This is a genomic window from Streptomyces malaysiensis subsp. samsunensis, assembly GCF_024519315.1.
GTDB classification, from domain to species: Bacteria; Actinomycetota; Actinomycetes; order Streptomycetales; family Streptomycetaceae; genus Streptomyces; species Streptomyces malaysiensis.
The window spans coordinates 1-57671 of the sequence record NZ_JANIIC010000061.1 but is presented as its reverse complement, the minus strand read 5'-3'; the positions used below and the strand labels follow the sequence as shown (position 1 = coordinate 57671).

The 57671-nt window shown below is 68.6% G+C and carries 42 protein-coding genes and 1 pseudogene; 32 read left to right on the top strand and 11 right to left on the bottom strand.

Translation table 11 applies throughout. The features are described 5' to 3' along the window. The first annotated feature begins 174 nt into the window (after positions 1 to 174). The 8 genes from rimP (at position 175) to NQU54_RS38005 (ending at position 8448) form a co-directional block, all read left to right on the top strand. Positions 175 to 699, top strand: coding sequence for a ribosome maturation factor RimP (rimP, locus tag NQU54_RS38040; RefSeq protein WP_069874043.1), 525 nt, complete (start codon positions 175 to 177; stop codon positions 697 to 699). A 2-nt stretch (positions 700 to 701) separates the two neighbouring features. Continuing rightward, positions 702 to 1694, top strand: a complete 993-nt coding sequence (nusA, locus tag NQU54_RS38035) for a transcription termination factor NusA (RefSeq protein ID WP_257634973.1) — start codon at positions 702 to 704, stop codon at positions 1692 to 1694. 96 nt (positions 1695 to 1790) lie between these two features. Beyond that, on the top strand, positions 1791 to 2078 hold the full coding sequence (locus NQU54_RS38030) for a YlxR family protein (protein ID WP_079153777.1): 288 nt from the start codon (positions 1791 to 1793) through the stop codon (positions 2076 to 2078). Positions 2079 to 2230: 152 nt separating this feature from the next. After that, entirely contained in the window at positions 2231 to 5341 is a 3111-nt protein-coding gene (gene infB / locus NQU54_RS38025; protein WP_257634972.1) for a translation initiation factor IF-2, read from the top strand. Positions 5342 to 5465: 124 nt separating this feature from the next. After that, positions 5466 to 5762 carry a DUF503 domain-containing protein gene (locus NQU54_RS38020; RefSeq protein WP_257634971.1) on the top strand — a complete coding sequence of 99 codons (297 nt, stop codon included), beginning with the start codon at positions 5466 to 5468 and terminating at the stop codon, positions 5760 to 5762. A gap of 71 nt (positions 5763 to 5833) precedes the next feature. Next, positions 5834 to 6304, top strand: coding sequence for a 30S ribosome-binding factor RbfA (rbfA, locus tag NQU54_RS38015; RefSeq protein ID WP_069874034.1), 471 nt, complete (start codon positions 5834 to 5836; stop codon positions 6302 to 6304). Continuing rightward, positions 6301 to 7272: a tRNA pseudouridine(55) synthase TruB gene (gene truB / locus NQU54_RS38010; protein WP_257634970.1), complete on the top strand. Its 972-nt coding sequence runs from the start codon at positions 6301 to 6303 to the stop codon at positions 7270 to 7272. The genes rbfA and truB overlap by 4 nt, the downstream gene beginning before the upstream one ends. 222 nt (positions 7273 to 7494) lie before the next feature. Next, entirely contained in the window at positions 7495 to 8448 is a 954-nt protein-coding gene (locus NQU54_RS38005; RefSeq protein ID WP_257634969.1) for a bifunctional riboflavin kinase/FAD synthetase, read from the top strand. Positions 8449 to 8679: 231 nt separating this feature from the next. On the opposite strand, the gene NQU54_RS49850 is transcribed toward NQU54_RS38005, so the two are convergent. Next, positions 8680 to 11985 carry an SCO5717 family growth-regulating ATPase gene (locus tag NQU54_RS49850; RefSeq protein ID WP_257634968.1) on the bottom strand — a complete coding sequence of 1102 codons (3306 nt, stop codon included), beginning with the start codon at positions 11983 to 11985 and terminating at the stop codon, positions 8680 to 8682. Between the two features lie 835 nt (positions 11986 to 12820). Between NQU54_RS49850 and NQU54_RS37995 the strand changes: the two genes are divergently transcribed. Beyond that, the gene (locus tag NQU54_RS37995; protein ID WP_257634967.1) at positions 12821 to 14200 is read left to right on the top strand and encodes an outer membrane protein assembly factor BamB family protein; all 1380 of its coding nucleotides are present in this window, start codon (positions 12821 to 12823) and stop codon (positions 14198 to 14200) included. A 69-nt stretch (positions 14201 to 14269) separates the two neighbouring features. Here the strand turns inward: NQU54_RS37995 and NQU54_RS37990 are convergent, their stop codons facing one another. The 3 genes from NQU54_RS37990 to eccE form a co-directional block, all read right to left on the bottom strand. Beyond that, a complete protein-coding gene (locus tag NQU54_RS37990; RefSeq protein WP_079259162.1) occupies positions 14270 to 14500 on the bottom strand; it encodes a DUF397 domain-containing protein in 231 nt (76 codons plus the stop codon). Between the two features lie 95 nt (positions 14501 to 14595). Beyond that, on the bottom strand, positions 14596 to 15402 hold the full coding sequence (locus NQU54_RS37985) for a hypothetical protein (protein ID WP_257634966.1): 807 nt from the start codon (positions 15400 to 15402) through the stop codon (positions 14596 to 14598). Continuing rightward, positions 15402 to 16745, bottom strand: coding sequence for a type VII secretion protein EccE (gene eccE / locus NQU54_RS37980; RefSeq protein ID WP_257634965.1), 1344 nt, complete (start codon positions 16743 to 16745; stop codon positions 15402 to 15404). Before eccE ends, NQU54_RS37985 begins: the two co-directional genes overlap by 1 nt. A 183-nt stretch (positions 16746 to 16928) precedes the next feature. On the opposite strand from eccE, the gene eccB reads away from it, so the two are divergent. From eccB to NQU54_RS37935, 9 genes are all read left to right on the top strand, one after another. After that, the gene (eccB, locus tag NQU54_RS37975) at positions 16929 to 18488 is read left to right on the top strand and encodes a type VII secretion protein EccB (protein ID WP_257634964.1); all 1560 of its coding nucleotides are present in this window, start codon (positions 16929 to 16931) and stop codon (positions 18486 to 18488) included. A 3-nt stretch (positions 18489 to 18491) separates the two neighbouring features. After that, positions 18492 to 19769 carry a type VII secretion-associated serine protease mycosin gene (mycP, locus tag NQU54_RS37970; protein ID WP_372506216.1) on the top strand — a complete coding sequence of 426 codons (1278 nt, stop codon included), beginning with the start codon at positions 18492 to 18494 and terminating at the stop codon, positions 19767 to 19769. Between the two features lie 79 nt (positions 19770 to 19848). After that, positions 19849 to 20313 carry a hypothetical protein gene (locus NQU54_RS37965; protein WP_257634963.1) on the top strand — a complete coding sequence of 155 codons (465 nt, stop codon included), beginning with the start codon at positions 19849 to 19851 and terminating at the stop codon, positions 20311 to 20313. 9 nt (positions 20314 to 20322) lie between these two features. Next, positions 20323 to 22287: an alpha/beta hydrolase gene (locus tag NQU54_RS37960; protein ID WP_257634962.1), complete on the top strand. Its 1965-nt coding sequence runs from the start codon at positions 20323 to 20325 to the stop codon at positions 22285 to 22287. Next, complete coding sequence (locus tag NQU54_RS37955; protein WP_257634961.1) at positions 22284 to 22853, top strand: hypothetical protein; 570 nt, start codon at positions 22284 to 22286, stop codon at positions 22851 to 22853. The genes NQU54_RS37960 and NQU54_RS37955 overlap by 4 nt, the downstream gene beginning before the upstream one ends. 410 nt (positions 22854 to 23263) lie before the next feature. Then, the gene (locus tag NQU54_RS37950) at positions 23264 to 23725 is read left to right on the top strand and encodes a DUF2563 family protein (RefSeq protein ID WP_100806003.1); all 462 of its coding nucleotides are present in this window, start codon (positions 23264 to 23266) and stop codon (positions 23723 to 23725) included. 1603 nt (positions 23726 to 25328) lie between these two features. After that, positions 25329 to 26573 (top strand): S8 family serine peptidase, encoded by a 1245-nt coding sequence (locus NQU54_RS37945; RefSeq protein ID WP_257634960.1) that lies wholly within the window; start codon positions 25329 to 25331, stop codon positions 26571 to 26573. A 120-nt stretch (positions 26574 to 26693) separates the two neighbouring features. Next, entirely contained in the window at positions 26694 to 27068 is a 375-nt protein-coding gene (locus NQU54_RS37940) for a WXG100 family type VII secretion target (RefSeq protein WP_079259172.1), read from the top strand. A gap of 81 nt (positions 27069 to 27149) precedes the next feature. Next, positions 27150 to 27461: a WXG100 family type VII secretion target gene (locus tag NQU54_RS37935; protein WP_257634959.1), complete on the top strand. Its 312-nt coding sequence runs from the start codon at positions 27150 to 27152 to the stop codon at positions 27459 to 27461. A 67-nt stretch (positions 27462 to 27528) separates the two neighbouring features. Here NQU54_RS37935 and NQU54_RS37930 read toward each other — a convergent pair whose 3' ends face one another. From NQU54_RS37930 to eccCa, 4 genes are all read right to left on the bottom strand, one after another. Further along, positions 27529 to 28191: a hypothetical protein gene (locus NQU54_RS37930; protein ID WP_257634958.1), complete on the bottom strand. Its 663-nt coding sequence runs from the start codon at positions 28189 to 28191 to the stop codon at positions 27529 to 27531. 20 nt (positions 28192 to 28211) lie between these two features. After that, positions 28212 to 30521 carry a hypothetical protein gene (locus NQU54_RS37925; RefSeq protein ID WP_257634957.1) on the bottom strand — a complete coding sequence of 770 codons (2310 nt, stop codon included), beginning with the start codon at positions 30519 to 30521 and terminating at the stop codon, positions 28212 to 28214. A 46-nt stretch (positions 30522 to 30567) separates the two neighbouring features. Beyond that, positions 30568 to 31017, bottom strand: a complete 450-nt coding sequence (locus NQU54_RS37920) for a type VII secretion target (protein WP_257634956.1) — start codon at positions 31015 to 31017, stop codon at positions 30568 to 30570. Between the two features lie 97 nt (positions 31018 to 31114). Further along, positions 31115 to 35065 (bottom strand): type VII secretion protein EccCa, encoded by a 3951-nt coding sequence (gene eccCa / locus NQU54_RS37915; protein WP_257634955.1) that lies wholly within the window; start codon positions 35063 to 35065, stop codon positions 31115 to 31117. Between the two features lie 176 nt (positions 35066 to 35241). Between eccCa and eccD the strand changes: the two genes are divergently transcribed. Continuing rightward, entirely contained in the window at positions 35242 to 36699 is a 1458-nt protein-coding gene (eccD, locus tag NQU54_RS37910) for a type VII secretion integral membrane protein EccD (RefSeq protein ID WP_257634954.1), read from the top strand. Between the two features lie 67 nt (positions 36700 to 36766). On the opposite strand, the gene NQU54_RS37905 is transcribed toward eccD, so the two are convergent. Further along, complete coding sequence (locus NQU54_RS37905) at positions 36767 to 37450, bottom strand: hypothetical protein (RefSeq protein ID WP_257634953.1); 684 nt, start codon at positions 37448 to 37450, stop codon at positions 36767 to 36769. 564 nt (positions 37451 to 38014) lie between these two features. Between NQU54_RS37905 and NQU54_RS37900 the strand changes: the two genes are divergently transcribed. The 10 genes and pseudogenes from NQU54_RS37900 (at position 38015) to NQU54_RS37855 (ending at position 52695) form a co-directional block, all read left to right on the top strand. Then, positions 38015 to 40309 (top strand): outer membrane protein assembly factor BamB family protein, encoded by a 2295-nt coding sequence (locus tag NQU54_RS37900; protein ID WP_257634952.1) that lies wholly within the window; start codon positions 38015 to 38017, stop codon positions 40307 to 40309. A gap of 23 nt (positions 40310 to 40332) precedes the next feature. Beyond that, on the top strand, positions 40333 to 42453 hold the full coding sequence (locus NQU54_RS37895; protein ID WP_257634951.1) for an outer membrane protein assembly factor BamB family protein: 2121 nt from the start codon (positions 40333 to 40335) through the stop codon (positions 42451 to 42453). An 11-nt stretch (positions 42454 to 42464) separates the two neighbouring features. Then, positions 42465 to 43283 (top strand): serine/threonine-protein kinase, encoded by an 819-nt coding sequence (locus NQU54_RS37890; protein ID WP_257634950.1) that lies wholly within the window; start codon positions 42465 to 42467, stop codon positions 43281 to 43283. Continuing rightward, positions 43237 to 44658, top strand: coding sequence for an outer membrane protein assembly factor BamB family protein (locus tag NQU54_RS37885; protein ID WP_257634949.1), 1422 nt, complete (start codon positions 43237 to 43239; stop codon positions 44656 to 44658). Before NQU54_RS37890 ends, NQU54_RS37885 begins: the two co-directional genes overlap by 47 nt. A gap of 79 nt (positions 44659 to 44737) precedes the next feature. Beyond that, positions 44738 to 46797: pseudogene (locus NQU54_RS50585) on the top strand (protein kinase domain-containing protein). 283 nt (positions 46798 to 47080) lie between these two features. Then, a complete protein-coding gene (rpsO, locus tag NQU54_RS37875; RefSeq protein WP_020868053.1) occupies positions 47081 to 47368 on the top strand; it encodes a 30S ribosomal protein S15 in 288 nt (95 codons plus the stop codon). Between the two features lie 393 nt (positions 47369 to 47761). Continuing rightward, entirely contained in the window at positions 47762 to 50011 is a 2250-nt protein-coding gene (locus tag NQU54_RS37870; RefSeq protein ID WP_102937142.1) for a polyribonucleotide nucleotidyltransferase, read from the top strand. Then, a complete protein-coding gene (locus NQU54_RS37865; RefSeq protein ID WP_069873988.1) occupies positions 50008 to 51387 on the top strand; it encodes a M16 family metallopeptidase in 1380 nt (459 codons plus the stop codon). Before NQU54_RS37870 ends, NQU54_RS37865 begins: the two co-directional genes overlap by 4 nt. An 83-nt stretch (positions 51388 to 51470) precedes the next feature. Further along, the gene (dapB, locus tag NQU54_RS37860; RefSeq protein WP_069873985.1) at positions 51471 to 52223 is read left to right on the top strand and encodes a 4-hydroxy-tetrahydrodipicolinate reductase; all 753 of its coding nucleotides are present in this window, start codon (positions 51471 to 51473) and stop codon (positions 52221 to 52223) included. Between the two features lie 10 nt (positions 52224 to 52233). Next, the gene (locus tag NQU54_RS37855) at positions 52234 to 52695 is read left to right on the top strand and encodes a tetratricopeptide repeat protein (protein WP_079260692.1); all 462 of its coding nucleotides are present in this window, start codon (positions 52234 to 52236) and stop codon (positions 52693 to 52695) included. Between the two features lie 42 nt (positions 52696 to 52737). On the opposite strand, the gene NQU54_RS37850 is transcribed toward NQU54_RS37855, so the two are convergent. Both NQU54_RS37850 and NQU54_RS37845 read right to left on the bottom strand, forming a co-directional pair. Continuing rightward, positions 52738 to 53289 carry an SCO5741 family PH domain-containing membrane protein gene (locus NQU54_RS37850; RefSeq protein ID WP_257634948.1) on the bottom strand — a complete coding sequence of 184 codons (552 nt, stop codon included), beginning with the start codon at positions 53287 to 53289 and terminating at the stop codon, positions 52738 to 52740. Between the two features lie 65 nt (positions 53290 to 53354). Continuing rightward, the gene (locus tag NQU54_RS37845) at positions 53355 to 53597 is read right to left on the bottom strand and encodes a hypothetical protein (RefSeq protein ID WP_069873979.1); all 243 of its coding nucleotides are present in this window, start codon (positions 53595 to 53597) and stop codon (positions 53355 to 53357) included. A gap of 179 nt (positions 53598 to 53776) precedes the next feature. Between NQU54_RS37845 and thyX the strand changes: the two genes are divergently transcribed. The 3 genes from thyX (at position 53777) to NQU54_RS37830 (ending at position 57426) form a co-directional block, all read left to right on the top strand. Then, complete coding sequence (gene thyX, locus NQU54_RS37840) at positions 53777 to 54517, top strand: FAD-dependent thymidylate synthase (protein WP_069873976.1); 741 nt, start codon at positions 53777 to 53779, stop codon at positions 54515 to 54517. 198 nt (positions 54518 to 54715) lie between these two features. Further along, complete coding sequence (gene dapA / locus NQU54_RS37835; RefSeq protein ID WP_257634947.1) at positions 54716 to 55615, top strand: 4-hydroxy-tetrahydrodipicolinate synthase; 900 nt, start codon at positions 54716 to 54718, stop codon at positions 55613 to 55615. Positions 55616 to 55740: 125 nt separating this feature from the next. Further along, on the top strand, positions 55741 to 57426 hold the full coding sequence (locus NQU54_RS37830) for a ribonuclease J (RefSeq protein ID WP_257634946.1): 1686 nt from the start codon (positions 55741 to 55743) through the stop codon (positions 57424 to 57426). Positions 57427 to 57671: the final 245 nt, after the last annotated feature.

Below are 57671 nucleotides of genomic sequence, written 5' to 3'. Positions count from 1 at the left end.
CGGGCTGCGGCCGCTCCCGGCCGCCGGTAGTGATCACAGCAGGCGAGCGTACCCGCGCCGAGGCCGTCTGCCCGGCAGCGCCCACCGAATCGTCAGCCCGCCGCCGGAACAGATAGGCTTTGACCTGACACGCGACCTTCCCACAACAGCACACGCGGCCGAGGAGTCACCCGGATGAGCACCACCCAGAGCGAGAGGCTGCGCGGACTGCTGGAACCGCTCGTCAGCGCGCGGGACCTGGATCTGGAAGAGGTCGAGGTGACTCCGGCCGGGCGGCGGCGTGTGCTGAGAGTGGTCGTGGATTCCGACGACGGTGTCCAGCTGGACACGTGCGCGGAGCTGAGCCGGGACATCTCCAAGACCCTCGACGACACGGACGCCATGGGTCAGACGGCATACGTCCTCGAGGTCACCTCTCCCGGCGCCGAGCGCCCCCTGACCGAGCCGCGTCACTACCGCCGCGCCGCCGGCCGCCTCATGAGAGCGCGGCTCGCCGACGGCGGCGAGCTGGTCGCGCGGATCGTCGAGGTGGACGACGAGGGGCTCGATCTCGAGGTCCCCGGTGTGAAGGGGCGCAAGCCCACCGCCAGGCGGCTGGCCTTCGAGGAGATCTCCAAGGCCCGGGTGGAGATCGAGTTCAGCCGCAAGCCCGCGGAGAAGGCCGCGGGCGAGGACGACGAGAGCAAGGAGGAGGCGTAGCCGTGGACATCGACATGAGTGCCCTGCGGGGTCTGGTGCGAGAGAAGGAGATCTCCTTCGACCTGCTGGTCGAGGCGATCGAATCGGCCCTCCTCATCGCCTACCACCGCACCGAGGGAAGCCGTCGCCGGGCCCGGGTGGAGCTGAACCGCGACACCGGCCATGTGACCGTATGGGCCCGTGAGGACGCCGAGGACCTGACGGAGGGGCAGGAGCCCCGCGAGTTCGACGACACCCCCTCCGGGTTCGGCCGGATCGCCGCGATGACCGCGAAGCAGGTCATCCTCCAGCGGCTGCGGGACGCCGAGGAGGAGATCACCTTCGGCGAGTACGCGGGCCGGGAGGGCGATGTCGTCGCCGGCGTCGTCCAGCAGGGCAAGGACCCCAAGAACGTGCTGGTGGACATCGGCCGTCTCGAGGCGATCCTGCCGGTGCAGGAGCAGGTCCCGGGCGAGGACTACGCACACGGCACCCGGCTGCGTACGTACGTCGTACGAGTCGTCAAGGGTGTGCGCGGACCGTCGGTGACCCTTTCGCGTACGCATCCCAATCTGGTCAAGAAGCTGTTCGCGCTCGAGGTTCCGGAGATCGCGGACGGCTCGGTGGAGATCGCGGCGATCGCCCGTGAGGCGGGCCACCGCACCAAGATCGCGGTCCGGTCCACCCGCGCGGGGCTGAACGCCAAGGGCGCGTGCATCGGCCCGATGGGCGGCCGGGTCCGCAGCGTGATGGCCGAGCTGCACGGCGAGAAGATCGACATCGTCGACTGGTCGGACGACCCCGCTGAGCTGGTGGCGAACGCGCTGTCACCCGCGCGGGTGAGCAAGGTCGACGTGGTCGACCTGGCGGCCCGCTCGGCCCGGGTCACCGTGCCGGACTACCAGCTGTCCCTGGCCATCGGCAAGGAGGGGCAGAACGCGCGGCTCGCGGCGCGGTTGACCGGCTGGCGGATCGACATCCGGCCGGACACCGAGCAGTCGGGTGATCAAGGCTGAATCAGGCCGGATCCCCCGGGAACCGGTCGAAATCGGGTGACGATTCGATCACTCCCCCCAAGGGGTGGGGTCGGCACAGGGAGGTAGACTTAAGCAGTGTCTGGCCGCACGCGAGCTGGTGCCTGCCCTGAGAGAACCTGTGTGGGATGCCGGGATCGGGCGGCCAAGAACGATCTGCTGCGCATCGTGCTGGTCGAGGGTGTTTGTCTCCCCGACCGGCGCGGTACGCTCCCCGGTCGGGGTGCTTATGTCCACCCGACACGGGTCTGCCTTGACCTGGCGGTTCGCCGCCGGGCCTTTTCCCGGGCCTTCAGGGGGCCGGGGGCGCTCGACACCACGGCGCTCCGCCGGTTTGTCGAGCGGGGTGAGCAGGCGACACCCTGAGTAGTTGGAAGAACGGCACGGGACACCGTGCGGTCAGGTACCTCGCGAGTCGGAAGTAGGTCGAGATTGCGATGAGCACTCGATGAGTACGCGATGAGTACGCCCATGAAGTAGCGACGGTCCGGCGACAACCCGGACCTAAAAGGAGCGAAGTGGCTAAGGTCCGGGTATACGAACTCGCCAAGGAGTTCGGAGTTGAGAGCAAGGTCGTCATGGCCAAGCTCCAAGAACTCGGTGAATTTGTACGTTCGGCGTCCTCCACGATCGAGGCGCCGGTTGTGCGCAAGTTGACTGACGCTTTCCAGGGTGGCAACGGCTCCGGCCGCGCCGCTGGTAAGCCCTCGGCGCCGCGTAAGGCGACGCCCAAACCGCCGACCCCTGGTCCGGCGGCGGCGGCCCGTCCGGCCGCCCCCAAGCCCCCGACGCCCGGCCCGAAGCCGGTGACGGCCGAGGGCCAGCGCGGCACTCCGTCCGCGGCACCCACACCGGGCCCGCGCCCCACGCCGGGCGCCCGTCCGACCCCCGGCCCCAAGCCGGGTCCCGCCGCGCCGGCGGCTCCGGCGCAGCCCGAGTTCACCGCACCGCCGACCCCCAGCCCCAAGCCCGCCGCGGCCAAGCCGAACGCGCCCGCCAAGCCGGGCGCCACGCCCGGTCCGCGCCCCGGCGGCCGTTCGGGCGCACCGGGCCAGGGCGGCCAGGGTCAGGGTGGCCAGGGCGGTCAAGGTGGCCGTGGTGGCCCGCGTCCGGGTCAGGAGCGTCCGCGTCCGGGCGGTCCCCGTCCGGCCGGTCCCCGTCCCGGTAACAACCCCTTCACCTCCGGTGGCTCCACCGGTATGGCGCGCCCGCAGGCGCCCCGTCCCGGCGGCGCCCCGCGTCCCGGCGGCCAGCCCGGTCCCGGTCCGCGCCCGCAGGGCGGCGGCCAGGGCGGTCCCGGCCGTGGCCAGGGCGGTCCCGGCGGTTCGCGTCCCACTCCGGGCCAGATGCCCCGTCCGCAGGGCGCCCAGGGTGGCGGCCCGCGTCCGGGTCCCGGCGGCGGTCCGCGCCCGAACCCGGGCATGATGCCGCAGCGTCCGGCTGCCGGCCCGCGTCCGGGCCCCGGCGGCGGTGGCGGTCGCGGTCCCGGCGGAGGCGGTCGTCCCGGTGGGGGCGGCGGCGGTCGTCCCGGTGGCGGCGGCGGTTTCGCCGGCCGTCCCGGTGGTGGCGGCGGCGGTCGTCCCGGTGGTGGCGGCGGTTTCGCCGGCCGTCCGGGGGGTCCCGGCGGCGGTGGCGGCTTCGGCGGCGGCGGTGGCCGTCCCGGTTTCGGTGGCCGTCCCGGCGGTCCCGGTGGCCGCGGTGGCACCCAGGGCGCCTTCGGCCGTCCCGGCGGTCCGGCGCGTCGTGGCCGTAAGTCGAAGCGGCAGAGGCGCCAGGAGTACGAGGCCATGCAGGCCCCGTCCATCGGCGGTGTGATGCTGCCGCGCGGCAACGGCCAGACGGTCCGGCTGTCGCGTGGTGCCTCGCTGACCGACTTCGCGGAGAAGATCAACGCCAACCCGGCGTCCCTGGTCCAGGTGATGTTCAACCTGGGCGAGATGGTCACCGCGACGCAGTCCGTCTCCGACGAGACGCTCCAGCTTCTCGCCGACGAGATGAACTACAACGTCGAGATCGTCAGCCCGGAGGAGGAGGACCGCGAGCTTCTCGAGTCCTTCGACATCGAGTTCGGCGAGGACGAGGGCGGCGAGGAGATGCTCGCCGCGCGTCCGCCGGTGGTGACCGTCATGGGTCACGTCGACCACGGTAAGACGCGACTGCTGGACGCGATCCGCAAGACCAACGTGGTCGCGGGCGAGGCCGGTGGCATCACCCAGCACATCGGTGCCTACCAGGTCTCGACCGAGGTCAACAGCGAAGAGCGCAGGATCACCTTCATCGACACCCCGGGTCACGAGGCGTTCACCGCCATGCGTGCCCGCGGTGCCAAGTCGACCGACATCGCGATCCTCGTGGTGGCGGCCAACGACGGTGTGATGCCCCAGACGATCGAGGCGCTGAACCACGCCAAGGCGGCCGATGTGCCGATCGTGGTCGCGGTCAACAAGATCGACGTCGAGGGCGCGGACCCGACCAAGGTGCGCGGTCAGCTGACCGAGTACGGCCTGGTGGCCGAGGAGTACGGCGGCGACACCATGTTCGTCGACATCTCCGCCAAGCAGGGTCTGCACATCGACAGCCTGCTTGAGGCCGTCGTCCTCACCGCCGACGCCTCGCTCGACCTGCGGGCCAACCCGGAGCAGGACGCACAGGGCATCGCGATCGAGGCCCACCTCGACCGCGGCCGCGGCGCCGTGGCCACCGTGCTGGTCCAGCGCGGCACCCTGCGGGTCGGCGACACGATGGTCGTCGGCGACGCGTACGGCCGTGTCCGGGCGATGCTCGACGACAACGGGAACGCGCTGGAGGAGGCCGGCCCGGCGACCCCGGTCCTGGTGCTCGGTCTGACCAACGTGCCCGGCGCGGGCGACAACTTCCTCGTCGTCGACGAGGACCGCACCGCCCGCCAGATCGCCGAGAAGCGCGCCGCCCGCGAGCGGAACGCGGCGTTCGCCAAGCGCACCCGCCGGGTCTCCCTGGAGGACCTGGACAAGGTGCTCAAGGCCGGTCAGGTCCAGCAGCTCAACCTCATCATCAAGGGCGACGCGTCCGGTTCGGTGGAGGCTCTCGAGTCCTCGCTGCTCCAGCTCGACGTCGGCGAAGAGGTGGACCTGCGGGTGCTGCACCGCGGTGTGGGTGCGGTCACCGAGACCGACATCGACCTGGCGACCGGCTCCGACGCCATCGTCATCGGCTTCAACGTGCGCGCCGACGGGCGTGCCACGCAGATGGCCGAGCGCGAGGGCGTGGACGTCCGCTACTACTCGGTCATCTACCAGGTGATCGAGGAGATCGAGGCGGCCCTCAAGGGCATGCTCAAGCCGGAGTACGAAGAGGTCGAGCTCGGTACGGCGGAGATCCGCGAGATCTTCCGCTCGTCCAAGCTGGGCAACATCGCGGGTGTGCTCATCCGCTCCGGCGAGGTCCGGCGGAACACCAAGGCCCGCCTCGTCCGCGACGGCAAGGTCATCGCGGAGAACCTCAACATCGAGGGCCTGCGCCGCTTCAAGGACGACGTCACCGAGATTCGCGAGGGCTTCGAGGGCGGTATCAACCTCGGCAGCTACAACGACATCAAGGTCGACGACGTCATCGCGACGTACGAGATGCGCGAGAAGCCGCGCGGCTGACGAGCGGCTGTCCAGCCGGGGCCGATCGGCGGAGGAATTTCCGTCGATCGGCCCCGGCCCTTGCGTGTACGGTGCCAGAAGCCCGCATTCACATAGGCCCCACGGGTGGCTTGACCCGGATTGCATGTATGTAGGGACGCTGTCCTTTGACCTGCTTCTCGGCGACGTACGGTCGTTGAAGGAGAAGCGCTCCGTCGTCCGCCCGATCGTCGCCGAGCTGCACCGCAAATTCGCGGTGAGCGTGGCGGAGGTCGGGGACCAGGACCTCTACCGCAGGGCCCAGATCGCCCTCGCGATGGTCTCCGGGGACGTGGGCCACCTCGCCGAGGTGCTCGACCGCTGCGAGCGGCTGGTGGCGGCGCGGCCGGAGGTGGAGCTGCTGTCGGTGCGACGGCGGCTCCACGGTGGCGATGATGAATGAGGGCCGGACCGGCGGTCGCAGACCGTCCCCCGGCCATCGATGACTGACGCGAAGAAGAGAGAAGAAGACGCATGAGCGACACCGCGCGGGCACGCAAGCTGGCGGACCGCATCCGGGTCGTGGTCGCGGAGACCCTCCAGCGGCGGATCAAGGACCCGCGGCTGGGCTATGTGACCATCACCGACACCCGGATCACCGGTGATCTGCGGGAGGCGACCGTCTTCTACACGGTCTTCGGCGACGACGAGGAGCGGGCGGCCTCCGCCGCGGCCCTGGAGAGCGCCAAGGGCGTGCTGCGGTCGGAGGTCGGACGCCAGACGGGGGTGCGCTTCACCCCGACCCTGACGTTCGTCCCGGACGCGCTCCCGGAGAACGCCCGCACCATCGACGATCTGCTCGCCAAGGCCAGGGCGGCGGACGCCCAGGTGCGCGAGGCGTCCTCGGGCGCCAGCTACGCCGGGGAGGCCGATCCGTACCGCAAGCCCGGCGAGGAGGACGACGAGGAGCCCGGCACGGACGGCAAGGGTTCAGCGGACGTATGACACGCAACGGCAGGGCGGGTTCCGGGGCACCGGACGGCCTGGTGATCGTCGACAAGCCGGCGGGCTTCACCTCGCATGACGTCGTCGCCAAGATGCGCCGCTTCGCTCGCACCCGACGGGTCGGCCACGCCGGAACGCTGGATCCGATGGCCACGGGCGTGCTCGTGATCGGCGTGGAGAAGGCGACCCGGCTGCTGGGCCATCTGGCGCTGACCGAGAAGGAGTACCGGGCCACCATCCGGCTCGGCCAGACCACGGTCACCGATGACGCGGAGGGCGAGATCACCGCCTCGGACGGCGCCACCGGGATCGACCCGGCCGCCCTCCGGGCCGGGATCGAGGAGCTGACCGGGGACATCCAGCAGGTCCCCTCGAAGGTCAGCGCCATCAAGATCGACGGCAAGCGCTCCTACGTTCGGGCGCGGGAGGGCGAGGAGTTCACGATCCCGGCGCGGCCGGTGACCGTCTCCTCCTTCGTCCTCCACCACCACCGGGAGGCCAAGGCGGAGGACGGCACCACCGTCCTCGACCTGGACGTCACGGTGGTGTGCTCCTCCGGCACCTACATCCGCGCCCTGGCGCGCGACCTGGGCGCAGGACTCGGCGTCGGCGGCCATCTCACGGCCCTGCGCAGGACCCGGGTCGGCCCGTACGGGCTGGACGCGGCCAGGACGCTGGAGCGGCTGGAGGAGTCGCTGGAGATCATGCCCATCGCCGAGGCGGCGGCCGCCGCCTTCCCGCGCTGGGACGTGGACGCCCAGCAGGCCCGGCTGCTGGGCAACGGCGTGCGAATCGACATGCCGACGGGGGAGCCGACGGGGGAGGGGACGCCGCCGCCGGGTGAGCGGCCTGGTCCGGGTCCGGTCGCGGGTCCGGGTCCGGTCGCGGTCTTCGGGCCGGAGGGGCGCTTCCTGGCGCTCGTGGAGGAGTCGAAGGGCAAGGCGAAGAGCCTGGCCGTCTTCGTATGACCGTATGTATCCAACCTCACACGGTGTGGCCGAGGCGCCGCGCCGCGGTGTGTCCTGGCTGACGCTTTGCCGCGTTGCAAGCGCCCCGATCGGCCGCCTACGGTGGCTTTCCGGCCGGTCCGGGCGCTCGTGGCGGCCACCGATGCGAGGCGGACACCCGGGACATGGCAGTCTTAGACCTGCGAAGTCGACAGACGAAGGTTCGGGCGAGGAGCGGGCAAAGTGCAGCGCTGGCGTGGCTTGGAGGACATCCCCGAGGACTGGGGGCGCAGCGTCGTCACCATCGGTTCCTACGACGGGGTGCACCGAGGGCACCAGCTGATCATCGGCCGTGCCGTGGCACGGGCGCGTGAGCTGGGTGTACCGGCGGTCGTGGTCACCTTCGACCCGCATCCGAGCGAGGTCGTGCGGCCCGGCAGCCATCCGCCGCTGCTCGCCACGCATCAGCGGCGCGCGGAGCTGATGGCCGGACTGGGCGTGGACGCGGTGCTGATCCTGCCGTTCACGGTGGAGTTCTCGCGGCTCACCCCCGCCGACTTCGTGGTGAAGGTGCTGGTCGACAAGTTGCACGCCCGGGTCGTGGTGGAGGGCCCCAACTTCCGCTTCGGCCACAAGGCCGCCGGGAACGTCGCGTTCCTGCGCGAGCTCGGCGCCACCTACGACTACGAGGTCCAGGTCATCGACCTGTACGAGCGCGGCGAGGCGGGCGGCGGTGAGCCGTTCTCCTCCACGCTGGTGCGCCGGCTGGTCGCGGAGGGCGATGTCGCGGGCGCGATGGAGGTCCTCGGCCGGCCGCACCGGGTCGAAGGCGTGGTGGTGCGCGGTGCGCAGCGCGGCCGTGAACTGGGCTTCCCGACGGCCAACCTGGAGACCCTGCCGCACACCGCGATCCCGGCCGACGGCGTCTACGCGGGCTGGCTGACGGCGCAGGGCGAGGCGATGCCCGCGGCCATCTCGGTCGGCACCAATCCGCAGTTCGACGGGACCGAGCGCACGGTCGAGGCGTATGCGATCGACCGGGTCGGACTGGATCTGTACGGACTCCATGTCGAGGTCGACTTCCTCGCCTATCTGCGCGGCCAGGAGAAGTTCCACTCGATCGAGGCGCTGCTGGAGCGCATGGCGGCCGATGTGAAGCGCGCCCGCGAACTCGTCGAGGAGCACGGCAGCCGCTGAGCCGCTGGGGCGCTGAGCCGCCGCGGCGCAGTGCGGTACGGGTGCGCGGCGCGGGTGTGCGGTACGCAGTGAGACGCGGGCGTACGCAAGCCGTGGGCTGCACGCGGATACGCCGTGGCCGTGCGCCGAACCCGGATACACCGTCGCTGAACGTGGATGCGCCCCGTGGGCCCGGATCACCGGCCCCACGGGGCGCTTCGCTTCCGCTCGCCGCTGCCGCGGCTCAGGGGGCTATTGCCCCTGCCAGGGCTGCCCCTGCCCCCCGGGCTGGCCGGGCTGACCCGGCTGGGCCTGCTGCCACGGCTGGCCGGGCTGCGGCTGCTGTCCCTGCCCGTAGGACTGCTGCCAGCCCTGCTGGCCGCCCTGCTGCGGGTATCCGGGGTACTGCGGCTGCTGTCCCTGCTGGCCCTGCTGAGGCGCGTAGGCGCCCGGGTAGGGCTGCTGGGCCTGCCCGGGCAGCGGCGGGGCCACCTGCGGCGGCTGGGCCCCGTCGTCGCCCGTCCACAGGCCCTGCTCCTGCTGGGCGCGGGTGAAGTCCTCCGCGACCATGGCCGAGAGGTTGAAGTACGCCTCACGGGTCTTGGGCCGCATCATGTCGAGGTCCACCTCGGCGCCCGCCGACAGATGCTCGTCGAACGGCACGACGATCACCCCGCGGCAGCGGGTCTCGAAGTGGGACACGATGTCCTCGACCTTGATCATCTTTCCGGTCTCCCGGACCCCGGAGATCACCGTGATGCTCCGCGAGACCAGATCCGCGTAGCCGTGCGCGGACAGCCAGTCGAGGGTGGTGCTGGCGCTGCTCGCACCGTCCACGGAGGGCGTGGAGATGATGATCAGCTGGTCGGCGAGGTCGAGGACGCCGCGCATGGCGCTGTAGAGCAGACCCGTGCCCGAGTCGGTGAGGATGATCGGGTACTGCTTGCCCAGGACGTCGATGACACGGCGGTAGTCGTCGTCGTTGAACGTCGTCGAGACCGCCGGGTCCACGTCGTTGGCCAGGATCTCCAGCCCCGACGGCGCCTGTGAGGTGAACCGCCGGATGTCCATGTAGCTGTTGAGGTACGGGATCGCGGTGACCAGGTCGCGAATGGTCGCACCGGTCTCCCGCCGCACGCGTCGGCCGAGGGTGCCCGCGTCCGGGTTGGCGTCGATCGCGATGACCTTGTCCTGGCGCTCGATGGACAGGGTCGCGCCGAGGGCGGTGGTCGTCGTGGTCTTGCCGACACCGCCCTTGAGGCTGATCACCGCGATGCGGTAGCAGGAGAGCACCGGCGTGCGGATCAGCTCCAGCTTGCGCTGCCGCTCCGCCTCCTCCTTCTTGCCGCCGATCTTGAAGCGGGAGGGGCCGGGGGCGTTCTTCTTCGGCTTCTGCTTGCCCTTGATCAGCCGGTCGGAGGAGAGCTCGACCGCGGCGGTGTACCCGAGCGGCGCCCCGGCGCTTCCGCCCTGGCGCCGCTGGTCGGGTGTGACGGTCGGCCAGCCGCCGGTACGGGGGTCGGCCGGGGCCGCGGGGGTGGCGGGGGCTGCCGGGGCGGCTTGCGCGTCGGGGCGCGGATAGCCGTAGCCGCCCTGCGCCTGCGGGCCGGGCCCGGGAACGCCGTCTCCGGGACGCGGGAAGCCGTAGCCGCCCTCCGCGCCCGGTACGCCAGGGCCCTGCTGGCCCGGGAACTGCTGGTCCTGGGGCTGGTGCCCCGGGGGCTGCTGGCCGTGGGCGGGGCCGGTCGGCGCGTACGGCGAGGGCTGGCCGGGCTGGCCCGGCTGGCCCGGGTACATCGGCTGGGCAGGCTGCCCGGGCTGTCCGGCCTGTCCGGGGTACTCGGCCTGCTGCCCCGGCTGGGGCGGCGCGGGGGTGCGCTGGGAGTAGGACTGCTGGTGGTACTGGCCCCAGCCCTGCTGGTCCGGGGCGGGCGGCTGCGGGAAGCCGTAACCGCCCTGCGTGGGCATCGGTCCCTGGCCCGGTGCCTGCCCCTGCCCCTGATCGGCCGGGCCGGGCGCGGGCTGGGCCCCGGGGGGCGGATAGCCGTAGTGGGGCCCCTGCGGAGCCGGGGGAGCCTGCGGACCGGGCTGCTGATAACCGCCCTGCGGACCGGGCATGTTGGCCGCCGGGGGCTGCGCCCCCTGGCCCTGATCCGGCAGCGGGGCCGGACCGGGCTGGCCGGGGACCATACCCGGAGCGCCCTCACCGGGCCGCGGATAGCCGTATCCGCCCTGAGGTCCCAGGCCCTGCTCCGGCCCCGGCGCCGCGGCGGCGGGCTGACCGGGCTGCGTCTGGGGCGGGGGAGGCGCCCAGGAGGTGTCCTGGGGCGGGAGCGGCACACCGGCGCCAGGGGTGGCGGGCCCGTCCGTACGCTGCTCCGGAACCGGAGCGGGACCGGGAGCCGGTGCGGCGCCCTCGGGCGCGGCGGGCTGGAAGTCCGGCGGCAGGGGCGGCAGCCCCGACTGCGGAACCGGCGGCGGGGCCCAGGTGGCGGCGGGCTGCTCGGGGGGCGCCGCGCTCGGCGGCACGGCGTCTTCGGGGACCGCGTCCTCGGGCACCGCGTCCTCGGGCTCGGCGGTCGCCCGCCTCAACTCCTCCATCTCACGCCGCAGCGCGGCGGTGGAGAAGCGCAGCGTGCCCTCGCTGCCCACATCGTCGGTACGGTCGTCACGGCGGTCCGTGTCCGTGTCCGCGGAGCCGGCACCCGCACCGGAACCGGAAGCAAATCCAGAACCAGAACCGGAAGACGAGCCCGAACCGGAATCAGCAAGGGCGCCCTCGGGGTCCTCACTCCGCTTCTCGGTCATCTCGCGCCGCAGCGAGGCGGTGGAGAACCGCACGGTGGAGCTGCTGACCACATCGCCGTTGTCGCTCTCGTCGGAGTCGGAGTCGGAGTCGGAGTCGGAGTCGGGCTCGGCGGCGGGCTGGGAGACGTCGTCCCGCGCGCCTTCGGCGGGCGCCAGCGTGAAGTCGTCATCGACGGGACCAGAAGCGGAACCGGAACCCGGAGTGGAGTCCTCCGCCTCGACGTCGGAAGCCCCGACGGAAGAGTCGCGGGACTCGGGCTCGCGCTCGGACTCGGGCTCGGGGACGGGCGTACCAGTCGAATCCGGCTCGGAGTCGAGCAAAGGCGGCATGTGGACGCCCGCATCGGACTCCTCGGCCTCCGGTTCCGACCGAGCCTCGCCCTCCTTCTGCGCGTGGACCTCCTCCACTTCGGAGGCGTCCGACGCGACATCGTCGGAGTGCGCCGCGGCCGGCTGCGGCCAAGCACCCGAGAAGCCACTCGGCTCCGGCGCCCCCGGTACCGCCACCGGAGCGCCCGTGGGCGGCGGAGGCGGCGCCCCCGCACCGGCGCCCGCCCCGATGCCTCCGGAACCGCCGGTCGACGCAGGCCCCGTGGAGGACGGCGAGGACGACGACGAAGCGTTCTGCGTGTACCAGGCCGGTGGGGTGTAGTCGATGGTGAACTCGCCCGTGTGCTCGGTCTCCGCGTCGGACCGATCATCGCCGGGTGTGTTTCCGCCCGCGCGGATCTCGTCCCGATCGCTGCTCACAATGCCTCCTGGTGTGGTCGAACACCCTTGTAATTCTTGGCGAGGCCGATCTGTTGCCGATCGCTACTGTCGTCCGACCGTTCGGCTTTCCCCTTTTGACGCCGGGGGACCCCTGAGCAGGATCTCCACCGCGCACCCCAAGACTAATCACCATGAGCGCCACGAGGGCAGGCCCATCCGCGCACTCGAGGCTGTCCGAGACCTCACCGTGCCTTACGGCGGTACGTACCCGGCAACCACGGGGGGAAGTCCAAGCGTCCGGTGGTACAAAGAACCCCCGCTCGAATGCCGTTCCACAGTGGGATCTGCGACCACGAGGCTCCTTTCCGATCGGTGCCGCCGACCGGATGGCGGGGAGGAGGCCGACCGGTCGGTTGACTCGTGTGAGAGGTAGGCGCAGATGTCGCAGCCGCCCCAGCCCCCCAAGCAGCCGCCCTCCGGCGGCTTCGGCCCGCCCCCAGAGCCCCAAGAGCCCAAGCGGTCTCAGGAGCCCCAGGAGCCAGGCCATGGCGGGTTCGGCTCGCCGCGGAGACCTCCTACGCCACCCGAGCCGCCCACCGTGCCCCCGAGATCTCCATCGGCTCCGTCGACGGGTCATACCCCGCCCCAGATATGGGACACCGGTGCCCTCCCGTCGAGCCCGCCCCCACCGCCGCCCGGCACGCCTGGCCCCTCCGGCCCGGATCCCACGAACCCGTACGCCCAGAACCCGCATGCGCGGCAGCCGGGGTACGGCGGCCCATACTCCCCGCCCCCCGGTGGGCCGTACGGCACGCCTCCACCCACCGGCGGCGGCCCGGGCCCGAAGCGGAAAGTTCTCGTCATCGGCGCGGCGGTGGCGGTACTGCTCGCGGCGGGTGGCGGGGTGTACGCCGCGGTGGGCGGCGATGACGGCGGTAAGAAGCCCACCGCCGGACCCACTACGACCACCCCGGGCCGGCCGGAGACACAGAACCCGACACCTCAGCCGACGACCGGTGACGGCGACAGCACCGGCGGCCGCGGCAACGGTGAAAGCGACCCCAACGACCAGCGGCGGGCGGGCGAGGCCAAGGTCCTCTATCAGACGCCCGCGCCCGAGGTCAGCAAGAGCAACCTCGAAGTGCCGGGCTTCTGGGCGATGAAGGGCTATGTCGTCAAGACGGTCGAGAACAAGATCGTCGCCTACAACGACGAAGGGGGCAGCAAGTGGACTCTCTCGCTCCCCAAGGCGGTCTGCGCCGCTCCCACCTCCACGACCGACGGCAAGGTCGTGGTCGCCTACGAGGGCCACGGAAAGAACTCGTGCAGCCAACTCGCCCTGATCGACCTGAAGAAGGGCGCCAAGCTCTGGGACCACGCCGCCCCCGAGGGCGGCTCCATGGGCGGTGGCCACACCAACGTGGGCATGGCGCAGAGCGGCGACCTCGTCGGTATGGCCTGGTTCGGGGGCTCCGCCGTCATCAGGGTCAGCGACGGCAAGGAAGTCTCACTCGAAAAACCGAGTGCGGGCTGCTCCATTGACGGTTACGCGGGCGGCAAGGTCCTGCTGCGCGCCTACTCCTGCACCAACGGCACGGCGAAGCTCCAGCAGCTCACTCCCAGCGGCTCGATCAAGTGGACCTACACCATCCGTAAGGGCTACAAGGTCAGCAACATCTTCTCCAGCAGCCCAGCCGTTGTGGCCCTCATCGACCAGAACCGGCGCTCCGGCGGCGTCCTTGCCATCTCGGACGACGGCAAGGAACGCTCGGCCCTCGCGCTGGGTAAGCGGTCTTACCAGCCGGAGTGCGGAATGGACATCTTCGGCACGAACATGGGCAACTGCGAGGGCGTAGCGGTCTCCGCCGACACCTTCTACCTGCCCACCGAGATGACCCAGGACCAGGGCCTGGGCTCGACAAACGAGGTCCACGCCTTCGACCTCAACACCGGCCAGAGGAAATGGGCCGTCAAGGTCGCCGGACGGCTCCTGCTCCCGCTGAACATGGACGGCAGAACTCTCATCACCTACGAAAAGCCCTCATACGCCGCCCCCGGCCAGATCGTCCGCATCGGCCCCAACGGCGGCAAGCCCAAGGCCCTGCTACGGCTGCCCCAGGCCACCCAAAAAACGGAGCGCGGCTTCTACTCCGCCACCCACATCTACCGCGACGGCAACTTCTACATCGCCACGAACCGCATCACCGGCAACGACGCCACCACCGAAAAACTCCTGATGGCCTTCGGCCGCTGATCGCCGGCAAATGATGGGACGTCCGTGGGTGCGAACACCGACCGGTGTCCGCACCCACGGGCACGCTCCTCAGCTCAGATCGAATTCGCCGTCCCTCGCGCCCAGGACGAAGGCGCGCCATTCGGCCTCCGTGTACCGGAGCACGGTCTGCGGGTCGGTCGAATTCCGCATGGCCACCGCCCCGTTCGGCAGGTAGGCGATCTCCACCCGATCCTCGGAGGTGCTGCCAGGTGCGCTGAGCCACTCGACACCGGAGATGTCGAGGGCGTACAGCTCTTCCTTCTCTTTGGCATCGGCCATCGGTGGAGAATCCCTTCGGGTACCGCGGATACAAGCCCGCCTGGTGCTTGGCTGACAGTCTCATCCACGGTGTGGGCGGCGGCAATCGAACACCGTCAGTCCATGCGGCGAGGCCCGCCCAACAGGCCGGATTCGATATCCGTCGGATGTGTCGCGACATAGAGCCGGGACTGGCGATCACACCAAAGAGTGACCCCGTCAGGGAGCGTGGACAGTGACTCGACGTCCGTGGACGGCAGCCCCATGATCCGCCCGACCTGGACGGCCTCCTCGGGGGACACCCGCTGGATGCCCACCAGGTCCGCGTTCTCCATGAGCCGGGGTGCGACCGGGCTCAGGTAGGGCAGAAGCGTCAGCACGGACTGCCAAGGTGCCGAGGTCACCCGCCCGCGCGGCGGTCGCATGCCCGCGTCACGGATCACCAGGACGGGGCTGCCGATCGAGGGTCCCTGCGGTGGCACACGCCCCACGTCGTGGAGCGTCATGCTCTGGTATCCGCCATTCGCGGCCTGCGCCAATGACGCCCACATCTGCTGCCGGCCGGTCTCCACGGTGACCCGCGCGCCCGTGGCGACCGCTCGCAGCCCGATCACCTGAGCTGTCCAGAGCCCGCCGACCAGGACGACGTTGAAGGGCATGGGACGGTGCAGGCCCAGTACCGCGGGTTGATCCCGCGCGCCGACACCGATCATCACCCCGTCGTCGCCGATCGGCAGTGCCAGTGCGTCGAACTGCTCCGGGGGGAGTTCATGCCGCTGACGCCGCGGTCCGATCAGCCCGAACCCCCGTCGCATCCTGCGCGGGGCGGGTGCCACCGGCTCGTCCGTCTGACCTGGCATATGGCCAGGTGCGGAGGCCGGAGCGTAAGAAGGGCCGCCTGAGGCGGTCGTCTGCATGGCCATCAGCGGGTACCTCCCAGGGGCAGAGTGGCGAGTACGCCCGGTACCTGCTCGCGGTCCAGCCGTGCGAGACCCACCCGTACCCCACGGGCGGTGCGCTGGAGCTCACGCCTCATCCCGACCAGGTCGTCCGCGCTATGACCGGTGATCCGCACATGCCCGGTCACCGTGGGCGCGGGCCGGCCGCCCTGTGTCCCGCCCCGTCGCAGGGTGAGGCTGAGCGTGGTCCCGAGCGCGGGCAGCGAGGTCAGCAGCGCGGCCAGTTGGGGAAGGGGTGTGGCGCCCGGTCCCAACTGCGGCCAGCGGCTGATCCAGTACGTGGTGTGCCACCGGTCGTCGCAGCGCCAGGCTCGTGTGCTCTCCACCGTGCGTCGGCTGAGCGTGTTGGTCTGCCGGGCCTGCGCCGTCGCCCTCGGGTTGACGCTGGCGGCGGTGGCGATCGCCGCTGTCACGCCTTCCTCCGGCAGGAGCGTCACGCCGAAACCTGCCCCCTGAAGCCTGCTCGACAGCTGATCCGCCGCCCGCAGCACACATCGCTGCGCACCCTCCAGGCCCCCGCCTCGGGCCGCTACGGCCTCCGGACAGAGCTCCGGGTCGAACTTCAACGCGACCCACGTCAGACGGACCGCGGGTGCTCCCGTCTGCTCCTGAAGCGGCCCGTAGTTGCGCACGGGCACCGTCTGGGCCGACAGATGGGGTGCGGGCGCCGCCAGAGCATGCTGCACCACCTGCACGGACTCCAGCGCGATTCCGTCGACGTCCATGGCGTCGCGCAGCAGTGAGAGCGGAAGCGGACGCTGGGTACGGTGAGGGCGCAGCGGCGAATCTGTCGCGTCCACCTGAAGGATCGCGGTCAGAAAGGTGCCGTCGCCCACCAGGCCGACCATGCGCCGCTCACGATCGGTGAACGTATAGGTGCGCAGGGCCGGTTCGCACTCCAGGGCGGGCGTGAAACCGGGGTCCGCGCCCGCCTCGATCGGCTTCGCCGCTTGCCGCTGGCGCCTGCGCAGGGCAAGCGCGGTGCCCAGCCACTCCGGTATCGGCTGCTGATGGCGCGTGACCACGGCCAGCAGAACCAGGACGATACCCACGGCTCCGGCGGGCAGCAGCAGGAACTTGTTGACGACCCCCGCGGCCAGCACGATCGCCGCGGCTACCTCGATCAGCACGAATTGCTGCAACCGCAGGGGGCCGATGCTGCCTGGCCGGGACATCGTGCGCGGGGTGGCGGAGGCGATGGGGGGCGCTGTCGGTGGAGCGTCAGCGGGCGCGGGCGGACGGGATCCGCTCGGTGCTCCTCGGCCGGACGCGCTCCTGGCGGTACGTGCGCGCGTTGCGGCAGCCATCCCCGTCAGCCCCCTAATGTCCGAAACCGGCCCGAACGGCCTGGTCGTCGATCGCCCCCGGTGAGTGTCCCCGGGCAGCATGAGCCAGTTCACTACCGGCATAGTAGAGGGTCGGTACGACACCAGGACCGAGGGCAGGCTACCTGACTACCGAGGCCGAAAAGCGGGGAGAAGCGGCTAAAAATGGCATCACGGCGGGATGAACTCAACGCCTACATCTTTGCGAAGAAGCGGACGGTCGCCGCGTTTTTGCAACCCACGCCGAGCGGTACGGAGGAGGGGGCGCCACGTCCATTGCGCGCGGTCCTTCCCGGAGTCGTCGTCGGGGCCCTGATCCTCGCCGGTTTCGGGGCCTGGGGGATGTTCAAACCCGTTGCCCCCAAGGGGTGGGACACCCCGGAATCGCATGTGATCGTCGGCAGTGACTCCACCACTCGGTACGTCATCCTGAAGACTGGTGGCAAGCCTCAACTCCATCCCGTGCTGAACCTCGCCTCCGCCAAGCTCCTTCTCGACCCCGATAAGTCCAGCGTCATCAAGGTCAAGGAGTCGGAGCTCGACGACGGCCACATCCCGCGTGGCCCCACGATCGGCATCCCGTACGCACCGGACCGCATCCCCAGTGCGGACGAGGCGAAGAAGCGCATGACCTGGGCGGTCTGTGAACAGCCAGGCGGGAATGGGAACACCACCCAGAAAGCCGTCTTCCTCTTCTCCGAGCGGGACCCGAAGCTGAAGAAGCTGCGGGGGTCCCAGGCGCTCCATGGCGGCCAGGCTCTCTATGTGCAGGGCCAGGACGGTGCCCGCTATCTCGTCGACCCGCGGGGCGTCAAGTATTTGATCGGAGGCAAAGACTGGAAGGCGAAGTCCGCCGCGGACAGCAATCTTCTGCTGCGCTCGATCTTTCACGACGGGGCTCAGCCACAGCGGGTCACCAGGGACTGGCTGGCGACCTTCAGGGACGGGGTGCCGATCGACTTTCCGCAGGTTCCGGGCGGCATCGGCGATGACGCCGGGGTGCCGAGCCTCGGCGAGGCGAACCGGGTGGGAATGGTGCTTGAGGCGCCCACCGGAGCCGGCACCCAGAAGTATGTGGTGCTGCCGGGAAAGGTCCAGCGGGTCTCGGAGTTCGTCGCCAAGCTCCTGCTCAGGAGTAAGACTTCCATCAATGAGGCGAGTCTGGCCAAGCGAGTGGGTGCCCCGTCGTTCACCCCGGACACGAAGGAGTTCTACGGCCAGTACCACTGGCCCAGCGAAATCCCGAACCAGGCCAACTCCGTCGATCCCGCACTGGGCAGCGCAGCCCGCGACACCAGTTGCAGCATCATGGACGGTGTGACTGCCAAGGGTGGTTCCAAGGTGGCCACTTGGGCTGGCAGGGACTTCCCGGCCACCATTCCCGACGGTGCCACCAGCGCGTATGTGACCCCGGGGTCGGGAGTGCTCTACCGTCAGGTGAGTGGGCGTCAGATCAAGAATGGTCCGGTCTTCCTGGTGACCGACACCGGGCTTCGCTACTCGGTCCAGTCCAATAACGACAGCGATTCCGGCAAGTCGAAGATCGGTGACGAGGGCTCCGACAAGGACAAGGCCGCTCAGGCGCAGCAGGACGCCAACAGGGCCCAGCGCAGCCTCGGATACCAGGACGTCAACCCGATTCCGGTGCCCGCGGACTGGTCCGAATTCCTGCCCACCGGTCCGCGTCTCGACGCCAACAGCGCCAGGCAGCCCCAGGGGTCATAGGACATGAGGAAGCGCGAACTTATGCGGCGCACCATCAAACCCTTCGCCCTCTCGGCGGCCACAGCCCTCACGGCGCTGACCGCGGCGGCCGGACCGACTTCGGCCTCAGCGGCGCCGGACCTGTCCCTCGCAGGCAGTGGCGAATGCACTTATCCCGCCAAGCAGATCAAGGGCACCCCCTGGTCCCTTCAGCGTGTCATGCTCGACCAGCTGTGGGAGGACACCAAGGGGCTGGACCCGGAGGGCCGTCCGGTCAAAGTCGCTGTCATCGACACGGGTGTTGACAACACCAATCCCCAGCTCAAAGACGCCGTCGACACCAAGCACGGCAAAGAGGTCCGCAAGGGCGGCAAGAAGAGTCTGGCCAAGGGGAAAAAGGGCGACGGGACGGACGACTCGGTCGGCCACGGAACCAAGGTCGCCGGCATCATCGCCGCTCGTCCGCGCTCGGGAACGGGATTCGTCGGTATCGCTCCGAAAGCCGAGATCATCCCGATCCGGCAGAACGATGAAAAGGGCTCCGGTACCACCGACACCATGGCCACGGCGATCGACTGGGCGGTTGACGCGGGAGCCCGCGTCATCAATATCTCCCAGGACACCATCAAACCACTCCAGGCAAACAGCAATCTGGAGCAAGCCGTTGAGAACGCGCTGCAAGCGGATGTCGTCGTGGTCGCCTCCGCGGGCAACGACGGTCTCGACGGCAAGGTCAAGCTGACCTACCCGGCCGCTTACGACGGCGTCCTCGCCGTCGGCGCCTCGGACCGCAACAACGAGCGCGCCCCTTTCTCCCAGTCCGGTGACTTCGTCGATGTGGCCGCTCCCGGTGTCGAAATGGTCTCCACCGTCCCCAAGGGCGGCCAATGCGTGGACAACGGCACCAGCTTCTCCGCGCCGTACGTCGCCGGTGTCGCCGCCCTGATCCGTGCCAAGCACCCGGACTGGAAGCAGAACGAGGTGGTCGCCCAGATCGAGCAGACCGCCGAGCGAGCCGTCAACCACCATGACCTCTTCATCGGATGGGGTGTCGTTGACCCCGTCCGCGCCCTCACCGAGGACGAGACCCGCATCGACCACGTCACCCTGGACAAGGGCGCCGCACACGGCGCCGCCGCGCCCGACCGCGCTCCCATGGCCTTGGGCGAAACCCCTCAGGAGCGCAAGGAACGGGTCGCGACGTACTCCGTGGGAGCCGCGGCCGTTGTGGTGGCGGGCATCGCGGGACTGGCGGCAGTTCTGAACGAACGGAGGCGCCGGCGCTCTGGCCCGGCTGAGTAGAAGTACTCAGGGGGGTGCTTGATCGTTCCCCTACACTGAGCCATTTGACGTCGCTGTGAATCACATGAGTGGGGGGCATATGTCGACGTTTGATGCCGAATGGGAGCAGATGAAGCGCGAGGCGTCCGGAGAGACCGGAATGAGTCTCGCGAGCGCCGACAACAAGCCCAACTGGGGGCAAGGCGGATCCGGCAACCTGAAGTCCAGCAAGAACGCCTGGACGACGGCGGCCGGAGGAGTCGGCAAGCTCCGGGGGGACATCAAGACGGCGCTGACGAAGCTGGAGGAGGAGCAGACCGGCCTGGGCGCGGGTAGCGAGAGCGGGGGCGGCATCGAGAGCGCGGCGGCTCAACGGGAGCTCTACAGCTCCTGGAAGCGCTATCTGAATGGCGTGAGCGGTAGGTGCGGGGCGATCCAGGACCGGCTTGAGAGGGCCGGGGACCACCACTACAAGAACGACGAGGCCATCAAGGGCGCGTTCGACGGGTTGGACGGCCTGTACAAGGACACGAAGCCCGTCGGTGGCGAGAGCCGGGGTCGGTGACGCGGACCGATGGACTACGCGACGCTCAAATCCCTCAAGCCATCGGAGTTCGAGGATGCGGCGGATGGCTACCGAACCGTCGGTGACATGGCCAGCCAGGTCAAGGACGACCTCGAGCAACGGATAGCCGCAGGCGTGCGGAATACGCTCGAGGGTGAGGCCGTCGACGCCGCCGTGATACAGCTCCGGAAGCTGGCGACGAACTTCCACTACACCCAGGTCGAATGCGCCCTCATCACCATCGCTCTCAATTCTCTGGCCTATGAATTACGAGCGGCCAAGAACAGACTCGAAGCCGCTGTAGAGGACGCCGCGGCAGAGAAGTTCTCCGTGGGCCCCGATGGCTCGGTGAGCTACCCGGCGGCCGGCGACAAGGTCGACGGCAAAGTGCCGGAGGGCGGCACGGTCAAGGGCAGCGCGAAGGGCAAGCCGACGAACCAGCCGATCGACCCGACCGGCGACGCGAACGACGTAGCCTCAGCCCTGGAGCGCCAGGCCGCGAACATCCACCCCAACCCGAACTTCGGCCGCGCGGTGGCCATCGCGAACCGCATCGCCCAAGCCGTCGATCAGGCCACACAGGCCGATGAGAAATGGGCCCCCAAGCTACGAGCGCTGAAGGCCGACGACGATCTGGTCGTCGCCGCGGAGGACTGGGCTGACGCGAAAAAGGACGCCACTGGAGTCCGCCATGGCGCGAAGGATTACCTTGGCGAGATCAAGCACCCGCCTGAGCACGGCAACCCGGAAGATAACGCCAAGTGGTGGAAGGGGCTTTCCGATCAGGAGAAATCGACTTACGCCTCTGTATACCCCGACAGTCTCGGATCACTCAACGGCATTCCGGCAGATGTTCGGGATGAGGCTAACCGCGTCGTGCTCGCGGAGAAGCACGGCGAGTACTCAATGCAGCTTCAGGAGATTCCAAAGGAGCCGAATAAATATGTAGGTATACGCGATGCCGTTCCGGGCAACGCGTACAGCGGAGAGTGGGTCGCTTGGGATAAGCGGTACGGAGACAAAGAGCGAGAGTTGAAAGCGGCGCTGAAGGGGATGGAAGCCATCCAGGACCGCTTCGACCGGACGGGGCAGGTGGATCCCAAGCACCCTGGAGAGAAACCGTTGCCGAAAGCGTATTTGCTCGGCTTCGATACTAAGGGCGAAGGTCACGCCATCGTGGCCAACGGTAATCCCGACACAGCAGACCATACGGCAGTCTACGTTCCAGGGACCACGTCGAACCTTGAGAAAATAGGTGGAGATGTCGGGCGAATGGAAAAGCTATGGAGAGCAAGTGATGGCATAGCGCAAGGGCAGAACGTCTCCACTATTACATGGCTTGGTTACGATGCCCCGCAGAGTATCGTGGCCGATGCGCCCAAAAGTAGTTATGCTGACGACGGTGGACCCAAATTGAACGACTTCGTCAGCGGCCTGCGTGCTTCTCATAATGGGGATCCTGGACACTTGACCATCGAAGGTCACAGCTATGGGAGCACCGTTATCGGATCTGCGGCCCGTCAGGGGGATCTGGCAGCGGACGACATCTTTGTGGCGGGTAGCCCTGGTATGCAGGTCGGCCATGCTTCAGATCTCGATGTCGGCGAGGATCATGTCTGGGCAGCCGACGCCGGGAAGAGCGAGATACCGTGGCCTTCAAGCGACCCGGTTCCTGAAGTGGGGTCCTGGGGGCATGCCAAAAAAGATGTCAATTTTGAGATGCCGGATATTATTCCCTGGTTTGATGGGGACGGCATGTCCGGCCCGGCCGATCTGAACCCAACGGACGAAAACGGAATCAGGCTCGGAGTGATTCGAATTGATCCGCGCGAGCCAACCGACCCTGATTTCGGGGGCAATGTCGTCAACACTGACACGTCAGGGCACAGCGGCTACTGGGATGAAGACTCCGAGAGTCTTCAGAACCAGGCAAAGGTTGTGGTCGGAAGGTATGGGGAAGTGACACGCAAGTGACGGAATCCGTACAACGCCGATTCGCCTTGCGTGTCGGCCTCGCGATGTCTGCCCTCATCGCCGCGACAGGATGTTCAACGGTGACAAAAGACGAAGACGGTCTGGACTACACGCCACGGCGTATGGCCCTAGAGGATGCGAAGGACTTGGCCAGGCGGCAGTCCAGCAAGATCCTCGACCTCTCTGAGCTCCGGGGCGACGTTTCCCCCGCCGCCCCGCACGCCAGCCCCTGCAAGGACGTTGAACACGGCTACCGTGTGAACCATTGGTGGTCGGTGGTGGGGCCATCAGCGGATGCTCTGAAGGAGGCCATGGACAGGCTTTATCGCGAACTCCCGAAGCAGGGCTGGAAGGTCTATCGCTATGGAGAGGCCAACTCCAAGGCGCGTCAGCTCCGACTTGAGGTAGAGGACAAAAAGGAGCACTACACGGTCACGATCGAACTAAGTCTTCCTTCCACCTACCCGAACCCATCGAAGTGGGAGAAGAAGATGCGTGACAGCATCTCGGTCTCCCTGGCATCGCCCTGCTACGTCGATAAGTCTTACAAACCCAACGACCAATAATCGGCGCGGGTGCCCGTGCCGGGGGACTCGGACAGGTAGGGACGAAGCGGTCGGTCCCCCGATGTTGATCTCGGTACTCCTGCCTACCTCGCGCCCCCGCTGCCTGGCTGCGGCAAGCCGGGGCGGGGGCTGTCCCCACCAGGCCCCCGCCCGGTGCCGATGGCGCGTCTCGTCCTGAGGGCGGAGCGCACACCTGTGCTGTCGTCCCGGGAAATAGGTATGCGTACTCATGCGCGCCTGTGGTGAAGTCGTTAGTGTCGCTGGATGTGACGTGTGCCTCGTATGCGTCGTTTGGGGGAGGGGCCGTTACTGAACCGTCGACGGCCCGTAGCTGCGGGGCAGTTGGGGTGTCCAAGTCTGATGGATAGAGTGGCTTAGGACATCGTTGGTGTCATACGGGGAGGGACAGCGTGAGGCCCATAGAGCCGGGGTCTGTGCCGCAGACGCCGTTCGGCAAGAGGCTGGTCAAGGAAGCCGAGACCCTTGCCAAGTTCAAGAAGCGCTTGGACAAGGTTCTGACCGACCTTGATAAGTCTCCGGCATCGCGCAAGACGATCTCGCAACAGTCCATCACTCGGGACGCGTACGGCTCGGGCCCCGGGTTCACCTCCGCTGACGATCTGGCCAACCTCTATGAGAAGGTCCACGCGCGGCTGGAGACCCTGTCCAAGTCCTTCGGTGACCAGATCGAGGCCATGGGCCTCATGGCGATCGTCGCCGAGCGCGGCTTCGACGGCATGGACGCCGAGCAGGCCCGCCGAATGCAGGAGATCCAGGCACGCGCGCAGAAATACTACCGCGAGGCCCCCCAGAAGCACGCTGGTCAGGGCGGGAACCACAAGGGCAAAGAGGTCGGGGGCGACGCGCTGTGAGGGGGAGAAGGTAGATGGCCGGAGGGAAGTTCGAGAAACGGTCCCACGACGAGCTCTACAACATGGTCGCGACCGCGAAGCCGACCGCGCTGACCGATGTCGGGGCCGCTTTGACGGCTGCCTTCGACGACATCAGTGCCATCGCGGAGGAGCTCAAGGCACACGCTGAGCGGGTGCACTGGGAGGGCGACGGTGCCGACGCCTTCCGCGAGTGGGGTCGTGAGGTGGCCAAACAGACCCACAAGATGGCTGACTTCACCTTGCTCGTCGGCGTACACATGACCGCTGCGGGCCAGGGTCTGACCGAGGTCAAGGCCGCGATGCCGGCCCCGACGGCGGCCGATGACAAGAAGCACAAGAGCGATGCGGAGCAGGCGGTCGCGGATAAGCACCACCTGGAAGCGCTCCAGCAGATGGACAAGCTGGACTCGTATTACGAGACGGCTTACACGGAGATCAACAATCTCGAGGAGCCGAACTTTCCGCCCTTGCCGCCCGGGTTCGCCCCGCATTACAACCCGCCTGCACCCGGCTCCTCAGAGACGGCTCAATCCGAGGTAGGTACACCGGTATCCGGTGCTTCTCATCTCGGTGGGGGTCCGGGGGCTGTCACTGCGTCTCAGTCGGCAGCCGTCCCCACAGGGCACGGCGACTCGAATGTGGACGTTGTGCCGAATGCTGTGGGGGACGCCAGGATCAGCATTGACTCCACGATGACGCCACCTTCACCTGACGTCATCGATCAAAGCAGGCCCCCTGTTTCACCGCCGCAGGATGCGTCTCAGCAGCACATAAACCCTGTGGTGCCAAACGGACCCAGGCCGCTCCTGCCAAGTGCCCCGCCGCCTATGCGAGGTGGGGGGAACCCCGTACGTGGACCCATTGCGCCTTACCAAGGTGGGGGAAAGCAACCTCGGCCGACGGGCATTCCTCGAACCGGGTTGCCTGACGGCATCCACGGCGGGACCCAGGCTCGCCCACCCGGGCAAACCAACACTCCGCGGATTCCTCGGGGCAGAGTCATCGGAGAAGAGCAAGGGCTGATGAGGCGCGGGCCGGTGGGGCCCGCCACACACGGCTTCAAAGGCACGCCTCCGCCTGTGAATGGGGGGTCGGGCCGGCGGCTCGCCTCGGAGCCGGGTGGGACCGTGGACAGTCCACGAGGACCGAACAACGCGAATGGGCAGCGTTTGCCGCGGGGGACGGCCGTCGGAGACGAACACGGTATCCCTCCAAGGCGTGGTCCCCTGGGCGCGGGCGGTGTATCCGCCGAGAGTGGTACGCACGCCCCTGGGGGCAGTGGTGGCCAGGGCCAGCGGCGCGCGTCGGAGTCGGGAGGTTCCGTCAGCGGTGCGCGCTCCGCGCGCGGAACGCAGTCGGAGTTCACCCCAGGGGGATCCGGGCTTGTACGGGCCAACCAACAGCCTGAGCCGATGCCACGCTCGGGCAGGGGAGCACCGAACGGCTCGGAACCCTCCGGCTCCAGGCCCGATTACCTTCAGGACGACGAAGAGAACTGGTCGGGTGGGCGGCGTGACACGATCCCGCCGGTCATCGACTAGATCGACAGATCGCTGTGCAACGCCGAGGAGAGCACTCACCTATGCCCTTTCAGAAGTACGGAGCGCGGCGGCGTTCCCTATCGGCTCTGGCGATACTCGGAGCCGGGCTCATGGCGGTGGGTGGTATCGCGCCCGCGGCAGCCGCACAGGACATCAGCTCTCAGCAGTGGTACCTGAAGGACATGCAGGCCGAGGACATGTGGAAGGTGAGTAAGGGCAAAGGGGTCACCGTCGCCGTTATCGACACGGGCGTTAAGGCATCGCTGCCCGAGCTACAAGGGCAAGTGCTGTCCGGTATAGACGCCTCTAACTCACCAACAGATGTGAATAAAGATGAGAATGGGCATGGGACTAACATGGCCGCTCTCATCGCCGGGACGGGGAGCGGCGGTGGCATCCAGGGGTTGGCGCCGGAATCCAAGATCCTTCCCATCAAAGCTATGGTTGATGGCAGGACGGATGCCGCTGACCCACTAATTTCCAGGGCCATCAGGTATGCGGTGGATCACGGTGCTCGAGTCCTGAATATCTCTCTTGGGACAGGGGGCACGAGTTCCATGTACTTCACCAAGGCTCGAGCCGCCGTAAAGTACGCGATCAACAAAGGTGCCTTGATATTCGCTGCCACGGGGAACAGCGGGGATAAGGAAAACTATCCCGAGTACCCATCTTCACTTTCCGGCGTCGTAGGTGTGGGCGCCATCAATCGTACGGGGAAGGTGGCTGGGTTCTCTACGTCTGGCGATCAAGTGGGGCTGGTGGCCATCGGGGACGAAATCCCCATTCGCTGCGGGAGTAACGTCTGCACTTCGCATGGCACCAGCCAAGCCACCGCCATCACCTCCGCCTCCGCCGCCCTGATCTGGTCCAAGCACCCCAAGTGGACCAACAACCAGGTCCTGCGCGTCATGATGCAGACCGCAGCGAAGCCCACGACCGGTGACATCCCGAGCAGTTACCTCGGGTATGGCTCGGTCCGTCCTCGCAAGGTGCTCCTTGATGGCGAGGGGGATCCGGGGCCGGCCAACACGAATCCATTGCTCGCTCGTGAGGGGGCGACGAAACCGGAGCCTTCCGGGTCGGCGTCTAAGCCCGCGGGGGATCCCTCACAGTCCCCCGCATCGGATGAGCAAGCTGCCGAGAAACCCGCAGCGGAGGCCAAAACGAGCGACGACGGCGGTAATACGACGCTCTGGGTCGCCTTGGGTGCGGGCGTTGTGGTCGTCGGGGCCGCGGTCGCCTTCACCGTTGTGCGGCGTCGTGGTGGAACGATGGCCAGGCCGTAACCAGCACCAACTACAGCTATACGCTTCCTGCCATGTCGGGTAGGAAACTCCACAGAGTGGTGAGCTGACGAAAGAATCCCCAGCTCGGCTCACCAACACATCATGGGGGAAGGTGGAAAGATGTCGGGCTCGCAGCGGATAAGCGATGCACATTTCAGGAAGTTCGAGGGCGACCTCGGGCGTGTCAGTGAGGACCTCTCACAGAACCTGCGCACGCTGATCAACGCCATTGACACGGTGGAGGCCGCCTGGACCGGTCAGGGCGGAAGCGCGTTCAGGAGGGCTCAGATGAGCCTGAACGAGGATCACGAGGCCCTGCGTCAGCTGATCGTCAACATCCACGAGGCGGTGCAGCTCACGCACCGTTCCGGTGGTGCCAACGACACCGAGATCGCATCCCAGCTCCGCAGCATTGACGTCAATGGCAGCGAGGCGGGCGGGCAGCTCGGTCGTGGTGCGGATGGCCTGGCCCACAGCAAGGTCGACCAGTTCTAGTCGTCCACGGGGCCATCAAGGTGGGCCCTTGGGACGGAAATGATCGACAACCATCAAGACACCACGAGGGGTGGAGCATAAGTGTCCGGTGACGGGATGGACATCAAGGTCACATACAACTCGCTCGAGGACACCGCCGGTGACCTCGAGCGCGGCGCCAGGGTGGTGAGCCAGCAGATCGAGGCCATCATCGCCGCGGTGAAGGGTGTCACCGACGGTTGGGAGGGCGAGGCTCACCAGATGATGCTGGCCGCGGAGAGGCAGTTCAAGACGCGCGCCAACCACATCGAGAGCACGCTCAAAGAGGTGGCGACCAAGGTCAGGACCGGCAGCATGGACTACCACGCGACCGACAAGAAGTCGGCCCAGCTGTTCCAGGACATCACGTTCTGAGAGTGCGTCGCACGCAGTATGGGTGTGGGCAACCGCTGAAGCGGTTGCCCACACCCATATTCACGTCTTACCGCAACCCCGGCTTCGGCGGCGGTGCTACAACCTTCGGATCGGGGTATTCGGGATCTTTCTGGCAGTCCAGCTGCGCCGTTATCTTTTTTGCCGAGGCGATGAGCAGTTTGGCGTGCGAGTGGTCGCTGACGGTGAAGTAGTCGCGCATGGCGAACTCCAGGGAACGACCCCCTCCCGATGCTGTCCCGCCGCTGCTGCCGATGTCACATGTGACGACGAGCCTGCCGGCGTCTTCCGGACCGACGGTGGTCGTGTAGTGCACCGACCGGCCCGATGGGGGCGAGTGGGGAGTCCACGCGACGGTGATGGCGAGCAACTCTTTGCCGTCGGCCTTGTCCGTCAAAGTGCAGAGGTCCTCGGGCGTGCTTCTCCTGGCCGACTCCTCGCGCAGCGCCTTCGACACTTGGTCGGTGCTCCTGGTCTTGACCGGATAGACCTTGCTGGGTCCGTTCGGCTCCTGAGCCTCCTTCGCGATGGCCTTGTCGAACAGGCCGCCGCATGCCTGGGCGACAGGAATGAGCCCGGCGTCGGCCGTTGGCTTGGCGGTCGGCTTCGGATCCTTGGACTCGTCGTCGCCGCCACAGCCCGTGACGGCGATGACAGATGTGCAGGCAAGGGCTGCCAGTCGCCCAAAAGTCAGGCGAAATTTGCGTGGCACGATCTCTCCTGTCGGCTCCATTAGCTGCCGCTCCCGGTCAGTTGGGCGTCACCCACGCCGCGTATGTAGCCAGCCTTCACACGCTCGCTGGCCTGGTTGTACCAGGCACCGTCGTCGAGTTCAGGATGGGCGGCGATATAGGCATCGAGTGGGTTGACCGAACGACGCTGGCTCGCTTCGACAAACTTCTTCTGCATGTTGTGAGCATCCGCGTCGACCTTGTCGTCGAACTCCTTCTGCTGTTTCTCGATCTCCCGGTCGATGTTGATACCGGCCTGGGTGTCGATGGCACCGGTGGCGGCGTCGACGAAGGGTGTGACGAAAGGCGTCGCCCTCGCCGCCTCGAACGGGACGGTGACGAGGCTGGTGACGGTGCTGATCCCGGTACTCGTCCGGTACTTCTGCCATTCCCCGGCTTCCGACAGCTTCCTCGCCTTCTCCTCTTTGCTGTCGTTCGCGTCGCTCATGATGGCGTCCGAGCGGGCCTCGTCCAGGATGCCCTGCGTCTCGGCGCCGGTGCCCAGAGCCAGGGTGAGAGCGTCGTCCGCCTTCGGGTGGGCCTTGAGTACGTCCGTCGTGAAGTCGTGCTGGGCTGCGGAGAGAATCTGATAGCCGCTGTCATCTCTGCCGACCGCCGACAGGAAGTTCTTGGCTGTTTCATTGGCGATGGAGATGTCGGATGAGCCGAGTGCGCCGAAAGCCGCGTCGCGGGTTTTCGCCCCGGATTCGGCATCGCCATGGTTGGCAGTGGCCCAGTCCAGATTGTCGATGTAGCCGGCGCCCACGCGAGCCAAACTGTCACTGAGGCCGGACTTGTCCGCGAGGATACCGGAGTTGTCACCGACCACACTGATCAGCTGGGTTGCGACATTGACACTGGCGGGGTTGCGGTTGAGGCCCAGCTCGGGCTGGTCGTAGGGATGTCCCAGCGCGGCAGCCTCGAAGGCGTGTCCCAGCTCGTCATAGCCGAATCCCTTACCGTCCTCGGCGTAGAAGTTTCCATTCAGCCATTTGCGCTCTTTGAGCAGATACATGAGATCGTCGTTCGGCGGGACCTTGTCATCCTGCTCAAAGCGGTCCTGGTGGAAAATGGTCTGGGCCGCTTCCGGATTGTGCCCCAGCGACTCCATGTAGCCCGCCATGGGGTCGACTCCGTGGTCATTGTCCTCGCCGAAGTTGACGTACGTCTCGTACCCGTCGGGCCAGTAGAGATCCTTCAGGTCATCCTTGTGTTTGCGGTCGAACTCGAACAGGCCGCCGGTGCGACCGTCCTTGCTGTGTGGATCGGGATAGCCCTTGCCGTAGTCGACGAGGAAGTCCTTGTCGTATTCGCCGTACCGCAGCAGGCTGCTCATCACCTGGAAGCCATAGGACCCCGGAGTGCTCGTCCCGGCCTCCCAGTCGGTGTCCATGACGCGCCGGGGCCCCAGCTTGATGATGTCCTTCTTCCACTGCTTCATCTCATCGCTGTTGGAGTGAGAGGCGGTGGCAAGGGTGTAGCCGAGTGATCTCTGGAGTTTCTCCAGGTTCTTGGTGCGCTCGTCGCCGAATTGCTGGCCGGTCGTGACGTGCTGCCAGAATTCCAGGGTTCCCTTGGGGCCGAGATCGGTGGCGAACTTCTCGGAGAAGTAGGGGTCGCCCTCGTGCCGGGAGAGGAGCGTGTTCGCCCGGGCGATCTCGGTGGCGCTGAGGTTCTTCTTGGACTTCGCCAGTTCCTCGACCTCTTTGAGGTCCTTGCGTGCCTGCTCGCGCCCAGCCTTCGCGTCCTTGGTGCTGCCGTACCCGTCGTCGGAGAAGCCCTCATCCCGGCCGTTGCCGTCCTGGGTCAGCGCCCAGGCAAGAATCTCGTCGGTCGTGGTGGCGTTGGAGACGACATCGTTGATGTAACTGTTGTAGTTCGCTACGACCTCACTGAAGTTCTTCGCCTGTAGCCCCTGTTGCGCCGGCGTGAGATCGTCGAGGTTCGTCGGCTTGTAGGAGACGTGCCCTGTGTCGTCGATGGCCAGGTGCTTCGCCTCCTCGATGTCCTTCTTGTACTCCTGGAGCTTCTTCTTGGCGTTCTTGAACGCCGTGTACGCGTCATGCAGCAGGCCATGAACGTCCTCGGCTTCGCAGGCGGCCAGTTCAATCTCCTTGGCTGCCTTTTGCATCCGCTTGAAAGCCGAATCCGCTGCCTCGCCCTCCCAATCCGAATTGGTCAGAGGGGTCTGCACTTCAGTGCGCAGATTCGTGCCGACCTGTCGGAATTTCCCGGGCAGGGTGCGCCACTTGTCGACCGCTTCGGAGAGTGGGGTGAGGTTGACGGTGATGAGCGTGTGATAGGTGACCATATGCGCTTCCGCCTTGAGCTGGGACCGTCGTTCCGGGGGATAGGTGCTACCTGGCTACCTTGTCCTGGCCGCCGTCCCGCTTCTTTCCCTCGCGGTCGATCTGGTCGCCGATGCCCTTGTCGGTCACCTCGAAGTGCGTGGCGGCGTCTCGTAGCGGACCTGCCAGGCCCTGCGACAGAAGCCCCTGGGCGTAACGCATTTGGGATCGCCACCGCTCCTGGAACGTGGCGAACGCCGCTGCGGAGTCGAAGCCCTTGAGGCTCGCTTTCACCTGGCCGGTCTCGGTCATCGTCTCGTTGTCCGCTTTGGCGAAGCCGGTGCTCACGTGGTCGACCTTGCCGGCTTTGTTTCGCAGTACCGAAGCGGTGACCTTCAGCTTCTTCTGCGGAATTCCCCGGCCGCCGTTGCCGTCGTCGAGCTGATTGAGCCGCATATGGGATTCCTGTTGCTTTGCGGCTTCGGCCTTGATACCAGCCCATTCGTCCTCGAACGACATGATTCCCCCAGTGTATGAAGTCGCAAAGCGAACTACTCTATGTACACGTCAAGCTAGCAGGGACCTGCGCGGACCGCAGCCCCCTGCCCTTGCCGCTCTACTGCTCCGGCAGCCACCCCACCTGCGTCAGCGGCACCCCACGCTTACGCGAGACGAAGAAACCGCGGCCGGGTGGCATGGGCCGTGGGCGGACTCCGCCGAAGACATCGCCCTCGCCGGGGTCACCGGACAGCACCATGCCCTGGGCGCCGAGTTCCTTCACGCGCTGCATAAAGGTCTCGAACATCGAACGGGAGGCGCCCGCGGTATTGCGGGCGATGATGAAGCGCATACCGACGTCCCGTGCGAAGGGCAGGTTTTCGGTGAGGATTGCCAGCGGGTTACCGGTGCTGGTGGAAACCAGCTCGTAGTCGTCGATGATGACGAAGAACTGGGGGCCGCTCCACCAGCTGCGGTCGCGCAGCTGCTGAGGGGTGATGTCCGGCTTGGGGGCGCGCCGTTCCATCAGCCCGTTCAGCGCATTGGCGTGGAGTTCCAGGGCGGACGCGATCGGGGCGTACTCGAGGAGATGGCTGTCCGGGATGACACCGAGCAGGGAGCGGCGGTAGTCGCCCACCACGATTTTCGCCTCGTCCGGCCCGTACCGCTCGATGATCTGCTTGACGATGAGACGGATGAGCGATGTCTTGCCCGATTCGCTTTCACCGAAGATGACGAAGAACGGGTCGGTGTCGAAATCGACGAATACAGGTTCCAGGTTTGTCTCGTCGATGCCGATCGCGATGCCGTGCTGCGGGTATTCGAAGCCCTTGGGAAGTTCGTCCGCGCGGAGCTTGCGCGGGAGCAGTCGTACGCGCGGGGCGGGCGGGCCGGACCAGGAGGTGCTGACCGCGCGGACCAGTTCGGCCGTCGCCTCGGTCATGGTGTCGGGGTCGTGGCCCTTGTCGATACGCGGCTGAGCGCCCATGAAGTGGAGCTTCTCCGGGAGTTGACCGCGGCCGGGGACGCCGACCGGGACGTTCGCGGCGACCTTGCGGTCGAACTCCGAGTCCATCGTGTCACCGAGGCGCAGTTCCAGCCGGTTGAGCAGCTGGTCCTTCAGCGATGCGCGGACCTCCATGTTGCGGGAAGCGGTGATGACGACATGGACGCCGTAGCCGAGTCCCCGGCCGGCGATATCGGTGACGACGCCCTCCAACATGTCGTACTCGGCCTTGAAGTTGCCCCAGCCGTCGATGATGAGGAAGACATCGCCCCAGCCCTGGTCGGCGTGTTGTCCGGCCGCACGCTGGCGTCGGTAGGTGGCGATGGAGTCGATGTTCTGTGCACGGAAGTACTCCTCACGCCGGGCGAGCACCCCGGAGACCTCGGCGACGGTCCGCCGCACCTTCTCGGGGTCCAGACGGGAGGCGACCCCGCCCACATGCGGCAGATCCGCGATGGAGCTCATACCGCCACCGCCGAAGTCGAGTCCGTAGAACTGCACCTCGGCGGGGGTGTGGGTGAGGGCGAAGCCCGTGACCAGGGCACGCATCAGTGTGGACTTGCCGGACTGCGGGCCGCCCACCACCAGCATGTGGCCCGCGGCGCCGGAGAAGTCGCGGTAGAGGATGTCGCGCCGCTGCTCGAACGGCTTGTCGATGAGGCCCAGAGGAACGACGAGACCGCCCGGCCTGGCGTAGTCCGCTGATTGCAGACCCCGCTCCTGTGTGGGTGCGAGCGGCGGCAGCAGCTCGTCCATGGAAGGCGCTTCGTCCAAGGGAGGCAGCCAGACCTGGTGGGCGGGCTGGCCCTGGCCTTCCAGGCGGCTCACGATGACGTCCAGGACCGTCTCCGCCAGCGCCTCGTCCTCGGGCTGGACCAGGGCGTTCAGCCTTTCCGGATCCGGGGCTGCGTACGTCACCGGGACGGGAGCGGCCGTGAACAGGGCCGGTCGGCGCTCGACGGGCAGGGACGCGCTGTCCAATTGCGCCGGGCCCGTGCGGTACGAGCCGGAGACGTACGCCGCCTTGAAGCGGGTCATCTCGTCCGTGCCGAACTTCAGGTAGCCGGAGCCGGGAACGGGGGGAAGGTGGTAAGCGTCCGGCACGCCCAGGGCCGTACGGGACTCGGCGGCGGAGAAGGTGCGCAGGCCGATGCGGTAGGAGAGGTACGTCTCCAGGCCGCGCAGACGGCCCTCCTCCAGCCGCTGCGAGGCGAGCAGCAGATGCACCCCCAGGGATCGGCCGATACGGCCGATCTGGATGAACATCTCGATGAAGTCCGGCTTCGCCGTCAACAGCTCACTGAACTCGTCGATCACCAGAACGAGTGACGCCAGGGGTTCCAGCGGGGCGCCGGCCGCCCGTGCCTTCTCATAGTCATGGATGTTCGCGTAATTGCCCGCCGAACGCAGCAGCTCCTGACGGCGCTGGAGCTCACCGGTGATCGAGTCGCGCATGCGGTCGACCAGCGTCAGGTCGTCGGCGAGGTTGGTGATGACCGCGGCCACGTGGGGCAGCTCGGACATGCCCGCGAAGGTGGCGCCGCCCTTGAAGTCCGCGAGGACGAAGTTGAGAGTCTCGGACGAATGCGTGACCGCCAGCCCCAGCACCAGGGTTCGCAGCAGCTCCGACTTGCCCGAGCCCGTCGCGCCGACGCACAGACCGTGCGGGCCCATACCGTCCTGCGCCGCCTCCTTGAGGTCCAGCATGACCGGGGAGCCGTCCTCCGAGACGCCGATCGGCACACGCAGCCGCTCGGCCAGCGAGCGGGGCCGCCAGGTGCGGGAGACATCCACCGAACCGGCGTCGCCCAACCCCAGCAACTCGGTGAAGTCGAGATTGGCGAGCAGCGGCTCATCGTCGTCGTCCCCGCCCATGCGCAGCGGCGCGAGCTGCCGCGCGAGCGCCTCGGCCGCTTCCACGGACAGCGAGTCGGGCGTGCCGTCGTATCCGGCGACCTGCGACTCCAGCTGAAGCCTGCCCGGCCGTACGACGATCGACAACCCGCCGCGCGGTTCGTCGAGTTCGCCCGCCAGGATCTCGATGACGGTGACGCCCTGCAAACCCTCGGCCGCCGCGAACGCCGAGTCCGGTGGCACCATCGCTCCGTCGAGTACGAGCACCAGATGTGGTTGGTCGAGGACCGGCTGTCCGTCCCTGCTGAAGCGGGTGCGGCCTTCCAGCCGCCCCCTCAGCAGCTCCTCCACCTCGGCGAGGGAGTCGCCGAACAGCCGCCGTGAGCCCGCGCCGTCGAAGGACCCCGGCACCTGCGCATGGGGGAGCCACTTCGTCCACTCCCACTCCTCCGCCGCGCCGCGTGCGGCGACCGTCGCGATGACGAGGTCCTCCGGCGAGTGCAGGGTGGCCAGTTGGGCGATCAGCGCCCTGGCGATCCCGTGCACCTGCTCCGGAACTCCGGACACGGTCATGTGGTAGAAGGCGCGCAGCGACACCGCCATGGGCAGGTTGTCCAGCGCCCCCTGGGTCGCGAGAAAGCGCTGCATCGCACCTGCCGCCAGCGGCTCCAGCTCGTCCACGGTGGCGGTCTCGGGGGCGATCAGCGGCGTGGAGAGCTGCTGCGTTCCCAGCCCGAGCCGCACCTGCGCGAAGTCGTCGTCGTTCAGGCGCCGTTCCCACACGCGGCTGCCTTCGGCGACGATCGCCCACAGCTGCTCGGGGGCGGGGTGCAGATAGAGCTGGGCGTCGCGTTGCCGCTGCGCCGTGCGCCGTACGGTCCGGCGCGTCTGTGCGAGGTACTTGAGGTAGTCGCGGCGCATGTCCGCCCGCTGGCCCTGAGAGCCCTGCCGATACCGCATGATCATGGCGATGGTCATGGCGAGCGTGGAGAACATCATCATCACGCCCATGATCTTCATCATCGGGGCGGCGCCCGGCATGAAGAAGTAGACCATCGACGAGCCCATGCCAAGCGTCGGCAGCAGCTGCATCAGCATGCCTTCTTGCTGCCCGCGCGGCAGTTCCGGGGGTGGTTCGAGGCGGAGTTCCTCGGTCGGCACCTCGGGCGGCAGAGCCCGTGGCTGGCGCTTGACGACGACCTGGCTCACCGGATCCCTCATCCCTCCGCACGGAGGGACAGTTCTCGTCCGGCACCCCCGTGGCGACGGCCTTCCTCCGCGAGTCATCGATCCTATCGGCGTATCAGCTCCTGAGCCCCGGTAGGGTGGCCGCCGCGCGCGCATGACACCGGCGGTGTCGCAGACCGAACCAGGGGGCCCTACACGTGAGTACGTCCGCAACAACCGGTTTCTGCAGGGTGACTGTCGTCGCGCCCGACAGCCGGATCGATGTCGCCCTCCCGGAGGACATCCCTGTCGCCGACGTTTACCCGGAAATCCTGCGCCTGACGGGGCAGACGCAGCCGCCCGGCGCTCCCACCGGATATCACCTGGTACGACGCGACGGCACCGTCCTGGACGGCAGCCGCTCCCTCCTTGCCCAGCAGGTCCTGGACGGGGAACTGCTGGCCCTGCGGCCCTTCGCCGAGTCGCTGCCCCCCGCCGTCTATGACGATGTGTCCGATGCGATCGCCTCCGCGGTCACGCGCGACCGCACGCTGTGGAACGACCGATTCCTGCGTGCCGCGGGGTTGCTCGGAGGGGCGCTGCTCCTGATCCTCATGGGCTTCGTGCTCTGGTTCGCCGATCCGCTCAAGCACGATATGCACGGCCTCCCGGGTGTCATCGCCGCCGCCGTCGGCGTGCTGTTGACCGCCCTCGCCGGAGTGCGGGCACGGGTGTACGAGGACCGCGCATCCGCCATCGCGCTCGGCATGGCGGCCCTTCCTCATCTCATGATCGCTGGATCGGGGATTCTGGCCCTGGACGCGGGAGAGGGCATCGGACGGCTCCAGTTCCTGCTCGGCTGTGTCACCGTGCTCGTCGGCTCGGCCGTCTTGGTCGTCGTCATGCCTGGCGGCGACGCCCCGTTCGTGGCCGCCGTGTTCGCGGCGAGTGTCGGGACCCTCGCCACCTTCTGCGAGATCCTCGCCGACGCCGACGCCACCGAGACGGCCGCGGTGTGCGCCGTCGTCGCGATCGGAGTGATCGCCTTCCTGCCGGGTCTGTCGGCTCGGGTGGCCCGGCTGCCCATCGGTTACGCGGCGCCCCGCTCCTCGACCGATGACCTTGACGCCGGCCCGGACGCCGAGCCCCTCGACATCCACCACATCGCCGCCCAGACCCGTCGCGGCCACGAGATGCTGCTGGGCATGGTCGGCGGCTGCTCGGCCGTCGTTGTCGGTGCTGCCGCGGTCCTGGGCTTCTCCGACGGCGCGTGGGCGCAACTGCTCGCGCTCGGGGCCGGTCTGGCGATGCTGCTGCGTGCCCGCCTCTTCCGCTACACCGCCCAGGTGGCCGCCGTCCTCGGTGCGGGTCTGCTCGCCCTCGCCCTACTCGTACTGGGGCTCTCGCTGAACCCGCCGACCGACGCGGTCCTCAAGCTCCTGACCGAGAACGACCGTGGGCCGCTGGACATCCGTACGATCTGGCTCGCCGCGGCCGTGATCGTGGGCGCTGGCTTGATCATCGCCGTCGCTCTGATCATTCCGAAGAAGGGGCTGTCACCCTTCTGGGGACGCCTGTCCGACCTGGCCGAGAGCGCCTTCCTGCTCGCCCTGGTGCCCCTGTGCCTCGCTGTGCTGGACGTCTACAGCTCGGCACGGAGTCTGACCAGCGGCTGAGGAGTGTCCACCGCACATCTGTCGGTTCGACGGGGCCCGGCCGCGCGCCGGGCGCGCCTTAGCGTTCTCAATGTTTCGTCCAGCGTTCCGACGAGGCCGGCACTTTCTCTGGTAGTTGTGACTCTTCCGAGCAGCCCAGGGAGTGTGCGAGATTTCGCGACACGGAATTCAGAATCGATATTTTTGCGAGGTCAGTGTCTTTCTTGGAAAGTGACGACCTCGAACTCCGCAGATTTCCGTGGACCAGGTCCGGAATGTCCTTGCTCTTGGCGGGGCAAGAGAAGTAAATGTCCGCCCCGCTGCCCGACACACGGGCGTGCCGCCCGATGGGGAAGACGGTCCACTCATTCGCGTCGCTCGACTCGAAGCTGCTACGTGTCGGATACTCGGTACGACGCGAGAAATCAATCTGTATTGCTGGGCTATCCGCGTCCGGAAGGTAGATCTCGCAGGCGCTTCGAACAATGCTCGACGATGACTTGAGTTTCTCGGCGACGCTCTTGAGCGTGACCTCGCCGGTCTCTTCGAAGGCATCCGCGCCGGTGAGCTTGCGTAGGTCCTGCGCTGCCTGCCCAGTGATCGACGCGTCACACACCTTCGTGGCCGACAGACCCTTCGGTTTCTTCTCGTTCGTCTTCTCCTGGTCACCGTCCGAGTTTGAGCACGCACTGGTGAGCACGAGGAGGGAGACCGAAGCGATGAGAAGAGTACCGCGCGCCAGTGGCTTGAGCCGAGGTTCTTGTGAGGACATCAGAGAAGCGTGCACTGGTGGAGCGCCGCATAAAACGAGAACCCCGGACCGTTCGTCCGGACGAAGCCATCTGAGGTTGTCCTTGACCATCTCGCTTCGCGCTGCGGAGTTCGCGCGAGTGCAACTCGACCGCGGGCCAGGTGGTTGGTGCTGAGAGTGCTGTCGGACCAGCCGGGCGGGAGTCGGAGGCGACGACGTCTGCGGCGAGAATCTGCCTTGTGGCGGCTGGAGGCGGAATGGGTAGGGTGGCGGGGCACATGCTACGGAGCACCTGGGACATCTGCGGTATCGGCGCGGGAAGTCATCGGAAGCGATCGGACCGCCACCTGACCTTCCCCGTCTCCAACGGCTATATCGATGGAGGCGTTTCCGAAGGCACGCCCCGGCGGCTGACGGAGGTGATCGGCATACCGTGGGGGGTGGGGGGACATGGAACCGCTGGGCGTGGACGATCCGCGGCGGCTTGGGCCATATCACATCATCGCCAAGCTGGCTCCTGGCGATGATGACCCGCCGGCGGCCGCTCACCTTTATCTCGCTCGCAGTGCCGGTGGGGTCCGTACGGTGCTGATCAGCACGCCGTCCGCCGAGTTCGCCGACGACGATGCGTATCGGGGCCGCTTTCTGGCGGAGGCGGAGAACGCCCGACGGCTTGGCGGCGCTTGGTCACTTGCCCGGCTCGCCCCCGTAGAGGTCTCCGACAACGCGTCGGCACCTCCCTGGAGCGCGTATCCGTATCGCCCGATGCTGCCACTGCCGGGCGTTTTGCGGGCGTGTGGCGGGTCGCTTCCGGTCCGGACGGCGCGTGCGCTGGGAGCGGCCCTGGCCGAGACGCTGGCGGAGATCCACGGGGTGGGCCTCACCCACGCGGGGATCGCGCCGGGGACCGTGTTCGTGGCGGGCGACGGGCCATGGCTGGGGGGTTTCGGCGCGGTACGCGCAGCGGGGCCGGACGGGCGGAGTCGAGTGGGGTTTCCCGGGCTGGCCGCGGACGATCTGCCCCCGGAGCAGTTGGCGGGCGGCCGCGCGCGGCCCCTGGGGGACGTCTACGCGCTGGGCGCGGTGCTGGCGTACGCGGTGACCGGGCGGCGGTTGCCCGATGCGGGCGATCTGCCGGAGGAACTGCGGAACATCGTGCTCCCGTGTCTCGCTCCGGATCCGGCGGATCGGCCGACGGCGGCGGCGTTGGTGGACGGGCTGACCCGGGGTGTACGGTCCCCGCTGCCTCCCAGCGCGACGCTGGCACCCTCGGGACGGACGCCGACGGTCCTCGACAGCGGGGCAGCGGGTTCGCTCGCGGCGGTGCCGGCCGGTGGACCCGGTGCGACGGCCCTGGACGGGGGCATCGGCGGGGCGGCGGTATTACTGAGCCCCGGCTGGCTGCCGGCACCGGTGGTCGTCGCACTGGCCGAGCAGTCCTCGGCGACGCTGGCGGCGGAGGTCGAGCCGACGGAAGCGGAGTCGGCGGCGGGCGTGTCGCTCGAGGAGAGGGCGCCGACCCCGGGAGGGGCACCTGGATCGCCCGAACCCACCGCGAGCCGGGGGGACATGCCCGGCGCCCCGCACGTGCCGACCCGCTTGTCGGGCGGCGTGAGCGTTACCGAGGCCGGGAGTCCACCTCGGCAGGACGTCCCTTCGAGGCGCGCCCTGCTTGTCGGGGCGGCTTGCGGCTCGGCCGGTCTTGCGCTCGGCAGCGGTGTGATGTGGATGGCGACCGCCGAGGACGACCCTCCGCCGCCCACCCGGGCCGAGCGACTGGCAGCGGCGAACCACTCCCGTCATCGGCTCGTCGGTGCGCCGCCCACACCGCTGTGGCGCTATGACGTCCCCGGTGGACCACCGACACACCCCCCGCTCATCTGGGCGGACAAGGTCGCCGTGGTCGCGAACGAGGCGGCGGTCATCGGACTTGACCTCCGTACGGGCAAGCGACTCTGGGCGCGGGACCAAGTCCGCGCCGGGGGACGGCTTCTGCCCATCGGCAAGGATTCGATCCTGGTCCCGGGAGCCGCGCTCGCCGTGCTGTCCGCCGAAACCGGCGACATCCAGTGGCGGCCGAAGAGCTTCCGGCCGGGCGGACGCACTCCGTACACCGCCCCGCTGGCGGCGGAAGGCGAAACGGTCTGGTTCGCGGCAGGCCGCCGGGGGAGCGGCGCGGCCGACGACGGTGCCGTGATCGCCTACGACCTTGCAGGGCGGAAAGAACTCTGGCGCAGCCCTCTGCCCGGCGGCGTCGACGAGGGGTATCTGACGAAAGACGCCCTCGTCGTGCGGGGCGACACGTTCCTGGCCTTCGACCGGGACCGAGGCACGCGGCAGTGGAGGCGATCCTATGAGGGCGTTGCCGCCGGACGGCCGGTGACCATCGAAGGCCGAAGCACCCTCATCGCCGCTGTCAGCACCACCCTGCGCGGATACGGTCTGGCGCACGGCGGCGGACCCGAGTGGAGCGTGAAAGCCAAAGGCCGGGCCGGGGCCGGGCGTACCGCTGATTTCGGTGCCCCGGTCGTACACGGCGACGTTGTGTACGCCACCGACGGAGGCTACGCGGTCCACGCGCTGTCAACGGCTACGGGAGAGGTGCGATGGCAGCGCACCTACGCCTTCGCGATGAAGACGCTGTCCGGGGCGCGCACACCCGACACGGCCGTGGATCCGTCCGGACACACGGTGCTCACGGCGAATGACGTGGAAGTCGACGCTTTCGACGCGGAGGACGGCGCCCTGCGGTGGCGCTTCATGGACCTCGGCGAGGCGGCGGACAAGGGGCCCATCGTGGCTCGGCGCAGGGTGGCCGTGACAGATGGCTTGGCTGTCGTCGTCAGCGGGAGAAGCGTCTACGCCTTGCCGTTGCGCTGAGCCACGGCTGTCCGGAGGAGCGAATGGAACCGCAGCGACAGGCCGAACCGACACGGCTCGGCCCGTACCGCATCATCGGCACGCTGGACGCCGGTGGGCCCGCCGACGACGCGCGCCGCCGTATCGCGCGGGACGGCCGTACCGGCCGCGCGGCCGTGCTGATGCTGCCGCACGGAACCCTCGCCGACGACCCCGGATACCGGGTGCGGTTCCGGTCGGAGGCCGAGAACTCCCGCCGTCTGACCGGGCGCTGGGCGCCTCCCGTAATCGATGTCGCCGGGCCGGACGCGGATCTCCCGTGGGTCGCCTATGCCTGCTTCCCCGCCCTGCCGCTCCCCGCCGTGCTGGCCGCGTGCGACGGGCCCCTTCCCGAATCCACGGTGCGCGCGCTCGGCGCGGAACTCGCGCACACCATCGCGAACTGGCACGCCAGCGGTCTTGTACACGCTGGGATATCGCCGCAGGCCACGCTGCTCATGGCCGATGGGCCCCGGCCGACCGGGTACGGCCTGGCGCGAGCGGCGGCGCTGGACGGCCCGGACCGCGGCGCGCCGCTCGGGGTCGACGCATTCAGCCTGCCGCCGGAACAGCGAGCGGGTGAACGCCCCAGCCCGGCGGGGGATGTCTACGCGCTGGGCGCTGTGCTCTGCTACGCCGCGACGGGCCGCCGGGACGTGGCCGAAGGGACGCGCGCGGCACTGCCGGAAGCGCTGAGCGAACTGCTCGCCAGGTGTCTCGCCCAGGATCCCGGGCAGCGGCCCCGTCCGGGCACTGTGGCCCGCGAACTCCGGGCGGTACCGGCTCCCGAAGCCGTGGGTCGTCCGCCCGATGCCGTGGTGACGGCCCTTGCCCGGCAGGCCGCGGCGTATCCGGCGCAGGTTCCCATGGCTGCCTCGGCGCCTGCGGAGGAGACGTCCGCCACCGTGCCGCCGGCTCGTTCCCGGCGTGCTGTGGTGGTCGGTGGCCTCTCCGGAGCGGTCGGCCTCGCGCTCGGGGCCGGCGGAGTGGCGGGCTGGCGGGCGGCGGGCGAGGGGAGATCTCGCGAGGCGTCCGCTCGGCGCGGGATCGCGCCGGCTCCGCTGTGGCGCCACGACCTCGGCGGCGAGCCACAGCAGACACCGCTGCTCTGGCATGGCAGGACCGCCCTTGTCCGGACCTCCGATGCCGTGACCGCGCTGAATCTCCGGACCGGCAAGAAGATCTGGTCGCGCGACGATCTCTATCCCATGTCCGCCCTCATATTGCTCGGCAACGGGACCTTCGTCTCCCCGGATACCTCGGCCTTCTCCGTGGTCTCGCTCGTCACGGGCCGTATGAAGGGGGTGGAGCGGCGGTACGACGGAGTGGAAGGCCCGGCGATCTACCAATTCCTCGGAGCCGTCAAGGACATCTGCTGGTTCCTGACCAGAAAGTATGCGAGTGGTGGCACGGAGAGCGGGGACCATGCGGTGGTCTGCTACGACGCCGTGCGGCGCAAGGAAACATGGCGCACTCCGCTTCCCGCTCCCTATCAGGGAGACGGCACGACCACCGCGCTTCTGCGCAGCACCATGGTGCTGCTGCCGAGCCAGGGGGACGACGGCGAGGACGCCTCCTCGTATCTCGCTCTCGACCGCCGTAGCGGCCGGAAGCTGTGGACGCGCAAGTTCCCCAAGATGAAGGACGAGAGCGCCAGGCAGCGTCTGCTGGCTCCGGGAGATCTCCTGGTCTCCTGCGACGAGCACATGCTGAGGGCGTACCACATCGCCAGCGGTAAGGAGTGCTGGCAGGTCGCGACCAAGGGAAGGGTGTCCGGCACTCCGGCCGCTCATGGGCAGGCGGTTTACGTCACCGATTCCCGCGCCACCACCTACGCCGTCGATGTGGGCAGCGGCAGCCCGCGCTGGCGGCGCCGAAGTGCCGCTCCCCTGGAGTCCTCGTGGACGAGGGCCGACACCGCGGTGAGCCACTCGGGCGCGACGGTTTTCCAGGTGACCGATGCGGAGATCGAGGCTCTGGACGCGACGGACGGTTCGCTGCGGTGGCGGTCGGCACTCGTCGGGAAGGGGCGACAAGCCGCCGTCCCCGGCCAGGTCGTGGGCGTCGCACCCGGGATCGTCCTCGTCCTGAACGGCACCATCCTCTACGCACTGCCAGTGGACTGATACGGATACCGATGGTCTCTCCTCTCACCCACGACGATCCGCAGGCTCTCGGGTCGTACACCCTTCTCGCCCGGCTCGGCGGCGGCGGAATGGGCACGGTCTATCTCGGCCGCTCGCCCAAGGGGCGGATGGTCGCCCTGAAGACCGTTCACACGCACTACGCCGAACAGGCCGAATTCCGCAGCCGGTTCCAGCTGGAGACCGACGCGGCGCGCGTCATCGGCGGACGGTACGGCGCACAGGTCATCGACGCCGATCCACTGGGCCCAACGCCTTGGCTCGCCACCGAATACGTCCTCGGCCCGCCGCTCGACGACGCGGTCGCCCTCGCCGGGCCGCTGCCCGAGCAGACCGTACGGGCACTCGGATCCGGTCTGTGCGACGCGCTCGCCCAGCTGCACCGGTCCGATGTGGTCCACCGCGACCTCAAACCCTCCAACATCCTGCTGACCGCACTCGGCCCCAAGGTCATCGACTTCGGTATCGCCCGGGCGGTGGGCGACGACCGGCTGACCCGTACGGGCGCGGCGGCCGGAACGCCCGCCTATATGTCGCCCGAGCAGGTGGCCGGTGGTGAACACACCGCCGCGGGCGATGTGTTCGCCCTCGCCGGAGTGCTCGTCTTCGCGGCCACCGGCCGCCCGCCCTTCGGTGGCGGACAGCCCGCCGATCTGCTGTACCGGGTGCGGTACGCCGACCCCGACCTGTCCGGACTGCCGGGGGGGACTGCGCACCGTACTGGAGCCGTGCTTCGCCAAGAATCCCGGACAACGGCCCGGCACCGTGGAGCTGGGGGAGCGGCTCCGCGCGGACACCGATCACGTCGATGACCTCCGGCGGTTCGCGGACCATCTGCCGGACCTGGTCCTCGCGGAGATCGCCCGGCGCTGCACGGCCGTATGGGAGGTCCAGCCCAGCAGGCTCCCGACTCCCCAGGAGGTGGAGCCCCGTACCGAATCCGCTGGGCCGAGGCGGATGGGAGCCGCACTCTCCCGACGGAAGCTGATCGCGGCAGTGAGCGGTGCCGGGCTCGTGGCGGGTGGAGCGGCCGGGGCGTGGGCCTGGTTCGGGCCGGACGAGCACAAGGGCGGTACGGCCGCGACGCCCCGCTCCACCAGGCGCCCCGCCGGTGCGGGGCCGCGGCTGGTGTGGGAGGTGTCCGTCCCCGGGGCGACCACGGACCTCAAGACACTGATGGTCGGCGACTATGTGGTGATCGTCCACGACGACGGGTTTCTGTGCGTGGACGCGAAGACGGGCGAAAAGCGCGGGGAGAGCGACCGGACCGTCCCCGTCGTCCTCGTTGGGGACCGGCTCCTCGCCTGTGAGGCCGACGACCAGAGCGGCACCACCACGATCGCTCCCGTCAACCTCGAGACGGGCAATGTCAAAACCCCGATCGCTCGCACTGGCTCCTTGGGCATCGAGCCCAGACTTCTCGCCGTGCTGGACGGCACTCTGTACACCGAGGGATATGGGAAAGGCGGAGAGAAGCGTCTGGCCATCAGTCTTCGTACGGGGAAGCGGCTGTGGAGCCGTGCCATCGCCCCGGGTACGAGCGACCCCATCACCGCGGTACCCGCGGGTGCCTCACTCGTGCGCCTCTCGGGGGAGGAGGCCATCGCCATCGACCCACACGGCGGGGCCCAGCGCTGGTCGAAGAGGATCGCGCTCGGATCGGACGCGGTGATCTCCCTGGACAGATGCTTCGCCGTCACCGATGATCACGTGTTCACCGGTGGCCGGGAGCTCCTCGCACTGCGCACCACCGACGGCGCGACCACATGGCGATTCGGCGCGGAACGGAAATCCGGGGAGAGCTACGACCCGCGCATGGAGCACTACGGCCCGCCGGTCGTCGAGGGCGGTGTCGTCTACAGCGTCGAGCGGAGAAGGGGCCTCATCGCCCTGGATGCGAAGAGCGGGCGGCTGCTATGGCAGGAGAAGGAGACAGCCGACCAGGCGAGTTCCTCCGAAGCCTATGAATCCACTCCGGTCGTCGGCGAGAAGTACTTCTACGGCTCGCCGGAGAGGGACGGATGGGCCAGGGCCGTCGACCTCCGTACTCATCGAACGGCGTGGACCTTCCAGGGCCCCTCCGGTGACAAGGACGGCATGTCCGCCTCCGTGATGCAGGTGCACCGCCGCGCGGGCCTGGTCGTCATCACCAATGGCAAGAGCGTCTGCGCCATCCCGCTGGAATGACCCGGCACTCGGCCCGCTCGGCCGCCCCGCGGCCTCGTTGATCCCGATCAACCCCTCATCGAGCAGGAGACCTCTCGGCATGAAACCCCTCGGCACCGGCGACCCGCTGCGCCTGGGTCCGTACCGCCTCATCGGCGTCCTGGGCGCGGGCGGCATGGGCCTGGTCTACCTCGGGCGGGATGGGCAGGGCCGGACGGCCGCCGTGAAGGTACTGCGGCCCGAAGTGGCTCATGACACCCACATGGCTCAGCGTTTCGTGCGCGAGGCTCACGCGGCCCAGGCCGTAACGGGCGACGGGGTGGCGCGGGTGCTGGCGGCGCGGACCGAGGGCGGGCGGCCGTGGATCGCCACGGAGTTCCTCGCCGGGCCCACGCTCGACCAGGCCGTCGAGCGGTACGGCGCCTTGGAGGAGCCCGCCGTAAGGGCGTTGGGGGCCGCCCTCGTCCGCACCCTCCACGACATCCACGGGCCGGGCTGGTCCACCGCGACCTCAAACCGTCCAACATCGTGCTGACCTCCCGCGGCCCGAGGATCATCGACTTCGGGATCGCCCGGCCCGAGCACGGGCTGACGCTGACCACCACGGGACAGACCGTCGCCACCCCCGGCTACGCCGCGCCCGAGCAGGTCCTGGGGCGGCGGACCGGACCCGCGGGCGATGTGTTCTCCCTCGGCGTGGTCCTCGCCTACGCGGCGGGCGGGCGGCCGGTGTACGAAGGCGGCCATGTGGCCGCCGTGCAGTACCAGGTGGTGCACGGCGAGCCGGAGTTGGGCTCGGTGCCCGGGGCGCTGCGCGCCCTGGTCGAGCCCTGTCTGGCCAAGGACCCCACGGGCCGCCCCGGTCTCGACTGGATCGGCCCGGCACTGGCGCCGCCCCGGGGCGCGGACCGGGCCTGGCGGAGCGGGCCGCTCGCACAGGACATCGCGCGGCGCGAGGCGGACGCCCGGCGCATGGCCGCCCTGCCCGGCGACCGGCCGGCCCCCTCCCGGCGGCGGCTCATCGGCACGCTCGCCGCGGGCGGCGCCGTGCTCGCGGCGGGTGGTGGTGGAGGCGTCGCGTGGTGGCTGCTGCGGGGCGACGACGCGGAGGCCGGTGGGCGGCCCTGGGAGGCCGAGCCTTTGCCGCGCTATGACAAAGGAACAGCCCCACAGCCGCTGTGGGGTCCGGTCCGCGTCGCGGAGACCTCCGGCATCGTCCTGCCTGCTCCGCTCCCCGTCCACGACCTCGTGGTCGTCGCGCCCCCCAGCGGTGCGCTTCGCGCATACGACGTGCGAAACGGAAACCGGCGGTGGACCTCCGAGCGCACTGCCGCCGCCACCGCCCGCCTGTTCCCCGCGTCCGACGACGCCATCCTTACCGCCGGCACCAAGGGCGCGCTGCTGGCACTGGGCACCAAGGACGGCAGGAAGCGGTGGTCTGTGCCGGGCGCTGACGCGGCGGTGCTGCTCGGCACCGATGAGAGCGTGGCCTACTTCGCTACGCGGGGCGGTGGGATACGGGCTGTGGACCTCACCTCGCACCGCACCCTGTGGACGGTCCCGGCGCCGGTGGCCACATCCGCCAAGACGCCGGCCGAAGCGGTGGTCGCCGAGGGCCGCCTGGTGATCCACGGATCGGACGGCAGCGTGGCCGCCCTCGACACCCGCACGGGCAGGACCGTCTGGGGCCCGCGCGAGCAGGGTTCCACCACCGCACTCGCCCCCGCCGTCACGGACGGCGTCGTCTACCTCGGCGGAAAGAGCCTGAGGGCGCTTGCCGTGGCGAACGGTGAGGAGAAGTGGGCCCACACCGGGCAGGGCGAGACCGGTTGGACCGCGCCGACCGTGCGAAAGGGCGTGGTGTACGCCGTGGACGGCACCGACCTCTCGGCGCGGCGCGCGGATGACGGGGCGGAGATCTGGACGTTGCCGTTCGCGGCCGACGACCATCCTCTTGACGCCCCTGTCGCCCAAGGTGGCAGCGTGTGGGCAGCTCTCGACGAGCGCGGGGACCAAGGCGTGGTGGCGGTCGATGTCCGCAGCGGAAGCGTCGCTTGGCCGTATGCTCCGGGAACGGAGGGAGGCTGGAGGCTCGCGGCGGCTGGGAACCGCGTGTTCGCACTGGAGTCCGGCACGCTGACCGCCCTCCCCATCTTCTAGCCCCACAATCCCACACCCCACACCCCCACCAGGGGCACCCCCGGCCCCCACCAGCCCGCACCCCCAGGCCCCGCCCCACCTCCCCACCCACACCCCCCACCACCTCCCCACCCCCGACGCTGGTACCCTGTCTCCTGGCCGTTTGTGTACGCGTCCCCGGAGGCTTCGAGTCCTGGTCTCGGGAGACAGCGCCCAGCGGACCCCGCCTCCCGAGTCACGGAAGATCCCCTGAGACAACGACCAGGGGCACTCGGCGGCTGATGACGAAAACAAGGAGTACCGAGTGTCGCTCGACGCCGCTACCAAGAAGCAGATCATGACCGAGTTCGCCACCAAGGAGGGCGACACCGGCTCCCCCGAGGTCCAGGTCGCGCTGCTCACGCGCCGCATCTCCGACCTCACCGAGCACCTCAAGACCCACAAGCACGACCACCACTCCCGCCGTGGTCTGCTGCTGCTGGTCGGCCAGCGCCGCCGGCTGCTCCAGTACCTGGCGAAGAAGGACATCACGCGCTTCCGTGCGCTGGTCGAGCGCCTGGGCATCCGCCGCGGTGCGGCGGGCGCCAAGTAAGACGCCAAGGAGGGAGCGGTTCCCGCTACGGGGGCCGCTCCCTTTGCCGTACGCGGCGCCGTACGGTTTCAGCCAAAGGTGACCCGTACGGCCATCGTGCCGATGCGTAGCGTACTCGCTACGTACCGTAGGGGCCGGACAGTACGGCCGTCGTGATGACGGCCGAATCTTTGTAGTCTGGTCCCAACAACGCCATAACGAACAAGGAGGAGCGCCTCATTCCCGCCGCACCGGCGCCACAGGAGCCGGTCCTCGGTAGTGGCCCCCGGAACTGGCAATTCCGGTGGCTTCGATCGAAGACCGGCCCGGCTGCCGGCCCGTAAGGCCCGGGGCGCTGCTCCACCACCGTCCACCGTCACACGGACGAGGGACGCAGAAGAGGAGATTTCCCTGGTGGAGAACGAGACCCACTACGCCGAAGCAGTCATCGACAACGGCACCTTCGGCACCCGTACCATCCGTTTCGAGACGGGCCGCCTGGCCCGTCAGGCCGCCGGTTCGGCCGTGGCCTACCTGGACGACGACACCATGGTGCTGTCGGCCACCACCGTTTCCAAGAACCCCAAGGACCAGCTCGACTTCTTCCCGCTCACGGTCGATGTCGAGGAGCGGATGTACGCGGCGGGGCGGATCCCCGGCTCGTTCTTCCGCCGTGAGGGCCGTCCCTCCGAGGACGCGATCCTCACCTGCCGTCTGATCGACCGCCCGCTGCGCCCGTCCTTCAAGAAGGGCCTGCGCAACGAGATCCAGATCGTCGAGACGATCATGGCGCTCAACCCCGACCACCTCTACGACGTGGTCGCGATCAACGCCGCCTCCTGCTCCACACAGCTGGCCGGGCTGCCGTTCTCCGGCCCCGTCGGCGGCACCCGTGTCGCCCTGATCGGGGGCCAGTGGGTGGCCTTCCCGACCCACTCCGAGCTGGAGGAGGCCGTCTTCGACATGGTCGTCGCCGGCCGGGTGCTGGACGACGGCGATGTCGCGATCATGATGGTCGAGGCCGAGGCCACCGACAAGACCATCCAGCTGGTCAAGGACGGCGCCGAGGCTCCCACCGAGGAGATCGTCGCCGCCGGTCTTGAGGCGGCGAAGCCCTTCATCAAGGTCCTGTGCAAGGCGCAGGCCGACCTCGCCGCCAAGGCCGCGAAGCCGACCGCCGAGTTCCCGATCTTCCTCGACTACCAGGACGACGTCCTGGAGGCGCTGACCGCCGCCGTCCGCGATGAGCTGGCCCAGGCGCTGACCATCGCGGGCAAGCAGGAGCGCGAGGCCGAGCTGGACCGTGTCAAGGGCGTGGCCGCCGAGAAGCTGCTGCCGCAGTTCGAGGGGCGCGAGAAGGAGATCTCGGCCGCGTACCGCTCGCTGACCAAGACCCTGGTGCGCGAGCGCGTCATCAAGGAGAAGAAGCGCATCGACGGCCGCGGCGTCACGGACATCCGTACGCTCGCCGCCGAGGTCGAGGCGATTCCGCGGGTCCACGGCTCGGCACTGTTCGAGCGCGGCGAGACCCAGATCCTGGGCGTCACCACGCTGAACATGCTCCGCATGGAGCAGCAGCTGGACACGCTCGCGCCCGAGACGCGCAAGCGCTACATGCACAACTACAACTTCCCGCCGTACTCCACCGGTGAGACCGGCCGCGTGGGCTCCCCCAAGCGCCGCGAGATCGGCCACGGCGCCCTGGCCGAGCGGGCGCTGCTGCCGGTGCTGCCGACGCGCGAGGAGTTCCCGTACGCCATCCGCCAGGTCTCCGAGGCGCTCGGCTCCAACGGCTCGACCTCCATGGGGTCGGTCTGCGCCTCCACGATGTCGCTGCTCAACGCCGGTGTGCCGCTGAAGGCCCCGGTCGCGGGCATCGCCATGGGCCTGATCTCGCAGGAGATCGACGGCGAGACCCACTACGTCACCCTCACCGACATCCTCGGTGCGGAGGACGCGTTCGGCGACATGGACTTCAAGGTCGCCGGCACCAAGCAGTTCGTCACCGCGCTCCAGCTGGACACCAAGCTGGACGGCATTCCGGCGTCCGTGCTGGCCGCGGCCCTCAAGCAGGCCCGCGACGCCCGGCTGCACATCCTCGATGTGATGAACGAGGCCATCGACGTCCCGGACGAGATGTCCCCCAACGCGCCGCGGATCATCACCGTGAAGATCCCGGTCGACAAGATCGGTGAGGTCATTGGCCCCAAGGGCAAGATGATCAACCAGATCCAGGAGGACACCGGCGCCGACATCACCATCGAGGACGACGGCACCATCTACATCGGTGCCGCCGACGGCCCGGCCGCCGAGGCCGCCCGCGCGACCATCAACGGCATCGCCAACCCGACGATGCCGGAGGTCGGCGAGCGCTACCTGGGCACGGTCGTGAAGACCACCACCTTCGGTGCGTTCGTCTCCCTGCTCCCGGGCAAGGACGGCCTGCTGCACATCTCGCAGATCCGCAAGCTGGCCGGTGGCAAGCGCGTGGAGAACGTCGAGGACGTGCTGAAGGTCGGCGCCAAGGTCCAGGTCGAGATCGCCGAGATCGACCAGCGCGGCAAGCTCTCCCTCATCCCCGTCCTCGAGGACGGGGAGGGTGCCGAGGCGGACGAGGCGAAGGCCGAGGCCAAGCCCCAGACGAAGGACGAAGCTGCCAAGTGACGTCCCGCGACGACGTGGCGACGGCCCGCACCTCTTCGGAGGCGCGGGCCGTCGCCCGTACCCAAACGCTTCTCGAGGGCGAGAACGGCATCGGCACGGTCCGCAGGACGACCCTCCCCGGGGGCCTGCGCGTCGTCACCGAGACCCTCCCGTCCGTGCGCTCGGCGACCTTCGGCATCTGGGCGCACGTCGGCTCGCGCGACGAGACCCGTACGCTCGGCGGTGCCACCCACTATCTGGAGCACCTGCTCTTCAAGGGCACCCGGCGGCGCAGCGCGCTGGACATCTCCGCCGCCGTCGACGCGGTCGGCGGCGAGATGAACGCCTTCACCGCCAAGGAGTACACCTGCTACTACGCGCGGGTGCTCGACACCGATCTGCCGCTGGCCATCGACGTCGTCTGCGACATGCTGACCGGCTCGGTGATCGACGCGGCGGACGTGGACGCGGAGCGCGGTGTCGTCCTCGAAGAGATCGCGATGACCGAGGACGACCCGGGCGACTGTGTGCACGACCTGTTCGCCCACACCATGCTCGGCGACACCCCGCTCGGCCGCCCGGTCCTGGGCACCGTGGACACCGTGAACGCCCTGGGCCGCGACCAGATCGCCCGCTTCTACCGGAAGCACTACGACCCGACGCACCTGGTCGTCGCCGCCGCGGGCAATGTGGACCACGACGACGTCGTACGCCAGGTGCACGCCGCGTTCGACAGGGCGGGCGCCCTGTCCCGCACCGACGCGGTCCCGGTCGCCCCGCGCGACGGCATCCGCGCGATCCGTACGGCCGGCAAGGTCGGGCTGCTGAACCGCAAGACCGAGCAGGCCCATGTCGTCCTCGGCATGCCCGGCATCCCGCGCACCGACGACCGCCGCTGGGCGCTCGGGGTGCTCAACACCGCGCTCGGCGGCGGCATGAGCTCCCGGCTCTTCCAGGAGGTCAGGGAGAAGCGCGGGCTCGCCTACAGCGTCTACTCCTACACCTCCAGCTTCGCCGACTGCGGGCTCTTCGGCGTCTACGCCGGCTGCCGCCCGAGTCAGGTGCACGATGTCCTCAAGATCTGCCGTGACGAGCTCACTCAGGTCGCGGAGAACGGCCTGAGCGAGGAGGAGCTGAGGCGCGCCGTCGGCCAGCTCTCCGGCTCCACCGTGCTGGGCCTGGAGGACACCGGCGCGCTGATGAACCGGATCGGCAAGAGCGAGCTGTGCTGGGGCGAGCAGATGTCGGTGGACGAGATGCTCGAGCGGATCGCGGCGGTCACCCCGGACGAGGTGCGCGAGGTGGCGCGCGATGTACTGGGACAGCGTCCTTCGCTGTCCGTCATCGGCCCGCTGAAGGACAAGCAGGCGGCCCGCCTCGACGAGGCCGTCGCCTGACCCGTCGGTGCGTCAGTCCCAGCCTCCAGGATCGAAAGAATCCCAGCCTCCCGGATCGAAAGAAATCGAAGGAAACAGTGTCGATGAGCAAGCTGCGTGTGGCCGTCCTCGGTGCCAAGGGCCGGATCGGCTCCGAGGCCGTACGAGCCGTGGAGGGCGCCGAGGACCTGGAGCTGGTCGCCGCGCTGGGGCGGGGCGACACACTGGAGACCCTGGTCGAGGCGGGCGCCGAGGTGGCGGTCGAGCTGACCGAACCGGCCTCGGTGATGGACAACCTCGAGTTCTGCGTCCGCCATGGCATCCATGGCGTCGTCGGCACCACCGGCTGGACGGACGAGCGCCTGGCGCGGCTGCGCGGCTGGCTCGACGCCTCACCGCGCACCGGTGTGCTCATCGCGCCGAACTTCTCCATCGGCGCCGTGCTGACCATGCGATTCGCCCGCCAGGCCGCCCGGTTCTTCGAATCGGTCGAGGTCATCGAGTTGCACCACCCCAACAAGGTGGATGCGCCCTCCGGTACGGCCGCGCGCACCGCGCAGCTGATCGCCGAGGCCCGGCGGGAGGCCGGCCGCGCCCCGCAGCCGGACGCCACGACCACGGCGCTCGACGGTGCGCGGGGCGCGGACGTGGACGGGGTGCCGGTGCACTCGGTGCGGCTGCGCGGGCTCCTGGCGCATCAGGAGGTGCTGCTGGGCGGTGAGGGCGAGACCCTCACCATCCGCCATGACTCCACCCACCACAGCAGCTTCATGCCCGGCATCCTGCTCGGCGTCCGCCGCGTGGTGACCACCCCCGGCCTGACCTTCGGCCTGGAACACTTCCTCGATCTGGACTGAGGGCACAGCGGTGCGCGCAAAGATCACGTATTTCGTTCTCGCGGCCGTCCTGGTCGTCTACTTCGTCCTGGTCGGCGACCGCGGGGTGCTGCTGATCCGGGAGGGCACCCCGGTCACCGTCGCCTTCGGTGTGGCGGTGCTGGTGATGCCCCTCATCGGCGCCTGGTTCCTGTGGCAGACCACGCAGTTCGCACGGAGCGCGGACCGGCTGGCCCGGGAGCTGGAGGCGGAGGGCGGCCTCCCGGTCGACGAGCTGGTGCGGACGCCGGGCGGGCGGATCGACCGGGACTCGGCGGACGCGGTCTTCGCCAAGCGCCGGGCCGAGACGGAGCGGTCGCCGGACGACTGGCGGTCCTGGTTCCGGCTCGCCGTGGCGTACCACGACGCCCGGGACACCGCACGCGCCCGTAAGGCGATGCAGCGCGCCATCGCCCTGCACGACGGCAAGGCGGTGCGGGCGGCCGGGGGCTGAGCCTTGGTGGCCCGACCTCCGGGCCGCCCGGGGCGGTCCGGCTCAGTGGTGAGTGGCGGCCCAGCCCTCGATCGCGTCGGCGGCCCTCTCGAAGCTCTCCGCCTGGCCCAGGAAGTCGGCGTCATGGCTGGTGAACAGCGTGTCCGAGGCACCGCCGCGCACCCGCTGGAGCAGCACCGCCTGCCCCTGGACGGTGCGCGGCAGGCCCAGCCAGCGGACCGGCTGCTGGGTCGTGCGTATCGCGGCGATGTCCCGCCACCGCACGGTGGTGCTGCGCAGCAGGCCGATCCGGCGCAGCCCCTGAGGGCTCACCTCGACGCCGCTGCGCACCAGCCTTACGGCGGTCACGATCATCAGCGCCCCGATGGCGCCGCAGACGCCCGCCGCGGGCAGCGATCCCGCCATCGCGATGATCATGGCGGAGAACAGGACGTACGAGGCGAGCAGCAGCAGAAGAGCGGCGCCCCCGACCCTCCAGGGACCCGGTCGGTAGGGACGGCGCCAGCGGTCCTGGTCTTCGTAGCCGAGCGGGTCCGCTCCGGCCGCCGCGTCGTCGTCATGGGCGCGGTCGGCGGTCAGGAAGGGCAGGGGCACGGAAGGTCCTCACTCACACACATGTCCGGATGGGCCTGTGCTGGGTGAGGCTATCCCAGCGCCGGTCAGCGTCCGTCGGACGCCTCGGGCTGCTGGATCTGCTGGGTGGGGTGCGACTGGCTGTCGAGTGCGGGCATCCCGAACATCAGTGAGCCGATGAACCCCGCGATGATCGTGAGCCCGATCAGGGTCCGCCCGGCGATCTGGGACGGTGTGGCGCGGGGGCGGGGCGGTGGGGTGACATTGCTGCGGAAACGGTCGGCTTCGGCGACGAAGGCGAACGGCACGGGCTCTCGCCGGCGGGACATGTGGCGGGCTCTCCTTGGAACCTCGAACGTGAGTACTTCAATGTGTAGGACGTGTGAACGACCGATTGGGTGCCCGGATCCGACGACTTCGGTGAAAAATTTCGGCTGAGCGGGACTGTCGGTGGTGGCCCGTAAGCTGGGCGCCGCCCAGAGCGACGCACCATGGAAGGACCCTGCCGGTGACCGAGATCCCCGCCGAGACCGAGAAGGCCAGTTTCCGCAGCGATGTGACGGTCGAGTTGGTCAAGCACAGCGCTGCCGACTCCGATGTGCTGTGGGCCGCGCGGGTGTCCACCGCGGGCGAGCAGTCCCTCGAAGAGATCACCAAGGACCCCGAGCGCTCCAAGGGGCTGATCAACTTCCTGATGCGGGACCGCCACGGCAGCCCCTTCGAGCACAACTCGATGACCTTCTTCATCAGCGCCCCCATCTTCGTCTTCCGCGAGTTCATGCGGCACCGCGTGGGCTGGTCTTACAACGAGGAGTCCGGCCGCTACCGCCGCCTGGAGCCCGTGTTCTACGTGCCGGGGGAGGCGCGCAAGCTGATCCAGCAGGGCCGCCCGGGAAAGTACGAGTTCGTCGAGGGCACCGCGGCGCAGCACGAGCTGACCGGCCGGGTCATGGAGGACGCGTACCGCCATGCGTACGAGGCGTACCAGGAGATGCTGGCCGCCGGTGTGGCCCGCGAGGTGGCCCGCTCGGTGCTCCCGGTCGGCCTGTTCTCGTCGATGTACGCGACCTGCAACGCCCGCTCGCTGATGCACTTCCTGGGGCTGCGCACCCAGCATGAGCAGGCCGCGGTGCCGTCGTTCCCGCAGCGGGAGATCGAGATGGTCGGCGAGAAGATGGAGGCGCACTGGGCCGGGCTGATGCCGCTCACCCACGCCGCCTTCAACGCCAACGGCCGAGTGGCCCCGTAGCCCGGGCGGGGCCCGCTCCCCGGACGGATCACCGGGTGAAGTGTCCGTATTGCGGCGTTTCGAGAAGTTCATCTAGGCTGAACAAACGGGCCCGGCACTGCTTGAACCCCCGAGCAGGCAGTGCCGGGTCCCATCTCTTCGCTCCGTCCGCCGCCCCGAGCGAGCGCCGTAGGTCGCGCTACGAGTAGCGTGGAGCCCATGGCACCGACATCCACATCGCAGACCCCTTTCGGGCGGGTGCTGACCGCCATGGTCACGCCATTCACCACTGGCGGCGCGCTCGACCTCGACGGCGCCCAGCGACTCGCCGCCCATCTGGTGGACGCCGGCAATGACGGCCTGATCGTCAACGGCACCACCGGCGAGTCCCCGACCACCAGCGATGCGGAGAAAGCCCAGCTCGTACGCGCCGTGGTGGAAGCGGTCGGCGACCGCGCCCACGTCGTGGCCGGAGCCGGTACCAATGACACCCGGCACAGCGTCGAGCTCGCCCGCGCGGCCGAGCAGGCCGGTGCCCACGGGCTGCTGGCCGTCACGCCGTACTACAGCAAGCCTCCGCAGGAAGGGCTCCTCCGGCACTTCACCGCGATCGCCGATGCCACCGAGCTGCCGGTCATGCTCTACGACATCCCGGGCCGCAGCGGTGTCCCGATCGGCACCGAGACCATCGTCCGGCTCGCCGAGCACCCGCGCATCGTGGCCAACAAGGACGCCAAGGGCGACCTCGGACGCGCCAGCTGGGCCATCGCCCGCTCCCGCCTCGCCTGGTACTCCGGCGACGACATGCTGAACCTGCCGCTGCTGTCGGTCGGCGCGGTCGGCTTCGTCTCCGTGGTCGGCCATCTGGTCAGCCCCGAGCTCCGGGCGATGCTCGAGGCCCATCTCGCGGGCGACGTCGCGAAGGCAACGGAGATCCACCAGAAGCTGCTGCCGGTCTTCACCGGTATGTTCCGCACCCAGGGAGTGATCACGACCAAGGCCGCGCTCGCCCTTCAGGGCCAGCCCGCGGGGCCGCTGCGCCTGCCGTTGGTCGAGCTGACCGCCGAGGAAACGGAACAGCTCAAGCGCGATCTCGCCGCGGGCGGGGTACAGCTCTAAGCAAAGAGGCGATTGCTCGCACCTTCATACTTCACAACTGCATACAGACACATCAGCAAGTGCACGAATGTCACACGCGCCATGTGCCCCAGGGGGCATGTGGCGTGCGTGGTGAGGAGAGTCTTTTGAGTCATCCGCATCCTGAGCTCGGCCCTCCGCCGAGGCTTCCCGAAGGCGGTCTGCGCATCACCCCGCTCGGCGGCCTCGGTGAGATCGGCCGGAACATGACGGTCTTCGAATACGGTGGCCGGCTGCTGATCGTCGACTGCGGGGTGCTCTTCCCCGAGGAGGAGCAGCCCGGAGTCGACCTGATCCTGCCGGACTTCACATCCATCCGGGACCGTCTCGACGACATCGACGGCATCGTCCTCACCCACGGGCACGAGGACCATATCGGCGGCGTTCCCTTCCTGCTGCGAGAAAAGCCCGACATCCCGCTGATCGGCTCCAAGCTGACCCTCGCCCTGATCGAGGCGAAGCTCCAGGAGCACCGGATCCGGCCGTACACCCTCGAGGTCGAGGAGGGGCACCGCGAGCGGATCGGCCCCTTCGAGTGCGAGTTCGTGGCGGTCAACCACTCCATCCCGGACGCCCTCGCGGTCGCCATCCGCACCCCGGCCGGTATGGCCGTGCACACCGGCGACTTCAAGATGGACCAGCTGCCGCTGGACGGCCGGCTCACGGATCTGCCCGCCTTCGCCAAGCTGGGCGAGGAGGGCATCGATCTGCTGTTGGTGGACTCCACCAACGCCGAGGTCCCCGGGTTCGTACCGCCCGAGCGCGATATCTCTGGCGTGCTGCGCCAGGTCTTCGGTAACGCGCAGAAGCGCATCATCGTCGCCAGCTTCGCCAGCCATGTGCACCGCATCCAGCAGATCCTCGACGCGGCGCATGAGTACGGGCGCAAGGTGGCCTTCGTCGGCCGCTCGATGGTCCGCAACATGGGCATCGCACGTGACCTCGGCTATCTGCGGGTGCCGGCCGGTCTCGTGGTCGATGTGAAGACCCTCGACGACCTTCCGGACGACGAGGTGGTGCTGGTCTGCACGGGCTCCCAGGGCGAGCCGATGGCCGCGCTGTCCCGGATGGCCAACCGCGACCACCAGATCCGGATCGTCCAGGGCGACACGGTGATCCTGGCGTCGTCGCTGATCCCCGGCAATGAGAACGCGGTCTACCGGGTCATCAACGGACTGACGCGATGGGGCGCCACGGTCGTCCACAAGGGCAACGCCAAGGTCCATGTCTCCGGCCACGCCTCGGCCGGTGAGCTGCTGTACTTCTACAACATCTGCAAGCCGAAGAACCTGATGCCGGTGCACGGCGAATGGCGACATCTGCGCGCCAACGCGGAGCTGGGCGCGCTGACCGGGGTTCCGAAGAACCGTTGCGTCATCGCCGAGGACGGTGTCGTGGTCGACCTGGTCGACGGCATCGCCAAGATCGTCGGCAAGGTGCAGGCGGGATACGTGTACGTGGACGGCCTCTCGGTCGGCGATGTCACGGAGACCTCGCTCAAGGACCGCCGCATCCTCGGCGAGGAGGGCATCATCTCGATCTTCGTGGTCGTGGACAGCACGACCGGCAAGATCGTGGGCGGTCCACATATCCAGGCGAGGGGCTCCGGGATCGAGGACGCCGCCTTCTCCGCGGTCATCCCGAAGATCGAGGACGCCATGGCCAAGTCGGCCTCCGACGGGGTCGTGGACCCGCACCAGCTCCAGCAGCTGGCGCGCCGCGCGATCGGCAAGTGGGTCTCCGACAGATACCGCCGGCGCCCGATGATCCTTCCCGTGGTCGTCGAGGTCTGACGTCGCTCCTGACGCTGCCTCAGCACCACACCGGCGCGGAACACCCGGCGGGGCTCCTCGATTTGCATCGAGGAGCCCCGCTCCAGTACGTTTACGGCTCCGCCAGAGGGGGAACCCGGAGCACTCAACGGTCTCCGGAGGAGCCCACCGGCGGGGGTGGAAATCGACTCGGAGAAATTCTGATAAAGTCGGTGAAGCCGAAAGGCAAGGCCCCTCCAACGGCCACCGGAAACGGAATTCGGATC

Bases quoted from the DNA above. Each gene is read 5' to 3' on its own strand.
- eccB (WP_257634964.1), top strand. From the start codon at position 16,929: ATGGCATCACGGCGGGATGAACTCAACGCCTACATCTTTGCGAAGAAG.
- NQU54_RS37920 (WP_257634956.1), bottom strand. From the start codon at position 31,017: ATGTCGTTCGAGGACGAATGGGCTGGTATCAAGGCCGAAGCCGCAAAG.
- mycP (WP_372506216.1), top strand. From the start codon at position 18,492: ATGAGGAAGCGCGAACTTATGCGGCGCACCATCAAACCCTTCGCCCTC.
- NQU54_RS38020 (WP_257634971.1), top strand. From the start codon at position 5,466: ATGTATGTAGGGACGCTGTCCTTTGACCTGCTTCTCGGCGACGTACGG.
- NQU54_RS37845 (WP_069873979.1), bottom strand. From the start codon at position 53,597: ATGTCCCGCCGGCGAGAGCCCGTGCCGTTCGCCTTCGTCGCCGAAGCC.
- dapB (WP_069873985.1), top strand. From the start codon at position 51,471: ATGAGCAAGCTGCGTGTGGCCGTCCTCGGTGCCAAGGGCCGGATCGGC.
- NQU54_RS37905 (WP_257634953.1), bottom strand. From the start codon at position 37,450: ATGTCCTCACAAGAACCTCGGCTCAAGCCACTGGCGCGCGGTACTCTT.
- NQU54_RS37890 (WP_257634950.1), top strand. From the start codon at position 42,465: ATGGTCTCTCCTCTCACCCACGACGATCCGCAGGCTCTCGGGTCGTAC.
- truB (WP_257634970.1), top strand. From the start codon at position 6,301: ATGACACGCAACGGCAGGGCGGGTTCCGGGGCACCGGACGGCCTGGTG.
- NQU54_RS37940 (WP_079259172.1), top strand. From the start codon at position 26,694: ATGTCGGGCTCGCAGCGGATAAGCGATGCACATTTCAGGAAGTTCGAG.
- rbfA (WP_069874034.1), top strand. From the start codon at position 5,834: ATGAGCGACACCGCGCGGGCACGCAAGCTGGCGGACCGCATCCGGGTC.
- NQU54_RS37990 (WP_079259162.1), bottom strand. From the start codon at position 14,500: ATGGCCGATGCCAAAGAGAAGGAAGAGCTGTACGCCCTCGACATCTCC.
- dapA (WP_257634947.1), top strand. From the start codon at position 54,716: ATGGCACCGACATCCACATCGCAGACCCCTTTCGGGCGGGTGCTGACC.
- NQU54_RS37965 (WP_257634963.1), top strand. From the start codon at position 19,849: ATGTCGACGTTTGATGCCGAATGGGAGCAGATGAAGCGCGAGGCGTCC.
- NQU54_RS37945 (WP_257634960.1), top strand. From the start codon at position 25,329: ATGCCCTTTCAGAAGTACGGAGCGCGGCGGCGTTCCCTATCGGCTCTG.
- NQU54_RS37925 (WP_257634957.1), bottom strand. From the start codon at position 30,521: ATGGTCACCTATCACACGCTCATCACCGTCAACCTCACCCCACTCTCC.
- rimP (WP_069874043.1), top strand. From the start codon at position 175: ATGAGCACCACCCAGAGCGAGAGGCTGCGCGGACTGCTGGAACCGCTC.
- eccE (WP_257634965.1), bottom strand. From the start codon at position 16,745: ATGGCTGCCGCAACGCGCGCACGTACCGCCAGGAGCGCGTCCGGCCGA.
- NQU54_RS37985 (WP_257634966.1), bottom strand. From the start codon at position 15,402: ATGGCCATGCAGACGACCGCCTCAGGCGGCCCTTCTTACGCTCCGGCC.
- NQU54_RS37960 (WP_257634962.1), top strand. From the start codon at position 20,323: ATGGACTACGCGACGCTCAAATCCCTCAAGCCATCGGAGTTCGAGGAT.
- NQU54_RS37895 (WP_257634951.1), top strand. From the start codon at position 40,333: ATGGAACCGCAGCGACAGGCCGAACCGACACGGCTCGGCCCGTACCGC.